Annotated in this window: 54 protein-coding genes, 1 tRNA gene, 1 other RNA gene and 2 pseudogenes (1 of these 58 running past the window's edge); 40 read left to right on the top strand and 18 right to left on the bottom strand. The window is 44.8% G+C overall.

Features of this window, described 5'->3' with window-relative positions:
• The 4 genes from A3738_RS10390 to A3738_RS29895 all read left to right on the top strand — a co-directional run.
• Positions 1-1,484 carry the 3' portion of an AbgT family transporter gene (locus A3738_RS10390; RefSeq protein ID WP_068477971.1) on the top strand. 22 nt of this gene lie to the left of the window's left edge, so 1,484 of the gene's 1,506 nt are visible here — the last part of the coding sequence; its start codon lies off the left edge, out of view; it ends in the stop codon at positions 1,482-1,484.
• Positions 1,485-1,672: 188 nt separating this feature from the next.
• Positions 1,673-2,428, top strand: coding sequence for a MipA/OmpV family protein (locus A3738_RS10385; protein WP_068478034.1), 756 nt, complete (start codon positions 1,673-1,675; stop codon positions 2,426-2,428).
• Between the two features lie 125 nt (positions 2,429-2,553).
• Positions 2,554-2,913, top strand: a complete 360-nt coding sequence (locus A3738_RS10380; protein WP_068477972.1) for a hypothetical protein — start codon at positions 2,554-2,556, stop codon at positions 2,911-2,913.
• Between the two features lie 24 nt (positions 2,914-2,937).
• Positions 2,938-3,105, top strand: coding sequence for a hypothetical protein (locus A3738_RS29895; protein WP_156493473.1), 168 nt, complete (start codon positions 2,938-2,940; stop codon positions 3,103-3,105).
• Positions 3,106-3,137: 32 nt separating this feature from the next.
• Here the strand turns inward: A3738_RS29895 and A3738_RS10375 are convergent, their stop codons facing one another.
• Positions 3,138-3,455 (bottom strand): DUF6482 family protein, encoded by a 318-nt coding sequence (locus A3738_RS10375; RefSeq protein WP_068477599.1) that lies wholly within the window; start codon positions 3,453-3,455, stop codon positions 3,138-3,140.
• Positions 3,456-3,474: 19 nt separating this feature from the next.
• Positions 3,475-3,921 carry a DUF3429 domain-containing protein gene (locus A3738_RS10370; RefSeq protein WP_068477597.1) on the bottom strand — a complete coding sequence of 149 codons (447 nt, stop codon included), beginning with the start codon at positions 3,919-3,921 and terminating at the stop codon, positions 3,475-3,477.
• Positions 3,922-4,064: 143 nt separating this feature from the next.
• On the opposite strand from A3738_RS10370, the gene A3738_RS10365 reads away from it, so the two are divergent.
• Entirely contained in the window at positions 4,065-4,328 is a 264-nt protein-coding gene (locus tag A3738_RS10365; RefSeq protein WP_068477973.1) for a DUF3081 family protein, read from the top strand.
• A gap of 104 nt (positions 4,329-4,432) precedes the next feature.
• On the opposite strand, the gene A3738_RS10360 is transcribed toward A3738_RS10365, so the two are convergent.
• From A3738_RS10360 to smpB, 3 genes are all read right to left on the bottom strand, one after another.
• Complete coding sequence (locus A3738_RS10360; protein ID WP_068500596.1) at positions 4,433-4,897, bottom strand: hypothetical protein; 465 nt, start codon at positions 4,895-4,897, stop codon at positions 4,433-4,435.
• A 236-nt stretch (positions 4,898-5,133) separates the two neighbouring features.
• Positions 5,134-5,520, bottom strand: a transfer-messenger RNA (tmRNA) gene (ssrA, locus tag A3738_RS10355).
• A gap of 242 nt (positions 5,521-5,762) precedes the next feature.
• On the bottom strand, positions 5,763-6,245 hold the full coding sequence (gene smpB, locus A3738_RS10345; protein WP_068476070.1) for an SsrA-binding protein SmpB: 483 nt from the start codon (positions 6,243-6,245) through the stop codon (positions 5,763-5,765).
• A gap of 146 nt (positions 6,246-6,391) precedes the next feature.
• On the opposite strand from smpB, the gene A3738_RS10340 reads away from it, so the two are divergent.
• Together A3738_RS10340 and A3738_RS10335 are read left to right on the top strand one after the other, a co-directional pair.
• Positions 6,392-6,829: a type II toxin-antitoxin system RatA family toxin gene (locus A3738_RS10340; protein WP_068477983.1), complete on the top strand. Its 438-nt coding sequence runs from the start codon at positions 6,392-6,394 to the stop codon at positions 6,827-6,829.
• Positions 6,819-7,112 carry an RnfH family protein gene (locus A3738_RS10335; protein ID WP_068476034.1) on the top strand — a complete coding sequence of 98 codons (294 nt, stop codon included), beginning with the start codon at positions 6,819-6,821 and terminating at the stop codon, positions 7,110-7,112. The genes A3738_RS10340 and A3738_RS10335 overlap by 11 nt, the downstream gene beginning before the upstream one ends.
• Here the strand turns inward: A3738_RS10335 and A3738_RS10330 are convergent.
• The gene (locus tag A3738_RS10330) at positions 7,109-7,483 is read right to left on the bottom strand and encodes an outer membrane protein assembly factor BamE (RefSeq protein ID WP_068477985.1); all 375 of its coding nucleotides are present in this window, start codon (positions 7,481-7,483) and stop codon (positions 7,109-7,111) included. The two genes, A3738_RS10335 and A3738_RS10330, sit on opposite strands and share 4 nt — an antisense overlap.
• A 128-nt stretch (positions 7,484-7,611) precedes the next feature.
• On the opposite strand from A3738_RS10330, the gene fur reads away from it, so the two are divergent.
• Positions 7,612-8,016, top strand: coding sequence for a ferric iron uptake transcriptional regulator (gene fur, locus A3738_RS10325; RefSeq protein ID WP_068477987.1), 405 nt, complete (start codon positions 7,612-7,614; stop codon positions 8,014-8,016).
• 20 nt (positions 8,017-8,036) lie between these two features.
• Here fur and recN read toward each other — a convergent pair whose 3' ends face one another.
• Positions 8,037-9,701 carry a DNA repair protein RecN gene (recN, locus tag A3738_RS10320; RefSeq protein WP_068478036.1) on the bottom strand — a complete coding sequence of 555 codons (1,665 nt, stop codon included), beginning with the start codon at positions 9,699-9,701 and terminating at the stop codon, positions 8,037-8,039.
• Between the two features lie 175 nt (positions 9,702-9,876).
• Between recN and grpE the strand changes: the two genes are divergently transcribed.
• From grpE to greA, 7 genes are all read left to right on the top strand, one after another.
• Complete coding sequence (gene grpE / locus A3738_RS10315; RefSeq protein ID WP_231876611.1) at positions 9,877-10,488, top strand: nucleotide exchange factor GrpE; 612 nt, start codon at positions 9,877-9,879, stop codon at positions 10,486-10,488.
• Between the two features lie 131 nt (positions 10,489-10,619).
• Entirely contained in the window at positions 10,620-12,554 is a 1,935-nt protein-coding gene (gene dnaK, locus A3738_RS10310) for a molecular chaperone DnaK (protein WP_068477995.1), read from the top strand.
• Between the two features lie 132 nt (positions 12,555-12,686).
• A complete protein-coding gene (gene dnaJ, locus A3738_RS10305) occupies positions 12,687-13,820 on the top strand; it encodes a molecular chaperone DnaJ (protein WP_068478001.1) in 1,134 nt (377 codons plus the stop codon).
• Positions 13,821-14,048: 228 nt separating this feature from the next.
• Positions 14,049-14,852: a 4-hydroxy-tetrahydrodipicolinate reductase gene (dapB, locus tag A3738_RS10300; protein ID WP_068478002.1), complete on the top strand. Its 804-nt coding sequence runs from the start codon at positions 14,049-14,051 to the stop codon at positions 14,850-14,852.
• A gap of 249 nt (positions 14,853-15,101) precedes the next feature.
• The gene (carA, locus tag A3738_RS10290) at positions 15,102-16,232 is read left to right on the top strand and encodes a glutamine-hydrolyzing carbamoyl-phosphate synthase small subunit (RefSeq protein WP_068478038.1); all 1,131 of its coding nucleotides are present in this window, start codon (positions 15,102-15,104) and stop codon (positions 16,230-16,232) included.
• Between the two features lie 75 nt (positions 16,233-16,307).
• The gene (gene carB / locus A3738_RS10285; protein ID WP_068478003.1) at positions 16,308-19,514 is read left to right on the top strand and encodes a carbamoyl-phosphate synthase large subunit; all 3,207 of its coding nucleotides are present in this window, start codon (positions 16,308-16,310) and stop codon (positions 19,512-19,514) included.
• A 49-nt stretch (positions 19,515-19,563) separates the two neighbouring features.
• Positions 19,564-20,040 (top strand): transcription elongation factor GreA, encoded by a 477-nt coding sequence (gene greA / locus A3738_RS10280; RefSeq protein WP_068477249.1) that lies wholly within the window; start codon positions 19,564-19,566, stop codon positions 20,038-20,040.
• Between the two features lie 81 nt (positions 20,041-20,121).
• On the opposite strand, the gene yhbY is transcribed toward greA, so the two are convergent.
• Positions 20,122-20,430, bottom strand: coding sequence for a ribosome assembly RNA-binding protein YhbY (gene yhbY, locus A3738_RS10275; protein WP_068478004.1), 309 nt, complete (start codon positions 20,428-20,430; stop codon positions 20,122-20,124).
• 99 nt (positions 20,431-20,529) lie between these two features.
• Here yhbY and rlmE point away from each other — a divergent pair, with 99 nt between their 5' ends.
• From rlmE to A3738_RS10190, 17 genes are all read left to right on the top strand, one after another.
• A complete protein-coding gene (gene rlmE, locus A3738_RS10270; protein ID WP_068478005.1) occupies positions 20,530-21,147 on the top strand; it encodes a 23S rRNA (uridine(2552)-2'-O)-methyltransferase RlmE in 618 nt (205 codons plus the stop codon).
• Between the two features lie 121 nt (positions 21,148-21,268).
• Positions 21,269-23,200 carry an ATP-dependent zinc metalloprotease FtsH gene (gene ftsH / locus A3738_RS10265; RefSeq protein WP_068478006.1) on the top strand — a complete coding sequence of 644 codons (1,932 nt, stop codon included), beginning with the start codon at positions 21,269-21,271 and terminating at the stop codon, positions 23,198-23,200.
• Between the two features lie 56 nt (positions 23,201-23,256).
• Positions 23,257-24,060, top strand: a complete 804-nt coding sequence (gene folP, locus A3738_RS10260) for a dihydropteroate synthase (RefSeq protein WP_068478011.1) — start codon at positions 23,257-23,259, stop codon at positions 24,058-24,060.
• 27 nt (positions 24,061-24,087) lie between these two features.
• Positions 24,088-25,431, top strand: a complete 1,344-nt coding sequence (gene glmM / locus A3738_RS10255; protein WP_068478013.1) for a phosphoglucosamine mutase — start codon at positions 24,088-24,090, stop codon at positions 25,429-25,431.
• An 81-nt stretch (positions 25,432-25,512) separates the two neighbouring features.
• Entirely contained in the window at positions 25,513-26,265 is a 753-nt protein-coding gene (tpiA, locus tag A3738_RS10250; protein WP_068478015.1) for a triose-phosphate isomerase, read from the top strand.
• A gap of 31 nt (positions 26,266-26,296) precedes the next feature.
• Positions 26,297-26,656: a preprotein translocase subunit SecG gene (secG, locus tag A3738_RS10245; RefSeq protein ID WP_068476836.1), complete on the top strand. Its 360-nt coding sequence runs from the start codon at positions 26,297-26,299 to the stop codon at positions 26,654-26,656.
• 40 nt (positions 26,657-26,696) lie between these two features.
• Positions 26,697-26,782 (top strand) — tRNA-Leu (locus A3738_RS10240).
• 251 nt (positions 26,783-27,033) lie between these two features.
• Entirely contained in the window at positions 27,034-27,540 is a 507-nt protein-coding gene (rimP, locus tag A3738_RS10235) for a ribosome maturation factor RimP (protein WP_068478046.1), read from the top strand.
• Between the two features lie 26 nt (positions 27,541-27,566).
• Positions 27,567-29,066 carry a transcription termination factor NusA gene (gene nusA, locus A3738_RS10230; protein WP_068478016.1) on the top strand — a complete coding sequence of 500 codons (1,500 nt, stop codon included), beginning with the start codon at positions 27,567-27,569 and terminating at the stop codon, positions 29,064-29,066.
• A gap of 28 nt (positions 29,067-29,094) precedes the next feature.
• Complete coding sequence (gene infB / locus A3738_RS10225; protein ID WP_068478018.1) at positions 29,095-31,647, top strand: translation initiation factor IF-2; 2,553 nt, start codon at positions 29,095-29,097, stop codon at positions 31,645-31,647.
• 27 nt (positions 31,648-31,674) lie between these two features.
• Entirely contained in the window at positions 31,675-32,091 is a 417-nt protein-coding gene (gene rbfA, locus A3738_RS10220; RefSeq protein ID WP_068474514.1) for a 30S ribosome-binding factor RbfA, read from the top strand.
• A gap of 13 nt (positions 32,092-32,104) precedes the next feature.
• Positions 32,105-33,100, top strand: a complete 996-nt coding sequence (truB, locus tag A3738_RS10215; RefSeq protein ID WP_068478020.1) for a tRNA pseudouridine(55) synthase TruB — start codon at positions 32,105-32,107, stop codon at positions 33,098-33,100.
• A gap of 75 nt (positions 33,101-33,175) precedes the next feature.
• Positions 33,176-33,445, top strand: a complete 270-nt coding sequence (gene rpsO / locus A3738_RS10210; protein WP_068478048.1) for a 30S ribosomal protein S15 — start codon at positions 33,176-33,178, stop codon at positions 33,443-33,445.
• Between the two features lie 361 nt (positions 33,446-33,806).
• Positions 33,807-35,900, top strand: coding sequence for a polyribonucleotide nucleotidyltransferase (pnp, locus tag A3738_RS10205; RefSeq protein WP_068500590.1), 2,094 nt, complete (start codon positions 33,807-33,809; stop codon positions 35,898-35,900).
• Between the two features lie 203 nt (positions 35,901-36,103).
• Complete coding sequence (locus A3738_RS10200) at positions 36,104-36,865, top strand: tellurite resistance TerB family protein (protein ID WP_068478027.1); 762 nt, start codon at positions 36,104-36,106, stop codon at positions 36,863-36,865.
• A 150-nt stretch (positions 36,866-37,015) separates the two neighbouring features.
• Positions 37,016-37,480, top strand: a complete 465-nt coding sequence (locus A3738_RS10195; protein ID WP_068473334.1) for a YiiD C-terminal domain-containing protein — start codon at positions 37,016-37,018, stop codon at positions 37,478-37,480.
• A 310-nt stretch (positions 37,481-37,790) separates the two neighbouring features.
• Positions 37,791-39,101 (top strand): hypothetical protein, encoded by a 1,311-nt coding sequence (locus tag A3738_RS10190; protein WP_068473330.1) that lies wholly within the window; start codon positions 37,791-37,793, stop codon positions 39,099-39,101.
• A 294-nt stretch (positions 39,102-39,395) separates the two neighbouring features.
• Here the strand turns inward: A3738_RS10190 and bioA are convergent, their stop codons facing one another.
• The gene (gene bioA, locus A3738_RS10185) at positions 39,396-40,676 is read right to left on the bottom strand and encodes an adenosylmethionine--8-amino-7-oxononanoate transaminase (protein WP_068473327.1); all 1,281 of its coding nucleotides are present in this window, start codon (positions 40,674-40,676) and stop codon (positions 39,396-39,398) included.
• Between the two features lies 1 nt (position 40,677).
• The gene (locus tag A3738_RS10180) at positions 40,678-41,445 is read right to left on the bottom strand and encodes a pseudouridine synthase (RefSeq protein ID WP_068473324.1); all 768 of its coding nucleotides are present in this window, start codon (positions 41,443-41,445) and stop codon (positions 40,678-40,680) included.
• Between the two features lie 125 nt (positions 41,446-41,570).
• Between A3738_RS10180 and A3738_RS10175 the strand changes: the two genes are divergently transcribed.
• Positions 41,571-42,749, top strand: a complete 1,179-nt coding sequence (locus tag A3738_RS10175) for an efflux RND transporter periplasmic adaptor subunit (RefSeq protein ID WP_068500587.1) — start codon at positions 41,571-41,573, stop codon at positions 42,747-42,749.
• Between the two features lie 19 nt (positions 42,750-42,768).
• Positions 42,769-45,893 (top strand): annotated as a pseudogene (locus A3738_RS10170) (efflux RND transporter permease subunit).
• Between the two features lie 61 nt (positions 45,894-45,954).
• Here A3738_RS10170 and A3738_RS10165 read toward each other — a convergent pair.
• The gene (locus A3738_RS10165) at positions 45,955-46,776 is read right to left on the bottom strand and encodes an SDR family oxidoreductase (protein ID WP_068473315.1); all 822 of its coding nucleotides are present in this window, start codon (positions 46,774-46,776) and stop codon (positions 45,955-45,957) included.
• Positions 46,777-46,887: 111 nt separating this feature from the next.
• On the bottom strand, positions 46,888-48,030 hold the full coding sequence (locus tag A3738_RS10160) for a DUF2804 domain-containing protein (protein ID WP_156493670.1): 1,143 nt from the start codon (positions 48,028-48,030) through the stop codon (positions 46,888-46,890).
• Positions 48,031-48,117: 87 nt separating this feature from the next.
• Here A3738_RS10160 and A3738_RS10155 point away from each other — a divergent pair, with 87 nt between their 5' ends.
• A complete protein-coding gene (locus A3738_RS10155; RefSeq protein ID WP_068473312.1) occupies positions 48,118-48,633 on the top strand; it encodes a hypothetical protein in 516 nt (171 codons plus the stop codon).
• Positions 48,634-48,641: 8 nt separating this feature from the next.
• On the opposite strand, the gene A3738_RS10150 is transcribed toward A3738_RS10155, so the two are convergent.
• Positions 48,642-49,376: a DUF599 domain-containing protein gene (locus A3738_RS10150; protein WP_068473309.1), complete on the bottom strand. Its 735-nt coding sequence runs from the start codon at positions 49,374-49,376 to the stop codon at positions 48,642-48,644.
• Between the two features lie 83 nt (positions 49,377-49,459).
• Positions 49,460-50,356 (bottom strand): cation diffusion facilitator family transporter, encoded by an 897-nt coding sequence (locus tag A3738_RS10145; RefSeq protein WP_068473348.1) that lies wholly within the window; start codon positions 50,354-50,356, stop codon positions 49,460-49,462.
• 98 nt (positions 50,357-50,454) lie between these two features.
• Between A3738_RS10145 and A3738_RS10140 the strand changes: the two genes are divergently transcribed.
• The 4 genes from A3738_RS10140 (at position 50,455) to A3738_RS10125 (ending at position 54,219) form a co-directional block, all read left to right on the top strand.
• Positions 50,455-51,519 carry a PLP-dependent cysteine synthase family protein gene (locus tag A3738_RS10140; RefSeq protein ID WP_068473306.1) on the top strand — a complete coding sequence of 355 codons (1,065 nt, stop codon included), beginning with the start codon at positions 50,455-50,457 and terminating at the stop codon, positions 51,517-51,519.
• A 37-nt stretch (positions 51,520-51,556) separates the two neighbouring features.
• Positions 51,557-53,101 (top strand): DNA recombination protein RmuC, encoded by a 1,545-nt coding sequence (gene rmuC / locus A3738_RS10135; protein WP_231876609.1) that lies wholly within the window; start codon positions 51,557-51,559, stop codon positions 53,099-53,101.
• Positions 53,101-53,526, top strand: coding sequence for a hypothetical protein (locus tag A3738_RS30950; RefSeq protein ID WP_068473300.1), 426 nt, complete (start codon positions 53,101-53,103; stop codon positions 53,524-53,526). Before rmuC ends, A3738_RS30950 begins: the two co-directional genes overlap by 1 nt.
• A 279-nt stretch (positions 53,527-53,805) precedes the next feature.
• Positions 53,806-54,219 (top strand): hypothetical protein, encoded by a 414-nt coding sequence (locus A3738_RS10125; RefSeq protein WP_156493597.1) that lies wholly within the window; start codon positions 53,806-53,808, stop codon positions 54,217-54,219.
• Positions 54,220-54,300: 81 nt separating this feature from the next.
• Here A3738_RS10125 and A3738_RS10120 read toward each other — a convergent pair whose 3' ends face one another.
• From A3738_RS10120 to A3738_RS10105, 4 genes are all read right to left on the bottom strand, one after another.
• Positions 54,301-54,825, bottom strand: coding sequence for a nucleoside 2-deoxyribosyltransferase (locus A3738_RS10120; protein ID WP_068473294.1), 525 nt, complete (start codon positions 54,823-54,825; stop codon positions 54,301-54,303).
• A 28-nt stretch (positions 54,826-54,853) separates the two neighbouring features.
• Positions 54,854-55,525, bottom strand: a complete 672-nt coding sequence (locus tag A3738_RS10115; RefSeq protein WP_068473291.1) for an energy-coupling factor ABC transporter permease — start codon at positions 55,523-55,525, stop codon at positions 54,854-54,856.
• Positions 55,526-55,633: 108 nt separating this feature from the next.
• Positions 55,634-56,488 (bottom strand): CPBP family intramembrane glutamic endopeptidase, encoded by an 855-nt coding sequence (locus A3738_RS10110; protein ID WP_068473287.1) that lies wholly within the window; start codon positions 56,486-56,488, stop codon positions 55,634-55,636.
• A gap of 27 nt (positions 56,489-56,515) precedes the next feature.
• Positions 56,516-57,040, bottom strand: coding sequence for a DUF2165 family protein (locus A3738_RS10105; RefSeq protein WP_068473284.1), 525 nt, complete (start codon positions 57,038-57,040; stop codon positions 56,516-56,518).
• A 232-nt stretch (positions 57,041-57,272) separates the two neighbouring features.
• On the opposite strand from A3738_RS10105, the pseudogene A3738_RS10100 reads away from it, so the two are divergent.
• Positions 57,273-57,671 (top strand): annotated as a pseudogene (locus A3738_RS10100) (hypothetical protein); the annotation flags it as partial.

Raw genomic sequence — 57,671 nt, 5'->3', positions numbered from 1 at the left:
TTCGCATGCTAAACGCCATCGAACGGGTAGGGAATAAAATGCCTCACCCAACTTGGCTATTTGTTTTACTGACCTTATTTGTCGTTGTGCTATCCGCCATCATGGCTTGGATTGGCGTAAGTGCTGAGAATCCTGTGACCGGCAAAACGATCGAGGCAGTAAGTCTTCTATCGGGAGAAGGGCTTCGACTCATATTAACCAAGGCTGTCACGAACTTTACGAGCTTCGCGCCCGTTGGTGTTGTGTTGGTTGCGATGCTTGGTATCGGTATTGCTGAGCGTAGTGGTTTACTGGGTACTTTGTTAAGACGTTTGGTTTCAGCGGCACCAGATAGTTTGCTAACTTTTATTGTTGTCGTTGCAGGTGTTTTATCTTCTTTAGCAGCAGACTCTGGTTACGTTGTACTTATTCCTTTAGCCGGTGCGCTGTTCTACGCAGCGGGTCGCCCTCCATTAGCGGGTATTGCGGCGGCATTTGCGGGCGTTTCGGCAGGCTTTAGCGCGAATCTATTAATTGGCCCTATTGATGCATTGTTGTCAGGTATTACCACCGAAGCCGCACAATTAATGGATAAAGAAGCTTTTATCTCTCCTGCGGCGAACTATTATTTCATGGTTGCTTCAACATTCTTGATCGGCATTTTGGGCACAATTGTGACCAATAAAATTGTGATGCCTTATCTCGAAAAATCACAAAGCCAAGAAGAAGTCGAAGATGTTGAAGTCGATCAAGCAGGGCCTCTCGATGGCAAAGGCTTACGCAATGTCGGTCTGTTTACTTTGGTGTTTGTAGGCCTTGTTTTGTTGGCTGTACTACCCGAGTCAGCGCCGCTTAGACACCCCGAGACGGGAAGCATTGTTGTCTCTCCATTTATCGGCGGGATCGTCGTGATTATTTCTGTCTACTTCGCTTTAGCGGGAGCTATTTTTGGATATACGGTCAAAGAGTTCTCTTCAAGCAAAGACGTGATCGAAGCAATGGAATCAACTATGGCGACAATGGCGGGCTACGTTGTGTTGATGTTCTTCGCGGCGCAGTTCGTGAATTACTTTGGTTGGACCAATCTTGGAATGATTACAGCGATTAAAGGCGCTGCGTGGCTTGAAACTCTGAGCATTAGCCCTGTGTCTATTTTGCTGATCTTCATCGTAATGACAGCATCAATCAATTTGTTGATTGGTAGCGCATCGGCTAAATGGGCGTTGTTAGCGCCAGTCTTTGTTCCAATGTTAATGCTTTCTGGAATTTCGCCAGAAATGACGCAAGTGGCTTATCGTGTGGGGGATTCCGTGACTAACATTATCACCCCTTTAATGCCGTACTTTGGGATAGTGGTGGCCTTTGCTCAGAAATATGACAAAGAAGCTGGTATTGGTAATATCGCCGCGGTGATGTTGCCTTACAGCATCATCTTATTGATTGGCTGGGGATGCTTATTGGGCTTGTGGCTAAGCATGGGTTGGCCGCTGGGTCCTGGTGTATAAGCCATAAAAATCTTATAAAAAAGCCCCATTAGCATTCTGTTAATGGGGCTTTTTTATAAGATTCGCATCGTTAACCCGATCTCGGAATACAAAAAAGAGCGCGAGATAATAACGAATGCGTGAATCGCTTTTTCAATTCTCAGAGTATAAAAATGCTCTCAAACTTCTTTCTCAATGGAACATCGTTTATGCGTCTAGTGTTTACCTTGCTTAGCTCTTTAATTTTATCTCTGCCAGCATTTGCTGAATTAGAGGGTAAGCGCCCGAAGCCTGAAGGCTGGTTTTATGGCATTGGTGTAGGGTTTTCGGAAAGTATCTACAAGGGCGATGGTAATCGTGTCATTCCAATTCCGGGTATTGGATATATTGGTGAGCGTTTTAATTTACTTGGGCCTTTTGTCAGTTATGAGCTGTATGAGAACGGCCCATTTGATGCAAACGCTAAGCTCGCAGTTAGGTTTGATGGTTACGACGCGGACGACAGTGATTTTTTAAAGGGTATGAAAGACCGCGATCGTTCACTAGATGGAGGTTTTAGTTTGGGCTTGCAGCGAGAAGATATTGCCCGCCTCGAATTAGAATATATGCACGACACCTTATCTCACCATAAAGGCTCAGAGACGAGTATTCAGTTATCAAGACAATTCAATAAAGGCCCGTTCTTCTTTGTACCGGAAGTATCTGCTCATTACCTAAACCAAAAGCTTGTCGATTACTATTATGGTGTTGAGCAGAACGAAGCGACGCTTGAGCGTGGGCGTTATGAAGGGCGATCGGGTTGGAATTATCGTGCCGATTTAAACTTCTCTACCCCCATATTATTTGGTGGTTTTACGCGCCTAGATCTGGGATATATTTGGTACTCAAATTCAATTACCGATAGCCCCATTGTAGATCAAACCGAGGGATACAATATCCGCTTTGCTTATACTCGATTCTTCTAAATAATTGTTTATTTGAATCGAATATTAATATGTAACATCATCTTGAGATAGCTTAATACCGAGCTGGCTACACAGCTAACTGTGTAGCTAACGACAAAAAATTATAATGATCGGGAAAATCCAAGATGTATCGCTGTTTGGTTTTTGTATTTTTCATCCTCTCTCTGTCTGCGTGTAGCAGTATTCAAATTGCACCGTATGATCAAAATAGCACGCTGCTAGTTATCCCCAAATCACATGAAAACTCCTCAATGGAATCTTGGAGTCGAACGTGGAAGTTTGATGTTCGATCTCTGGGTGAAACGAGTGATATTAATTTCGATGTATGGTTCTCAAATAGTTCTGATGCATATATTGCGATTAATGATTTGCCTCCAGGGCGCTACGAAGTTGGTGCGATGAAATTTAAGATGGCGTCTCGTTGGCGATCAACCTCCGCCAATGACGACGGCTACCCCTTAAATATAGAGTTTGAGGTAAAATAAGGTGAAGTTACTGTTTTTCCGTACATGACAACGCTATTCCAAGAGACATCTAGTGGTGGCACACGTAGTTCATTTTCGGTGATTGAAATGGAGAGTGTGGATTATAACTTGTTCAAAGTGAAGCTATTGGAAGATGAGCGTATGCAACCTTGGCTAATCAACGAACAAGTTATCCGGGGAGCAAGCATTTGATCATAGCTATCACCTTGTTTATTTAGAGACTGTTAATTAGCCCGTGACTGCGTGTCGAAGTGTAGGTGCTCTAATTTAATCTCCATTAGGTTAGAGCCCTTTTCAGGGTGTCCGATCATTTCGTCATAGGCGCTCGTGTGCCGCAGCACTAGCTTTATGATTCGCAGCAAGCTAAGTGCTGTTTTGGCGGCTTGAAGGCTTCGGTAAGTTTGTATTTGACTACCATCGACCAAGTAATAAGTCTCTCCTTGATGCTCAATCATCACCCTATAAAGCGACAAATCAACTGATTGAATGATCACTTTTTCAATGGGCTCTAATTGTCCGAGCTCTTCGTATGAAATCTTCATAGTCATTTTCCTATCTAGTTTAATAACCTAAGAATACGGCGTAAGAGAACGCTGATAAGTGTGCCAAGGTGACGACGATTGTTAGTCTGTCTCGCAAAACCGCGAACATGGTTTCGTACAAATGATCGCAAAACTTCTTCTCGACAGAGCGTAAGGCAATAAAACTGAGGCCCAAGATCGCACTCTGTAAGGCGGGTTTAAAAATTGTGCTAGCCCATGCTAATAAACTAAAAACGATGCCCGTATTGAGAAGTATGCCGTTCTGGCGCAAGTTCGAGCCGATCACGACGGGTATTGCCCAAAGTAAACCTGCTAAAAAAGACAGAATGACAACGGAGTAAGACAGGAAGAAATCGAGCAGGGAGTCTGCTGATTCTTGAGGGACGAACCAAATCGTAAGGCTGAAGCCTATGAATGGGATCAGGCCTGCGAAGCCAAATGTTTGAATGCGTGCGTGGTTACTCATCGATCTTACTCTGTTTTTTTCAATAAAACCTACGAGAGTAAAAACACAGCCGATTACTTTATATATGTATAACGTGCTTTGGTCTTGAATCCATTTGAGCCCTTCCTAAGTAGCTTAATGGAATGCTTAATTGGAGAGTCGCAGTGGAAAACCGTATTGAGGTAAGAAAACTCTTACTAGCTGCAGAAAAAGTTAGACAGCACGGCGAGCAGAAGAGCGGCCGGTACTTCTATTCTGGTCTAACGCTTGAAATGAGTTTTGATGGTTATACGTTTGTTCTAAGCACGCCCAAGGCTAGTATCAGTGTTTTTTTTCATAACAAGTTTCAGGCTAATTATCGTAATAATATTGAGCTTGAAGAGCTGTACGACTTAGCGTGCAAGATCGCAAAAACTGATGCCGCTTGAGAACTGAAATAAGGGTTCGAAGACAAGAGGCACCTTCGAACCCCCAAACTTATTTGCAACTAGCGCAGATCTGATCACCATAGTAATTGTTCACGTAATTGCAGCTATTCTCCGTAATTCTGAGCTGCGACTTCTCTTTTCTTCTCTTTGAGATACTTCTCAATTAGGCTGCTTATTAGCTCTGATGCCGCGCGTTCGCTTATTGGTGGTATTGCTGCGAAGTCGGCGGTCGGCTCAAGTCTGTGTTTATGGAATGCTACGTTAGCTTGGGCATGGTAGTATGCTAAGACCTTATTCTCTTCTAGGGTTACTTGGAGTGTGAATTCCTGATTCAAGTATTTACAGTCGCTGCTGAACATCATTTCGTGCTGGCGTTCATCGACGATGTCTTGCGAGTCCTTGATGCTAGCGCTCTTATCCTCCCGTTCTAACCCCACAACCTCTAAGTCATGTGTGTTTTCTGCTGGTGCCTTAGGTGCCTCTGTTACGGTGTTATGTTCGATATTGCGTTCAAGCCAGACTCTAGCGGCTTGGCGTATTTCTTTTAGTTTTGCTCGTCTTACGGTCATTCTATCCACTAACTCATTTAATAGGACTACATAGCGGAGAGCTGCTCGCTCGCAAGAGGTGCGAAGGGATAATCGAAGGAAGCCAGAGTGTAGGCGTCGATTGTAGTAGAGCGCTCCGTGGCGCACGATAGTGTAGGGCAGTTGCATAGTCAAACGTCCTAGCTGTGTGACAGCTTGTGTGACATTCTGACTTGAGGGAAGCTCAACCCCCGTGGATACAGGGGCTTATGCTTGTTTGGTGGAGATGGCGGGGGTCGAACCCGCGTCCGTCAGCACTCTGCCATCGGCTCTACATGCTTAGATTCCGTTAATTAGTTTAACCTTCCACAGCCCAACGGGCAGGACGTGGTTGGCGAACTCAGTAAAATTTAGCAGCACGACCCCGAGTATGCCGTGGTGCGGTCCTGTTCTGAGTGACAGTCGGTATCGCGGTACAGGCACCTTGTTACAGACCGTTAGGGGCGTACCCCTAAAAGTGCTTTTTTAACTGCTTACGCAGCTAGAGCAGCACCGTAGTTGTCATCATTTGCAACTATTGATTACAGCGATTGGAGTACGAGTGCCACTGTACACTCGGCATGCACCTCTGGTTTCGTTACCAGCGTCGAAGCCATATCATCCCCGAAACTTATTGAAACCTTTAAGCGTTTGGCTTCGACTGCGTCGAGTCCCGGCCAGCAGCAAGATGCTGCTGTCGCTCATGCCTTTGAAAATCAACAATTTGATTTTCAATTTCTGGAAGAAATCGGCCTGTGGCCCATATCATTCCGAAACTTATTGAAACCTTTAAGCGTTGGTGAAACGCTAGTTGGGCAATCATACTCTTGAAACCATGAGTAGCAAGCCCAAAGTCAAAAAATATTAGTTACTTCGCATGCTCGCGAACAACGCGAGCTTTTTGACGATTCCAGTCGCGATCTTTTTCGGTCGCGCGTTTATCGAATTCTTTTTTACCTTTGGCCAATGCAATTTCGCACTTTACTTTGTTGTTTTTCCAGTAAAGGGCTAGGGCAACACATGCGTGGCCTGCTTGGCTTATCTTTGCATTAATTTTGGCAATTTCTTTTTTGTGAAGCAGCAGTTTTCGTTGGCGAGTTGGCTCTGCGATGACGTGAGTGCTTGCAGAAATAAGTGGCGTAATGTGTGCGTTAAGTAGCCATGCTTCCCCGTCTTTCAAGAATACGTGCGAGTCTGTAAGCTGGCCTTTGCCTTCACGTAAGCTTTTCACTTCCCATCCTGTAAGCGCAACGCCAGCTTCAAATTTTTCTTGAATATGAAAGTCGTGCTTGGCGCGTTTATTCAACGCGATGGTATTGCTTTGTTGCTTTGGTTTTTTCTTGCCGGCCATGAAATTACTGCTGGAGTGTCTGTGAAAAACGGGAAGTATATTACAAGTTCTGGTCTTGCTACAGAATTTATCGCGCATTCGCAGAAGCGCTAGAGTGCAGATGAGAAGGCGGTTACAATACGCGCCAATTAATTGGGCTGGGTTTTATGTCTTTAAAAATAAATCGCTCCGCGCTGGTCATGTTTTCTGCTCAGCAAATGTATGACCTTGTAAATGATGTGGCTTCTTATCCTTCTTTTTTGCCGTGGTGTTCGGGTGCGACTGTTCTTGAAGCGGACTTTACACAGATGCGTGCAAGTTTGGATGTGAGTAAGGGTGGGATGAGGCAATCTTTTACTACGCGGAATGAGCTCGTTGCGCATGAAAAAATATCGATGCGTTTAGAAGATGGCCCATTTAAAAAGCTCAAAGGTGATTGGCATTTTACAGCGTTGCGTGAAGATGCCTGTAAGGTTGAATTAGATCTAGAGTTCGAGTTGAAGCAGGGCGTAGCTAAACTGGCGTTTGGTCCTGTGTTTAATCAAGCCGCAAACACGATGGTTGATGCGTTCTGTGAACGCGCAAAGGTGGTATATGGAAAGTAAGCTTCGCATTGAGGTGGCATATGCGCGCCCCGATCTTCAGAAAATAGTTGAGTTGGAAGTGGATGCGGGTACGACTGTGTTTGATGCCGCAACACATTCTGGTTTAGAGAAGTTTTTCCCTGAAATAAATTACGATGAAATTGATATGGGGATCTTCGGTAAAGCAGTTAAGAAGCCAAAAGAAGAGACCTTGAGAGAGGGCGATCGCATTGAACTTTATCGCCCTCTGATTATTGATCCTAAGCAAGCGCGTTTGAATCGTGCTAAGAAGCCAAAAGCTTAGTAAGCAGAGTGTTCTTCGAGGGGTTCTCCCTCATAGTGGGTAAACACTCCATTTTGGTAATACACGTTGATCACCTGCTGTTGTAGTTCACCATCAGCAGGTTGATATGAATAGATATAACTTTCGTACTTGTCGCTAAATACGTTACGGGCAATTGGGGTTCCTAGTACAAAGTGAATCTGACGTCTGGTCATTCCTGTTTGTAGCTGGCTCAGCATGTCTTGCGTGATAATGTTGCCCTGCTGAACGTTGATTTTATATACGCCTGGGAAGGCACATGCGCCGAGGGTTAATGTAAGAAATACAGCGGTGATGATTGCGCCCAAGTTCTTATTTGAAATCTTAGTAAAACGGGAAGACTTGTTTTGCATCTAGTTCTTAATTCCACTATTGTTTGCAGCATTCGTTTTGAGTTTACTGCCGTTGATTTTGTCTGCGGAGCGCATCTTAACTGATTTAAGGGATGTGCGCCTATATACATCATAATAAAGAGTAAGTTATGCCTGAAAATACTGATTTAAAAAAAGCCGGATTAAAAGTAACTGTTCCACGCCTTAAAGTGTTGGGTCTCTTAGAAGCTTCTGATGGTAAGCATATGAGTGCTGAAGATGTGTATAAGGCACTTCTAGAATCAGGTGATGATGTAGGTTTGGCAACGGTGTATCGCGTACTGACTCAGTTTGAAGCGGCAGGTTTAGTGCAGCGCAATAATTTTGAAGGTGGCCATGCTGTTTTTGAGTTGGCGAGTGAAGAGCATCATGATCATATGGTTGATGCTGAGTCTGGTGAAGTTGTTGAATTTTATGATGAAATTATTGAAAAACGTCAGCACGAAATTGCCGAGAAATACGGCTATGAATTAGTTGATCATAGTTTGACCTTGTACGTTCGTAAGAAGAAATAATAAATCTTGTAATGCTGGGGTTAGTTGAGCCCTAGCATTTCTTTCGCATGCGCTTTAGTTTGCTCAGTAATATCTATCCCGCCTAACATTCTTGCTACTTCATCTGTTCTTTCTGCGTTATTTAATGGCTCAACCGCTGAGTGCATTGTTCCATCAATGATTGATTTACTAATGCGAAGATGGCGGTCACCTTGCGAGGCGACTTGAGGTTGGTGAGTGATGCAAATGACTTGGCCTGTTTGCCCAAGCTCTTTTAGTAACTTTCCTACAACTTCAGCTGTACCGCCGCCGATCCCAACATCTACTTCATCAAATACCATACTTGGAACAGCTGAACGCTGAGCGAGAACAACTTGAATCGCTAAACTGATTCTTGATAGTTCACCGCCTGAGGCGACCTTGGCAAGAGGTCTTGGTGGTTGGCCGGGGTTCGTGCTAATAAGAAATTCGATATCATCTAAACCGTTTGCGCTTGCATTGCTCATGTCTAAGGCGTCGCATTGCGTAGCAAACACGACATTTTGCATCGACATCAGCTTTAATTGCTCAGCGACTTGGCTTTCGAGTTCTTTTGCGTGCTTTTGTCGATGTTTGCTAAGTGTGTTGGAATGTTGAATGTATATGTTTTTAAGAGACTCAGCCTCTTGTTCAAGGCTATCAAGGTCTTGGTCGCCACCCGTTAAGGCTTCGAGCTCTTGCGCTAATCGAAGATGAACGTCGTTGAGTTCATCTGGTTGGCAGCGATGTTTGCGCGCGAGTTGATAGGCTTGACCTAAGCGTTCGTCTATAAAGTTTAATCGGTTAGGGTCTAGCTCAAAGCCTCCGACAAAGTGGCGAAGTGTATTAGTCGCTTCCTCAATTTGAATACTAGCTTCTTCGAATAAATCTAGCGCTTCGCTAATGCTAGATTCTTCAGCAGGCAGTGAGCTTAAGGCATGCTTGGCGCGCTGAAGGAGTGATAGTGCTCCATGCTCATCATTACTGCTTGCAGCTATAGATTCATGCGCACCCGCAAGTAGCACTTCAGCATTGGCAAGTTTGCTTTGCTCTTGCTCAAGTTGTTCAAGTTCGCCGTCTTGGAGTGCTAGCTTTTCAAATTCGTCGACTTGAAAGTTGAGTACTTGTAAGCGCGCTTGGGTTTCTTCTTGGTTGTTTATCAGCATGTCTAGCTGGCGAGCTTTCTTTTGCCATGCTTGATAACTCTCTTTTACTTCCTTAACAAGCGTTTCATTGCCTGCATAATCATCGAGAAGTACCCGGTGCTTATCTTTGACTAGTAAGCTTTGATGCTCGTGTTGGCTATGTATATCAATTATTTGTTCGCCAAGTGCTTTGATGTCGCTTAATGGGCTTGGCTGACCATTGATATACGCACGAGATCGACCTTCGGCAGTGATAACGCGGCGTAAAATGCATTCGTCTTCATTATCAAGGTCGTGTTGTGTTAACCACTGCTTTGCTGCGCTGATGTGGCGAATATCGAAGCTTGCGCATATTTCTGCTTTGGCTTGTCCGTGCCGCACCATACTTGAGTCGGCTCTATCACCCAGTGTAAGCCCAAGTGCGTCGAGCAATATCGATTTACCTGCACCCGTCTCACCGGTCATGACGGTCATTCCCGAATTGAAGTCAATTTCTAGTTCACTGGCGATTGCGAAGTTACGAATACTGAGTTGGTTAAGCATAGTCGGCGCTTTCAAAATTACTGTATTTATAAACAGTGTAATACTGGCTAAGTAGGATGGCAAAGGTTTGGGAAGAGAAAAAATAGAAAAGTTTGTTTGCATCCGTACTTTTTTACTTGAAAAACATATTCTCGCCCCCACTTCGTGAACCAACTGAGCTAAGCAGCTCAACAGATTGACTAAGTTTGTATTTGAGGGAATGCACGTGAGTGTTGAAGAAAACAATCAAGATAATGCGCAAACCGAGACTCCAGAAGAAGAGTTAGTGAATGATGCGCCTGAAGCTGAAGTAGTTGAAGAATCTACAGAAGCAAATCAAGAAGGTGAAAATTGGCAAGCTAAAGCAGAGCAATTAGCTGCCGAACTTGGTGCATTAAAAGATGCTGCAGTGCGTGCGCAAGCTGAGGCTCAAAATGTTCGCCGTCGTGCAGAGCAAGATGTTGAGAAAGCACACAAGTTCGCGCTAGAGAAGTTCGCGAAAGAGCTTTTGCCAGTGATCGATGGCTTAGAAAAAGCGATTGAAGCTGAACAAGCTGCAGAAAATGAGATGACACCACTTCGAGAAGGTGTCGAGATGACTTTGACGATCATGCTGAGCGGAATTGCCAAGTTTGGCGTTGAGCAGGTTGACCCCATTGGGAAGCCATTTGATCCAGCATTGCATGAGGCGATGAGCATGGTTCCAGCACCTGATGCGGAGTCAAACACAGTGATCGCGGCAATGCAGAAAGGTTATACCTTGAATGGACGATTAATTCGTCCGGCAATGGTTGTTGTTGCGCAGTAAATTTACGTCAGCAAAAGTTTACGTTTAAAAATTAAATTTGGTCCTTGAAAACTAAAAAAAAGGCCAAACATAAAGATCAAAGCTTATACAAAGGCGAGCGCCTTTAACAGAATTTAGAGTGGAGAGAAGCAATGGGAAAAATCATTGGAATCGACTTAGGTACTACAAACTCTTGTGTATCTGTATTGGATGGTGATCAGGCAAAAGTTATCGAAAACGCAGAGGGTGATCGTACTACCCCATCTATCATTGCATTTGCTGACGATAACGAAACATTAGTTGGTCAGCCAGCGAAGCGTCAGGCAGTTACTAATCCTGCTAATACTTTATTCGCAATTAAGCGTTTGATTGGTCGTACATTCGATTCAGACGTAGTACAGAAAGACATCAATATGGTGCCATACAACATCGTTAAAGCAGACAATGGTGATGCATGGGTTGAGGTAAAAGGCGAGAAGAAGGCTCCACCTCAGATATCTGCTGAAATCTTGAAAAAGATGAAGAAGACTGCAGAAGATTACTTAGGTGAAGACATTACTGAAGCAGTTATCACTGTTCCAGCATACTTCAATGACTCTCAGCGTCAGGCAACAAAAGATGCAGGTAAAATCGCTGGTCTTGATGTTAAGCGTATTATCAACGAGCCAACTGCAGCAGCACTTGCTTACGGCCTAGATAAGAGCCAAGGTGATTCTACGATTGCTGTGTATGACCTTGGTGGTGGTACTTTCGATATTTCGATTATCGAAATCGCAGATGTTGATGGTGAAAAGCAGTTTGAAGTACTAGCGACCAATGGTGACACATTCCTAGGTGGTGAAGACTTTGATATGGCATTGATCGACTATTTGGCTGAAGAGTTCAAGAAAGATCAAGGTATGGATTTAACGGGTGACCCACTTGCAATGCAGCGTTTGAAAGAAGCTGCAGAGAAAGCAAAGGTTGAGCTTTCAAGTGCACAACAAACGGATGTAAATCTGCCATACATCACTGCTGATGCAACAGGTCCTAAGCACTTAAACGTGAAGTTGACGCGTTCTAAGTTGGAGTCGTTGGTAGAAGAGTTGGTTGTTCGCAGTCTTGCTCCATGTAAAACAGCATTGAATGATGCAGGTTTGAGCACAAGCGAAATTGATGACGTCATCTTGGTCGGTGGTCAAACACGTATGCCTCTTGTTCAAGAGAAAGTACAAGAGTTCTTCGGTAAAGAGCCACGTCGTGATGTAAACCCTGATGAAGCAGTTGCAATGGGTGCGGCGATTCAAGCGGCGGTTCTAGCTGGTGACGTGACAGACGTTCTTCTTCTAGACGTAACGCCTTTGACGCTAGGTATCGAAACAATGGGTGGTGTTGCTACTCCATTGATTGAGAAAAACACAACGATTCCTACCAAGAAGTCGCAAGTGTTCTCAACAGCAGAAGATAATCAGTCGGCAGTAACGATTCACGTTGTTCAGGGTGAGCGTAAGCAAGCTGCTCAGAACAAATCGCTTGGTCGTTTTGATTTGGCGGATATTCCACCAGCAGCACGTGGCATGCCTCAAATTGAAGTAACTTTCGATATTGATGCAAACGGTATTTTGAATGTGTCTGCGAAAGATAAAGCGACAGGAAAAGAGCAGTCTATCGTGATCAAAGCGTCTTCTGGTCTTTCTGATGATGAGATCGAGAACATGGTTAACGATGCTGAAGCGAATGCTGAAGCGGATCGCAAGTTCGAAGAGCTTGTGACAGCGCGTAACCAAGGTGATCAAATGGTTCATGCAACCAAGAAAACTTTGGAAGAAGCTGGCGATAAGGCGACTGCAGAAGAGAAAACTGCAATTGAAGCAGCGATTGCTGATCTTGAAGAAGCACTGAAAGGTGATGACAAAGACGTGATCGAAGCGAAGACTCAAGCGTTAACTGAAGCGTCATCAGGCCTTGCTCAAAAGCTTTATGCTGAGCAAGCGGCTCAAGCAGAAGGTGCAGCGGCGGGTCCAGAGGCAGAAGCGAAAGCGCAATCAAATGCTGGCGACGATGTAGTTGATGCTGAGTTTGAAGAAGTAAAAGACGACAAAAAGTAAGTTTGCTTTTTGAATAGCGAGTGTTTTAGATGCTCGCTCTTTATAACGCGGGAGCTAGTTCTTCCGCGTTATCGTATCTAGGCTTCTCAGATTTTATTTGAGGAGTAATGTCGATAAGACAGGTAATAAGTAATGTCTAAAAGAGATTTCTACGAAGTTTTAGGTGTCGACAAATCTGCTGACGCCAAAGAAATTAAAAAAGCGTATCGTCGTTTGGCGATGAAGTATCACCCAGACCGAAATCCGGATGATGCAGAAGCAGAGGTACAGTTTAAAGAAGCGACTGAGGCCTACGAGGTTCTGTCTGACGATCAGAAGAAAGCCGCGTATGACCAATATGGTCACGCTGGTGTAGATCCGAACGCTGGTGGCGGTGCTGGTGGTTTCGGTGGTGGAAACTTTAGCGATATCTTTGGTGATGTATTCGGTGACATTTTTGGTGGCGGCGGTGGTCGCGGTGGCCAAAGAAGTTCGCGTGGTGCAGACCTTCGATATAATCTCGAACTAGATCTAGAAGATGCGGTACGCGGTAAATCGGTCAAGATCCGTGTTCCGACTCAAGTGACTTGTAATGTTTGTAAAGGCTCTGGTGCGAAAAAAGGCACGCAGCCTGAGACCTGTGGTACTTGTCATGGTCAGGGTCAAGTGCGTATGCAGCAAGGCTTTTTCAGCGTTCAGCAAACCTGCCCAACGTGTCATGGTCGCGGGCAAATTATTAAAGATCCTTGTCGTGCTTGTCATGGCACAGGCGTGCAAGAAGAGAATAAAACGCTTTCAGTGAAAGTGCCAGCGGGCGTTGATACGGGTGATCGTATTCGTTTGGCTGGAGAGGGTGAAGCGGGTGCAATGGGTGGCCCAGCCGGAGATCTTTATGTTCAGGTTTCGGTTAAAGAGCATCCTATTTTTGTTCGTGACGGTGCAAACTTGTATTGTGATGTGCCAATCAGTGTCGTGGATGCAGCGTTGGGTGGTGAGCTGGAAGTGCCAACACTTGATGGCCGCGTCAAACTGAAAATCCCTGCTGAAACGCAAAGCGGTAAGATGTTCCGTTTACGCGGTAAGGGTGTGAAGCCTGTTCGTGGTGGAGCTGTTGGAGATTTGATGTGTCGTGTCGCGGTAGAAACGCCAGTAAATCTGACTAAAAAGCAAAAAGAGTTGTTGAAAGAGTTTCAAGAGACTCTTGAAAGTGGGTCGAAGAAACATGCGCCCCAGAAGCATTCTTGGTTTGAGGGGGTTAAAAGCTTCTTTGACGACATGAAGCTTTAGTGCAGGACTGCATGCTATTTTCACCTCAAGCTTTGTTAACAGTGTACTCAAATGCTCACTTACTTCGTGTAAGCTCAGCTTTTCCGTGCACTTTCGCCTCGCTTGATGCAAAAATATCTATCCAGGTGTGTGCCGAGTTTTTACTGTATAGAGTTTGGTTAGTAATTAAGCTATTTATAATTCCCGCCTTTGAGCGGGAATTTTTCATTTAAAAAAGAGGGTAAAGCAATGGTACGCATTGCAGTAACAGGTGCGATTGGCCGCATGGGTAAAATGTTGATTGAAGCTGTTCATCAATCAGCAGAAGCAGAATTAAGCGCAGCGATTGTTTTGCCAGACAGTAGTGTGATTGGTGCCGATGCAGGTGAGTTGTCTGGGATTGGTAAAAATGGCGTTAGTGTTGTGGGTCACTTGAGTGAAGTGATTGATGATTTTGATGTGTTGATCGATTTTACTGCTCCTGATGCCACGCTAGAAAATGCCAAACTATGTGCTGAGAACGGCAAGGGTATCGTGATTGGTACAACGGGCTTTACTCCTGAAGAAGAAGAATTGCTTTTGTCGTATCAGGCGAACGCCGCGATGTGTAAAGCTGCGAATTTCAGCACGGGTGTGAATATGTGTCTTAATCTCTTGAAAAAAGCCGCAGAGATTTTAGGCGATGATTATGATGTCGAAATTTACGAAGCGCATCATAAGCATAAAGTGGATGCACCATCTGGTACGGCTTTGGCGATGGGTGAATCAGTAGCTGAAGGGTTAGACCGCAATCTACGTGAGGTAGCTGTTTACGGACGTGAAGGCCAAACAGGCGCACGAAATAAAGAAACGATTGGTTTTGCAACGGTTCGCGGTGGTGATGTTGTCGGTGATCATACTGTGATGTTTTTGGGCGATGGAGAGCGTGTTGAAATTACACACAAGGCATCGAGTCGAATGGCGTTCGCAAATGGTGCGGTGCGTGCTGCTGCTTGGTTGCATTCTCAGGAGCCCGGTCTGTATGAAATGCGCGATGTTTTAAATCTTAAGTAATGAGACGCGTAATTTTTGTGCAGTAAATGCTTTGATCGCATAGACAACAAAATGTGAAATATGTACAATGCCGCCGCTTGAGATAAGGCGTTGTACATAAAAACGCGAAAGAATTATAAAAAGCGAGATGAGCAAATGTTCATCTCGCTTTTTTGCAACTAGCATTCGCTAAATGCATCTCAAGCCCGCCAAAGACGGTTTCTTTCGATACGAAAAATACACTGCTTGGACAAGCGCGAGGAACTGGTGTTGACTAAACCCGCTATTTTAGCTCTTGAAGATGGCTCCATATTCAAGGGTATCTCTATCGGTGCAGATGGAGAAACTACTGGAGAAGTTGTTTTTAACACCGCGATGACGGGGTATCAGGAAATTCTTACTGACCCATCATATGCAAAACAAATTGTTACTTTGACCTATCCTCACATCGGTAATACTGGTGTTAATGAGGAAGATGTAGAAAGCGACCAAATTTGGTCAGCTGGTCTAGTAATTCGTAATCTTCCTTTGCTTGCTAGCTCATGGCGTAATGAGAAGCCATTAGATGTTTATCTCTCTGAAAATAATATTGTTGCGATCGCGGATATCGATACACGTCGTTTGACGCGTATTTTGCGCGAGAAGGGCGCCCAGAATGGTTGTATCCTCGCTGGTGATAATATTTCAGAAGAACTGGCATTAGAAAAAGCAAAAGCATTCCCTGGTCTTAAGGGAATGGATTTGGCAAAAGAAGTGACGCATCAAGAAGTCTATGAATGGACTGAAGCAGAATGGGACTTGAGCTCTGGTTATGCGCAAGCAAAAGATTCTGAGTTCCACGTAGTTGCTTACGACTTTGGTGTGAAGCGCAATATTCTGCGTATGCTTGCTGAACGCGGTTGTAAATTGACTGTGGTTCCAGCACAAACTCCTGCAAGTGAAGTGCTTGCTTTGAACCCTGATGGGGTGTTCCTCTCTAATGGTCCTGGTGACCCAGAGCCATGTGGCTATGCAATTTCTGCGATTCAAGAAATTCTAGAGACTAAAAAGCCAGTGTTTGGTATTTGTCTTGGTCATCAGTTGTTAGCACTAGCGAGCGGCGCAAAAACGGTCAAGATGAAGTTTGGTCATCACGGTGCGAACCACCCTGTTCAAGATTTGGCGACGGGCGAAGTGATGATTACGAGTCAGAACCATGGTTTTGCGGTGGACGAAGAGTCGTTGCCTAGTAACATCGAAGCAACACATAAATCTTTGTTTGATGGAAGTTTGCAGGGTATCAAGCGCACAGATACTCCGGCTTATAGTTTTCAGGGTCACCCAGAAGCAAGCCCAGGGCCGCATGATGTAGCGCCATTATTTGACCAATTTATTGCTGAAATGCGTAAAGCGGCAAAATAAACAAAATATGAATTATCGAGCGGCTCCTAAGGGAGCCGCTTTCGAAGACAAATTGTAAAAGTGGAACGAAATTAGATGCCAAAGCGTACCGACATAAAGAGTATTCTTATTATTGGAGCGGGCCCGATCGTCATCGGTCAGGCGTGTGAATTTGATTACTCAGGCGCACAAGCCTGTAAGGCACTTCGCGAAGAAGGTTATCGAGTGATCCTCGTTAATTCCAATCCTGCGACTATCATGACTGATCCGGCGATGGCGGATGCAACTTATATTGAGCCAATTACTTGGGAAACGGTTGCACGTATTATTGAGCAAGAGCGCCCAGACGCATTACTCCCAACCATGGGTGGTCAAACAGCGCTAAACTGTGCTTTAGATCTTGAGCGCGAGGGTGTGCTTGACAAGTTTGGTGTTGAGATGATCGGTGCTAACGCTGATACGATCGATAAAGCAGAAGATCGTGATCGTTTTGATAAGGCAATGAAAGCGATTGGTCTTGAAACGCCGCGTTCTGGTATCGCACACAGTATGGAAGAAGCGGTTGGCCTGATCGACGAGCTAGGCTTTCCATGTATTATTCGTCCTTCGTTTACCATGGGTGGTAGCGGAGGCGGTATCGCATATAACCGCGAAGAGTTTGAAGAAATCTGTGCTCGCGGCTTGGATATGTCGCCAACAAATGAGCTTCTCATTGATGAGTCTTTGATCGGTTGGAAAGAATACGAGATGGAAGTTGTCCGCGATAAGAAGGACAACTGCATCATCATTTGTTCGATTGAAAACTTCGATGCAATGGGTGTTCATACGGGTGACTCGATTACTGTAGCGCCAGCGCAAACACTTACGGATAAAGAATACCAAATCATGCGTAACGCATCGCTTGCGGTACTTCGTGAAATTGGTGTTGAAACGGGTGGTTCGAACGTACAGTTTGGTATCAGTCCAACAACTGGTCGTATGGTTGTTATCGAGATGAACCCGCGTGTATCTCGCTCGTCTGCGCTTGCTTCTAAAGCGACTGGTTTCCCAATCGCAAAAGTTGCTGCGAAGTTAGCGGTTGGCTACACACTCGATGAGCTTCAAAATGATATTACTGGCGGTGCAACACCTGCATCGTTTGAGCCTGCAATTGACTACGTAGTAACGAAGATCCCTCGTTTCACTTTTGAAAAATTCCCACAAGCGGATGCGACATTGACGACTCAGATGAAGTCGGTCGGTGAGGTGATGTCGATCGGACGTACTTTCCAAGAGTCATTCCAGAAAGCTATTCGTGGTTTAGAAGTTGGCTCTTATGGATTTGAGCCGATTCTTGATATCGCCTCGGATAATGCAATGGATACCTTGCGTGGTGAATTAAGCACGCCAAGCGCAGAGCGTATCTGGTATTTGGGTGATGCATTCCGTGCAGGTATGAGCATCGATGAGATTTATGGTCTAACTGGTATCGATCCTTGGTTCTTGGTTCAAATCGAAGACATCATTGAAGAAGAGCAAGTTGTTTCAAATATGATTCGCTCTGATCTTACTTCGGAAGCAGTGCGTCGATTGAAACGCAAAGGTTTCTCTGATCACCGTTTGGCATCATTGTTGGACTTGAGTGAAAAAGAAGTTCGTAATATTCGTCAAGACTTCGGTATCCGTCCAGTTTACAAGCGCGTTGATACCTGTGCTGCTGAGTTCTCGACTGCCACAGCGTATATGTACTCAAGTTATGAAGAAGAGTGTGAAGCGCAAACGTCTGATCGCGAGAAAATTGTTGTTATTGGCGGTGGTCCTAACCGTATTGGTCAAGGTATTGAGTTTGATTACTGTTGTGTACACGCTGCGCTTGCAATGCGTGAAGATGGCTATGAAACGATCATGATCAACTGTAATCCAGAGACAGTTTCAACGGATTACGATACTTCAGACCGTTTGTACTTCGAATCTATTACGCTTGAAGACGTACTAGAAATTATCGAACTAGAAAAACCGAAAGGTGTGATCGTGCACTACGGTGGTCAAACACCACTTAAGCTTGCGCGTGGCCTTGAAGATGCTGGTGTGCCGATTATCGGTACTAGCCCTGATGCGATTGACCGTGCTGAAGATCGTGAGCGTTTCCAGCAAATGATTCAGCGTTTAGGGTTGAAGCAGCCAAATAACGCGACAGTACGTAGCCTTGAAGAAGGTATCGTGGCAGCGAATGAAATTGGCTATCCATTGGTTGTTCGTCCATCTTATGTACTTGGTGGCCGAGCGATGGAAATCGTCTACAAAGAAGACGAGCTTGTGCGTTACATGAAAGATGCTGTTCAAGTATCTAACGATAGCCCTGTTTTGCTTGACCACTTCTTGAATTCTGCAATCGAAGTGGATATCGATGCGATCTCAGATGGTAAGCAAGTCGTGATTGGCGCAATTATGCAGCACATCGAGCAGGCGGGTGTTCACTCTGGTGACTCGGCTTGTTCACTACCTCCATATACATTGTCTGCAGATGTTCAAGACGAAATGCGTGAAGCGGTTAAGTCGATGGCTTTAGAGCTTGGCGTTGTCGGTTTGATGAATACTCAGCTCGCTTATCAGGATGGTGAAATTTACGTGATCGAAGTGAACCCACGTGCGTCACGTACCGTACCATTCGTGTCAAAAGCGATTGGTACCTCATTAGCGAAAGTTGCAGCACGTGTAATGGCGGGCAAAACTCTAGAAGAGCTAGATTTTACAACTGAGATCATCCCAGAGCACTTCAGTGTGAAAGAGTCAGTGTTCCCATTTAAGAAGTTCCCAGCAGTTGACCCGATCCTTGGTCCTGAGATGAAGTCTACGGGCGAAGTTATGGGTGTTGGTGAAACCTTCGATGAGGCGTTTGCTAAAGGTTTTATCGCGACAGGTGAAACACTTCCTGCATCAGGTAAGGCATTCTTGAGTGTTCGTGACGTAGACAAAGAAGGTGTTGTTGAACTTGCGAAACTTCTTGTTGAGGGTGGCTTTAGCTTAGTTGCAACGCGTGGTACTGCTCAGGCAATTGAGGAAGCAGGCATGGAAGTTAGTGTTGTGAATAAAGTGCGTGAAGGTCGTCCACACGTTGTTGACGTAATTAAGAATGAAGATATTTCTTTGATCGTCAATACTACGGAAGGGCGTCAAGCAATCAAAGACTCTTCGCATATCCGTCAATCTGCGTTGCAGAAGAAGATTGCTTACAGTACTACTTTGTGGGGTGGTGAAGCGATCGCGCGTGCGATTCGTTTTGGCTCAAATGAAAAAGTGCGTCGCTTGCAGGATTTGCACTAAAGCAAGGCTATACTGATTAGCAGGATATAAAGCAAATTATAGGAAAACTATGAATCGTATTCCGATGACAGTGCAAGGCGAAGCCGCCTTGCGCGAAGAATTAGTTCAATTAAAAACCGTAGAACGTCCTCGTGTTATTGAGGCGATCGCTGATGCCCGTGAGCATGGCGATTTGAAAGAAAATGCTGAGTACCATGCAGCGCGTGAGCAGCAGAGCTTTATTGAAGGACGCATTCAAGAAATTGAAGGTAAGCTTTCTAATGCGCAGGTGATTGACGTTGCGGCAATTGAGCCTTCAGGAAAAGTAATTTTTGGCTCAACGGTAACGTTGTTGAAAATCGACGATGACTCAGAAGTGAAGTATCAAATCGTTGGCGAAGATGAGGCGGATATTAAGCTTGGCAAGATTTCTGTTTCTTCACCGATCGCTCGTGCCTTGATTGGCAAGAACGAAGGCGACGTTGCTTCTGTTCGTGTGCCAGACGGTATTGTCGAGTATGAAATCGACGAGGTTGAGCATATTTAATCGCTAGGCCTTACAAACAAAAAAAGCGCTCATGAACGAGCGCTTTTTTTGTTTTCGAGTTTTGATTCTTACAGCTTTGATCTACATTCTGATCAAGTTTGATAGCTTCGGATTTGGCTTTTTGCTACGGCGAAGCAATACGACGATTTTGCCGATGATTTGAACTTGCGTGGCATTTGTTTTTTCCGCCATTTCAGTCATAGCTTGTGCGCGAAACTCACGATCATTTGACGCAACTTTTACTTTGATCAATTCGTGTTGTTCTAATGCGCGATCTAACTCTTCAAGTAAACCCTCGCTGACTCCTTTATCACCCACTATAATGATCGGGTTTAGGTTATGGGCAATGGCGCGAAGTTGTTTTTTCTCGGCGGCGCTAAGTGTTGTCATGTTTGAATCCTGTAAATATTTCGGCGCAAGTTTACAGTCTGGCCGAAAGAAACCAAAGTCAATATTTTAAAACTATCACCATTATAGAAGAGCATTACTATGGCACGTTCTAAGTCTAGCGGTCGTTGGCTAAAAGAGCATTTTGATGATCAGTATGTGAAACGATCTCAAGAAGATGGATATAGATCTCGTGCAAGCTACAAACTGATCGAATTGCATGAAAAAGACAAATTATTTCGCAAAGGTATGACGGTGATTGATCTTGGCGCAGCGCCCGGTGGTTGGACTCAAGTAGCCGCGGAGTATATTGGAGACTCTGGTAAAGTCGTTGCTAGCGATATTTTGGCTATGGACCCATTGCCTGATGTGAGCTTCATTCAAGGTGATTTCACCGATGATCAGGTCTTTGAAAATATATTGGCAGAAATTGATGGAAAGGTAGATCTTGTAATTTCAGATATGGCCCCCAATATGAGTGGTAACGCAGCGGTGGATATTCCATCCGCAATGTATTTAGTGGAGCTTGCTTTGGATATGGCTAACCACACCTTGAAACCGGGCGGTAATTTTGTCGCGAAGGTTTTTCAAGGAGAAGGTTTTGATGAACTTCTTAAGCAAATGCGCACAATGTTTACTAAGGTCTATTCCCGTAAGCCTGATGCTTCGCGTGCACGTTCGCGTGAGGTGTACCAAATAGGTATTGGTTTTAAGGGCTAGAGCTTGGAAAGCTTAAAAATTATATAAGATCGTTAAATAGCTAATTTAAGAATCTACTTGTATATTTTAAGTCGTAATACACACATCACTTTGTAATTGAGAGGGGTTTCTCTTGAACGATATGGTCAAGAATCTGGTACTTTGGTTGGTGATCGCAGCTGTGTTGCTGACGGTGTTTAACAACTTCAGTGCACAGCAAAAAACGCAAGCAATGAACTATTCACAGTTTATTGAGCTTGTTCAGAGTGGGCAGGTCCGCCAAGTTGAAATTGATGGATTGCGTTTTGAAGTCGAAACTTCAGACAACCGTCGTTATTCAACCGTTCGACCAATGGTCGAAGATCCAAAGCTAATGGATGAGTTGATTAACAATAACGTTACGGTGATCGGTAAGGAACCAGAGAAGCAAAGTATCTGGTCGCAGCTGTTAGTCGCCTCATTTCCAATTCTCGTGATTATTCTCGTCTTCATGTTTTTCATGCGCCAGATGCAAGGTGGCGGCGGTGGCAAAGGGCCGATGTCGTTTGGTAAGAGCAAAGCGCGACTGATGAGTGAAGATCAAATTAAAACGACATTTGCTGATGTGGCGGGTGTTGATGAAGCCAAAGAAGACGTGAAAGAACTTGTGGAATTTTTGCGTGACCCAAGCAAATTCCAGCGCTTAGGTGGTAAAATTCCGCGCGGTGTCTTGATGGTCGGTCAGCCTGGTACGGGTAAAACGTTATTGGCGAAAGCGATCGCTGGTGAAGCAAAGGTTCCGTTCTTCTCTATCTCAGGTTCAGACTTTGTCGAAATGTTTGTGGGGGTGGGTGCATCCCGCGTGCGAGACATGTTCGAGCAAGCTAAAAAGCAAAGCCCCTGTATTATATTTATCGATGAGATCGATGCTGTGGGTCGTCATCGTGGCGCTGGCCTTGGCGGTGGACACGACGAGCGTGAGCAAACATTAAACCAGCTGCTCGTTGAAATGGATGGCTTCGAAGGTAGTGAAGGTGTCATTGTTATCGCTGCGACGAACCGTCCTGACGTTCTCGATCCAGCGCTGTTACGCCCAGGTCGTTTCGACCGACAGGTTGTAGTTGGCTTGCCTGACATTCTTGGTCGTGAACAAATACTTAAAGTGCACATGAAGAAAGTCCCTCTAGGTGACGACGTGGATGCAGCAGTTATGGCGCGTGGTACTCCGGGCTTCTCTGGTGCAGATTTGGCCAACCTTGTAAATGAAGCTTCTCTGTTTGCGGCGCGTGCGAACAAGCGTACTGTTGGTATGGTTGAGTTTGAGTTGGCTAAAGACAAGATCATGATGGGCGCTGAGCGTAAATCGATGGTTATGTCTGACAAAGAAAAGCTAAATACTGCTTATCATGAAGCGGGACACGCGATTGTAGGTCGCCTCATGCCGGAGCATGATCCAGTCTACAAGGTGAGTATTATTCCTCGCGGGCGAGCGCTTGGTGTGACGATGTTCTTGCCAGAAGAAGACCGTTATAGCATGAGTCGTCAGCACTTGATCAGCAACATTTGCTCTTTGTACGGCGGTCGTATTGCTGAGGAAATGACGCTTGGTCCAGAAGGTGTTACGACAGGTGCGTCAAACGATATTGAGCGTGCAACAGATATTGCGCGTAACATGGTAACGAAGTGGGGCTTGTCAGCGAAGCTTGGTCCCTTGAAGTACGACGAAGCGCAAGAAGAGGTGTTCCTCGGCAAATCTGCAGGCGGGTCTACTTCTCATGTTTCAGGTTCGACGCAGGCCAGTATCGATGAGGAAGTCCGTTCAATCGTTGACCAGTGTTATTCGACGGCGCAGCGAGTCTTAGAAGAAAATCGCTCCAAGCTAGATGCAATGGCTGATGCTTTGATGAAGTATGAGACGATCGATACTCCTCAAATCGATGACATTATGAATGACAAAACACCTCGTCCGCCGAAAGGTTGGGGTGATAATGGTTCTAATGATGCCGGTGGTAGTGCAGCTTCTGAAGCGGAAGACGTAACGCAGGAGCGTGATGCGCCGTCTGATAGCGTTGGTGGACCTGCAGAAGGTCACTAAGTTAAAATTGTAATAATAAGGCGCGGCTTGGTCCGCGCTTTTTTTATGGGTGCGTTATGGATTTTTCTACCCCCAAAATTATGGGGATACTCAATGTGACTCCGGACTCTTTCTCTGATGGTGGAAAGTTTTCTAACCTCGATCTCGCGATTTCGCAAGCTCTTCGTATGGTTGAGCAAGGTGCCTCGATTATAGATATCGGTGGTGAGTCAACACGCCCTGGTGCGGTTGAAGTGTCGCTGCAAGAGGAAATGGATCGTGTCTTGCCGGTTGTTGAAAAGCTTCGAGCAGAAACGGATGTCGCGATCTCCTTAGATACCAGTTCGCCTGAGCTGATGAGGGAGGGTGCGGCTTTAGGTGTTTGGATGATCAATGATGTGCGCGCATTTCAGAGAGAGGGGGCGCTTGAGGTTGTTGGTGAATCAGATGTATATGTTTGCGCAATGCATATGCAGGGCAAGCCCATATCTATGCAAGATTCACCTGAGTACGGGAGTGTTGTGGATGATGTGTCGCAGTTTCTGCAAGGCCGTGTGGAAGCATTGATTGGGTCAGGAGTACAAAAAGAGAAAATTGTTCTAGATCCCGGTTTTGGCTTCGGTAAAACGCTCGCGCATAACTTGAGTTTGTTAAAACATTTAGACCAATTGCAGCATTTGGGCTCGCCTTTGTTGGTAGGGATCTCGCGCAAAAGTATGATTGGTACAGTGCTCGATAAGGATGTGGATCAGCGTTTAATCGGTAGTGTTGCAGCAGCCTTGCTATCATTAGAACGTGGCGCTTCGATTTTGCGGGTTCACGATGTTGCTGAAACGGCAGATGCGCTTAAAATATGGCAGGCAATGAAGTTAGCTAAGTAATACCTACAAGAATTAAGAGAGAGAATAATGGCAGACAGGAAGTATTTTGGGACGGATGGAATTCGTGGTCGATTAGGTGAGGGAGCAATTACACCCGAGTTTATGCTCAAGCTTGGCTGGGCTTGTGGTCAGGTGTTTAAAAAACAAGGTACCAAGAATAAGGTCATTATTGGAAAAGATACGCGCATTTCAGGTTATTTATTTGAAGCGGCGCTAGAGGCTGGCTTGTCCGCGGCCGGTGTGGGTGTACGTTTGATTGGTCCAATGCCTACTCCAGCAGTTGCTTATTTGACGCGCACATATCGCGCGAATGCCGGAATTGTTATCAGTGCGTCGCACAATCCATATCAAGACAATGGCATTAAGTTTTTCTCTTCTGAGGGCATGAAGCTTGATGATGATATAGAGCTGGAGATTGAATCATGGCTCGACAAAGACCTAGAAGTTGTTCCGCCAGCGGAGTTGGGGAAAGCAAAACGGATTGATGATGCTGTTGGTCGTTATGTTGAATATTGCAAAAGCACAATACCGAACAAGATGGACCTTGAAGGTATGGATATCGTCTTAGATTGTGCGCACGGCTCAACTTATCAAGTGGCTCCCTATGTGTTCAGAGAGCTAGGCGCGAATGTGACCGCTATTGGTGTTGAACCGGACGGATTAAATATAAATCGTGGATTTGGCTCTACTAGCCCAGAAGCGTTGGTGGCAAAAGTAAAAGAGCTGAACGCAGATTTAGGTATTGCTTTTGATGGCGATGGCGATCGTGTTGTGATGGTGACTGGCGAAGGTCAGATTGTTGATGGCGACGAGCTCATTTTTATCATATCAAAAGATCGTATTGATCAAGGCGCGATGGATGGTGGTGTTGTCGGTACTCAAATGACGAACTTTGGTGTCGAAGTCGCATTTAACGAGGCAGGTATACCTTTCACTCGTGCAAAAGTGGGTGATCGATATGTCATGGAGCAGCTTAAAGAGAAAGGTTGGCTTCTGGGTGGTGAAGGGTCCGGGCATTTAATTTGTTTCGATAAGTCGACTACTGGCGATGGTATTGTCTCAGCTCTGCAAGTACTTCACGCCATGTGGCGCAGGAAGATGAGTTTGTCAGATTTAGCTGGAGAGATGACAAAGCTTCCTCAGGTGCTCAAGAATGTAAAAGTCGCTGAGCGCTGTAACCCTTTAGATAACGAAATTGTAGCCACTGCGGTTACTCAGCAAGAGGCGCGATTTGAGGGAAGAGGACGTGTATTGCTCCGAGCTTCGGGTACTGAACCCCTGATTCGTGTGATGGCTGAAGGCGAAGATTCGGCGTTAGTTAATGATGTGGTGGATCAGCTTGTTTCAGTCGTCACTGAAAATCTCGCTTAAGTAAAAGTATGGGTTTTAATCGGCTTGTAGTTACGGAGCAACTCGGTTAGTATTTGCGCCCGCTTGACTTGAGGTAATGCTATGCGTCGTAAACTAGTTGCTGGTAATTGGAAAATGAACGGTAACACCGAGTTTGCTGCGGAGTTTGCTCAAGACTTAAAAGCTAAGTTTGATGCTGCGGAAGTGACGTGCGATGTCATGATTGCTCCCTCTGCACCTTACCTCGCATTGCTAGCAAATGCGTTTAGCGAATCGAATATTCAGGTAGCCGCGCAAAATGTTGCGCAGTTTGATAAAGGCGCTTATACCGGTGAAGTTTCTGCTTCCATGTTAAGTGATTTGTCTTGTCAGGCTTCATTGATCGGGCATTCGGAGAGGCGTACTTTATTTGGCGAGACAGATGAAGTTGTCGCCGCACAAGTATCGCAACTTGTTGAGCAAGGTATTACGCCGGTGCTATGTGTTGGTGAAACGCTTGAAGAAAGAGAAGCGGGTAATGCGGAGCAGATTGTTGAAAATCAGCTCAAGGCAGTGCTAGAGAGGTTTTCGGTAGATCAGTTGAAAAACTTAGTAGTTGCCTATGAGCCTGTTTGGGCGATAGGTACGGGGTTGACTGCCACGCCTGATCAAGCACAAGAAATGCACGCTCATTTGCGCAGTGTGGCGCGAGAACTAGATGAGCAGTGGGCGGATTCGCTTACTATCCTTTACGGTGGAAGTGTAAACAGCAAAACAGCGAAAGAGTTGTTTGCTCAACCGGATATCGATGGCGGTCTAGTAGGTGGAGCGTCACTTAAAGTTGATGAGTTTTTTGAGATTTGTCAGTCGGCCTGACGAATCGAGTTTGTAGTAGGTTGCGAGTAATATGGAATTTTTAGAAACAACGGTAATCGTAGTTCACATCTTGGTGTCGTTGGCGCTTGTTGTTCTTGTGCTATTGCAGCAAGGAAAAGGAGCAGAAGCGGGAGCCTCTTTTGGTGGCGGTGCTTCTCAAACAGTATTCGGTAGCCAAGGTAGCGGTAACTTCCTGACAAAGTCTACAAAATGGTTGGCTGTTGTATTTTTCGCGACCAGTATTAGTCTTGCTTATATTGCTAAAGAGCAAGCTGCATTGAGCGTTCAAGAAGCGACGACGCTTTCTACGCTAGAAACTCAAGAAAATTCTGAAGAAAGCCTTGAGTTGGAAGCGCAAAACGAAGACAATGCCGCTCCTGAATTGGAGTAGCCAATAAGTTTTCACTTAATTGAGTTAATCAATTGAGTATGCCGATGTGGTGGAATTGGTAGACACGCCATCTTGAGGGGGTGGTGAGCTATGCTCGTGACGGTTCAAATCCGTCCATCGGCACCAATAATAAAAAAGCCCGCACTTGTACGAGTACGGGCTTTTTGTTTTATGTTGACCCTTGCTGTATAGCTGCCTATAATGCCGCCAGTATTTGGAGCGGCTCAGAATTTCTGAGTTTGGGCTATACGCCAGTTGAGGCTCTCCTTACAGCAGTTTTGTAAAGAGCCCCTCATTGTAGGGGCTTTTTTGTACTGATGGGCTTTATGCCCATTTTTTGTTTCTGCAACAATGAAAACGAACCCATTGGAGGCGTAGTGGCAGCTAAAAAACAGCTACTAAATGACATTATTAAGCCGGTCGTAGAAGGGCTAGGTTATGAGTGTTGGGGCATTGATTTCTTGTCTCAAGGTAAGCACTCAATGTTGCGAATTTATATAGAAAGTCTTGAAACGCCAGAGAGCTCGGAAGTGGGCGAAGATGGTAAAGAACGTGAGAGCGGTATTGAGCTAGGGGATTGCGAAAAAGTAAGTCGCCAATTGAGTGCCGTGCTTGACGTTGAAGACCCTATTGCAGGTGATTACACCCTTGAGGTGTCTTCTCCGGGAATGGATCGCGCATTATATGAACTTGCGCATTATGAAAGGTTTAAAGGCCATCAAGTTGCATTGAAGTTAAGAATGCCATTTGAAGGTCGACGAAAGTTCAACGGCTTGATTAAAGGCGTTGAAGGGAATGATGTGGTGATTCAGGTGGATCAAGAAGAATACTTGTTCCCAGTTGAAGGCATTGAGAAAGCGAATATCGTACCGCAATTTGATTGATTAGGATTATTGGAGCAAACGACGCGATGAACAAAGAAATTCTGCTGGTTGTTGAGGCGGTCTCAAACGAAAAGGGCGTTGACAAAGAAGTCATTTTCGAAGCTATTGAGTTGGCATTGGCGACAGCAACTAAAAAGCGTTATGAAGACGAGGAAGAAGCCGATATTTTAGTAAATATCGATCGCAAAACGGGTGAATACGATACTTTTCGTCGCTGGTTAGTTGTGAGCAACGATGCAGTGCCTGCTTTAGGTACTGAGCTGACTATGGAAGAAGCTGAAGAAATTGATACAGCGCTTCAACCAGGTGATATTCACACAGAGCAGGTTGAGTCGATTGCTTTTGGTCGTATCGGTGCACAAGCTGCTAAGCAAATTATTGTTCAAAAAGTACGTGAAGCTGAACGCGAAAAAATCGTTGATGGCTATCGTGACCGCGTTGGAGAATTGGTCTCAGGTACTGTTAAGAAAGTAACGCGTGATAACGTGATTGTTGATCTCGGAAATAATGCTGAAGCCTTACTTCCACGTGAAAATCTAGTGGGTCGTGAAGTATTCCGCATGGGTGATCGTGTTCGTTCTTTGCTTCTAGAAATTCGTCAAGATCTACGTGGACCGCAATTGATTTTAAGTCGTTCAGCGCCAGAAATGCTGATCGAGCTATTCCGTATTGAAGTGCCAGAAATCTCAGAAGAAGTGATTGAAATTCGTGGTGCGGCGCGCGACCCTGGTTCTCGCGCAAAGATTGCAGTTAAAACAAATGACAAGCGTATCGACCCAGTTGGTGCTTGTGTAGGTATGCGCGGAGCGCGTGTACAAGCTGTATCGGGTGAGCTAGGTAATGAGCGTATTGATATTGTGCTTTGGGACGATAACCCGGCGCAGTTAGTCGTGAATGCAATGGCTCCAGCTGAAGTCGCTTCTATTGTTGTCGATGAAGACACGCATTCGATGGATGTTGCTGTTGCAGAAGATAACTTAGCGATGGCGATTGGTCGTGCAGGCCAAAACGTCCGTTTAGCGTCTCAACTTACTGGTTGGGAGCTGAATGTGATGACTGAAGAAGAAGCTGGCAAGCAGCAAGAAGAAGAAGTCGGCAAGTACGTCGATTTATTCATCGAGGCCCTAGACGTTGATGAAGATCTTGCGTCTGAGCTTGTAAGTGAAGGCTTTACGACTTTGGAAGAAGTCGCATATGTTCCTTTAGAAGAGATGCTGTCTATCGAAGCATTTGACGAAGACATTGTTGAAGAGCTTCGTCGTCGTGCAAAAGATGCATTGCTTAACAAGGCTCTAGCAACGGAAGAGAAGCTGGAAGGTAGCGAGCCTGCAGAAGATTTGTTAACGATGGAAGGTATGGATAAGCACCTTGCATTGACCTTAGCGAGCCGTGGAGTGATCACCATGGAAGACCTTGCTGAGCAATCCGTCGATGAATTGATGGAAATTGAAGATATGACTGAAGAGCGCGCTGGTGAATTGATTATGACCGCTCGTGCGCCATGGTTCGAAGAGAACCAAGACTAATAGACAGCGAGTCGGGAGAATTATTGTAATGTCAGAAGTAACAGTTAAACAGTTAGCGGAAGACATCGGTGCGCCGATCGATCGTCTTTTGCAACAAATTGTTGACGCAGGGCTCGATGCGCGTGATGCAGGTGGTGTCGTTTCAGCAGATGAGAAGAAGCAGCTACTTGCACATCTTAAGAAGAGTCACGGTGATGACGAATCAGAACCGAAGCGAATCACTCTTAAGCGTAAAACGCAAACCACATTAAAGATGTCTGGTGGGCAGGGTAAAACGAAAACAGTTAATGTTGAAGTGCGAAAAAAGCGCACTTATGTGAAGCGCCCAGATGTAAATGTTGAGCTTGAGAAGCAAAAAGAAGAGCAAGACGCATTGCGTGCCAAGCAAGAAGCTGAAGATGCTGCGCGCAAAGCAGCTGTAGAAGCGCAAAAGGTTGAAGAAGAAAAAGCTGCGGCTGAAGCCGAAGCGAAAAAAGCGGCTGATGAAGTGGCTGCGAAAGCTGAAGCAGAAAAGGCGTCTGCGAAAGCTTCTGCTAAGCCAGCTCCTGCTCCTAAAGGTGATGCTGACGACAATTCCAAGAAACGTGCTCCTAAGAAGAAAGGGCATGATTCGGCAGGCGGTTCTGATGATGATAAGCCTAAGAAGCACAACAAATCTGCTGGACATCGTGCACCGCGTCAGCGTGAAGAAGAGGTCGATATTCACGCAGTAAATGCATCTCGCGAAATATTGTCTGAAGATGCTTTGGAAGAAGAGATTCAACCTCGCAAACTTAAAGCGAAAAAGAAAAAGAAATCTCACGGCTTCCAACAACCAAGTGCACCTGTCGTAAAAGAAGTGTCAGTTGGTGAAAATATCGTTGTGAGTGAGCTTGCTGACAAAATGTCAGTCAAAGCAGTTCAAGTCATCAAGACTCTAATGGGCCTTGGTGTGATGGCAACGCAAAACCAGTCAATTGACCAAGAAACAGCAACCTTGGTTGTTGAGGAAATGGGCCACAAGGTTAAGTTGTTTTCTGAAGATGCAGTCGAAACTGATGTACTAGATAGCATTAGTTACGATGGCGAAGAAATGCCTCGTGCACCAGTTGTTAGTGTAATGGGCCACGTTGACCACGGTAAAACCTCATTACTTGATTATATTCGTCGTGCGAAAGTTGCTGCAGGCGAGTCTGGTGGTATTACCCAGCACATTGGTGCATACCACGTTGAGACTGGTCACGGCATGATTTCATTCCTTGATACGCCTGGACACGCTGCGTTTACCGCAATGCGCGCTCGCGGTGCTCAAAGTACAGATATTGTTATTCTTGTTGTTGCGGCAGACGATGGTGTAATGCCTCAAACTGAAGAAGCGGTTCAGCACGCTCGCTCAGCGGGCGTGCCGATTGTTGTTGCAGTCAACAAAATGGATAAAGAAGAAGCAGATCCAGATCGCGTTAAAAACGAGCTCGCTGCAAAAGATGTTATCCCAGAAGACTGGGGTGGTGATGTGCAGTTCATTCCTGTATCGGCGCACACTGGTACTGGTATTGATGCATTGCTTGATGCGGTTCTTCTACAAGCAGAAATGTTGGAGCTTAAAGCTGTTCCATCAGCGCCTGCGAAAGGTACGGTTGTTGAATCAAGCCTCGACAAAGGTCGTGGTGCTGTTGCGACAGTACTGGTTCAGAATGGTACTTTGCGTCGTGGCGATATTGTGATTGCAGGTAATTACTACGGTCGTGTACGCGCAATGATGGATGAAGCTGGTAAGCAAGCAAACGAAGCTGGTCCATCTATTCCGGTTGAGATCTTAGGCTTAAACGGCACCCCTGATGCTGGTGATGAATTCGTTGTTGTTGCTGATGAGCGTAAAGCCCGTGAAGTTGCAGAGTTCCGTGCTGAGAAGCAGCGTAAAGACCGTTTACAGCGTCAGCAAGCAGCGAAGCTTGAGAACATGTTCGCGAACATGGGCGCAGACGAAGTTAAGACGCTGAATATCGTCCTCAAAACTGATGTGCGAGGTTCTCTAGAAGCATTAAGTGCTGCCTTGAATGAAATCGGTAACGAAGAAGTTCAGGTGAAGATTGTGAGTAGTGGTGTTGGTGGTATTACAGGTACAGATGCAAGTCTTGCGCTAGCAACCAATGCGGTTATTTTCGGCTTTAACGTTCGTGCTGATGCGCAAGCGAAAAAGATTATCGAAGAAGAATCCTTAGATCTTCGTTATTACAGCGTTATTTACGAGATTATCGATCATGTGAAACAAGCGCTTTCTGGTATGTTGGCGCCAGAATTCCGTGAAGACATTGTTGGTATTGCTGAAGTGCGTGACACCTTTAAGTCTCCGAAATTCGGTCAGGTTGCTGGTTGTATGGTTCTTGAAGGAACAATCTTCCGCAATAAGAAAATTCGTGTACTACGTGATGACATCGTTATCTTTGAAGGCGAGCTAGAATCGCTTCGTCGCTTTAAAGATGATGTAAACGAAGTTCGTTCGGGTACTGAATGTGGTATCGGTGTTAAGAACTATGACGTGAAAGTGGGCGACAAGATTGAGGTCTTCGATAAGGTCTCTATTGCGCGTACTTTGTCATAAGTTTTGTCATTAGAGGAGTTGTAATACATGGCACGAGAGTTTAACCGTACTGATCGAATTGCCGATCAAATTCAAAAGGATTTGGCGACATTGATTCGTACCGAAATGAAAGACCCTCGTGTCGGTATGGTAACGATAAATGACGTTGAGGTTGCGCGAGACTTAGGTTTCGCCAACGTTTACGTTACTTTGTTGACCCTTGAAGAGAATGATGCGAATTCAGACGAAGTGAAGCAAACACTTAAGGTCTTAAATTCTGCGTCGGGCTTTTTTAGAAGTCAGTTAAGTAAGATGATAAAGCTGCGTACGATTCCGCAGTTGCGTTTTCACTTCGATAGCTCTGTTGGGCGTGGCCGTAAGCTTGACGCCCTAATTACGCAAGCGCGTAAGAAAGACGGTGCTGATGACGCGGCGAACGAACAAACTGATCAAGACCCTTCTTAGGCAACACTAAAAGATGGGTCGACGCAAAAAAGGGCGCCTTCTTGATGGCGTCCTTCTTCTTGATAAACCTCTAGATATTACAAGTAATGGTGCGCTGCAAAAGGTGCGTTGGCTTTTTGATGCACGAAGAGCTGGCCATACCGGTGCGCTTGATCCGCTTGCAACAGGTGTTTTGCCAATATGTTTTGGTGAGGCAACGAAGTTTGCGAAGTATCTACTAGAGTCTAGCAAAGCGTATTACACCACTGCTCAATTAGGCGAGATTCGTGAAAGCGGAGATAGCGAAGGTGAGTTGGTTGAGACGCGCAAGGTTCCAGATTTCTCGGGTGCTCACATAGAGCAAAGTCTTGATAAGTTTCGAGGCGACACAATGCAAGTTCCGACGATGTGGTCTGCGCTAAAGTATCAAGGAAGGCCACTTTATAAATGGGCGCGTGAGGGGGTTACGGTAGAGCGAGAACCTCGGCCTATCACTGTTTCTAACTTACGTTTAGATGCGATAACAGAAGATACGCTATCTTTGTATGTCGAGTGTTCCAAAGGGACTTATATTCGATCTCTTGTGGAAGATATTGGTTTAGATCTTGGTTGTGGTGCACATGTGTCGATGTTGCGCCGTTCAATCGCAGGTCATTTTGAGCTCGAGCAAACTGTAAGCCTGCAAACATTGGTCGATTTAGAGGGTGATTTCGATGCGTTGAGCAAATTTATTCAGCCTATCGACATTTTGTTACCAAATTTACCGTATATTTGCATAAATAATCGCCAAACAAGGTCGCTATTACACGGGCAAACAGTTAGAATATCGCCCGCTGAAAAATCAGGTTTTCATCGTGTCTATATTCCGAAGCAAGCAATTGATGAACAGCTAGGGCCGATTGCGAATATCGCAAAAACTTGTGAGCTTGGTGACGACTGGCTATTTGCCGGTGTAGTGGAGCTAAGTGAACAGAGCGATCAGTGGGAACTGCAAGCAAAACGGCTGATTAACTTTACGCCTGTGTCGTAAAGGAAAAACGATGTACGACTTACTGTACGTATGCGCGGTAAGTGGTTTTTAAACAAGCATATTGAGGAAAATATCATGGCATTAAGCGCAGCAGAAAAAGCAGCAATTCTTAAAGACTACCAACAATCTGAAGGCGACACTGGTTCTCCTGAAGTTCAAGTTGCATTGTTGACTCATAACATCAACAAGCTTCAAGGTCACTTCAAAGGTAACAAGCAAGATCACCACTCACGTCGTGGTTTGATTCGCATGGTTAACCAACGTCGTAAGCTTCTTGATTACTTGAAAGGCAAAGATGCAGATCGTTACCTTTCTTTGATCGGTCGTCTAGGTCTACGTCGCTAATCTCGAATTAGCAGCGAGACAAACAAGGGTAAATGGTTACAAGAACCAACTCCCAAGTTTAGTTGTAGTACCGGAGCGCTTTAGGGCCCTCCGGTATTTTCGTTTTTAAGACAATCGTAATTCTATTGTTATGCGATTGATCTATTGTAAGTACGTGATTTTGTAGGTGTCTAAAACGAGCACCAGTGCATTAAAAATCAAAACACGAATAGGGTAGCTTCATAGGTTTGCAGTAAAGTTTTATAGCTGAGTGCTTTAGAAAATTTGCGTTTACGTTATTTTTCTAAAGTATTGAGCATAAAGCTTTAGTTGTAGTGATCGATGAGGCGTTCTTTTTATATTTAAAAGTAAAGGAGCCGATGTGAATCCGGTAACTAAACAATTTCAATACGGTAACTCTACCGTTACGCTAGAAACTGGTCGTATTGCACGTCAAGCCGCAGGTGCGGTGATGGTAACGGTTGACGATACTTCTGTATTGGTAGCAGTGACTGCTTCAAAAGAAGCAAAGCCAGGTCAAGATTTCTTCCCGCTTTCAGTTCACTACCAAGAGCGCCAATACTCAGTTGGTAAAATTCCTGGTGGTTATATCAAGCGTGAAAATCGTCCAAGCGAGAAAGAAACACTAACTTCGCGTTTGATCGACCGTCCAATTCGCCCACTTTTCCCAAATGGTTTCGTGAACGAAGTTCAGGTTGTATGTCAGGTTATGTCTGCGAACAAAACGCAAGACCCTGATATTGCAGCAATGATTGGTACGTCTGCAGCGCTTGCTGTTTCTGGCGTTCCTTTTGCTGGTCCTATCGGTGCAGCACGTGTTGCGTTCACTGATGAAAATGGCTACTCACTTAACCCAACTAACGAAGAGCTAAAAGACTCTTTACTAGACATGGTTGTAGCGGGTACGAAAGACGCAGTATTGATGGTTGAGTCAGAAGCAAAAGAGCTTACTGAAGACGAGATGCTTGGTGCGGTTCTATTCGCTCACCAAGAAATGCAAACAGTGATCAACGCTGTATCAGAATTCGCAGCTGAAGTTGGTACTGAGCAGTGGGAATGGTCAGCACCAGAAGTTAACATTGTACTAGCAGACGCGATCAAAACGCAGTTTGCTGAAGGCATTACTGCTGCATACAGCACAAGTGACAAAATGGCGCGTTACGGCGCATTGGGCGAGCTTCGTAACCAAGCAGTTGCAGCGATTGCAACAGGTGAAGAAGGCGCAGCAAGCGAAGAAGACGTTAAGGCTTACTTCAGCAAGCTAGAGAAGCAAATCGTTCGTGGTCGTATCATTGCGAAAGAGCCGCGTATCGATGGTCGTAACAATGAAACAGTTCGTCCAATTTCTGTTGAAGTTGGCGTACTTCCAAATGCACACGGTTCTGCATTGTTTACTCGTGGTGAAACGCAAGCAATCGTTGCGACTACGCTTGGTACTACGCGTGACGCACAAATCGTTGACACACTTGAAGGCGATACTAAAGAGCACTTCATGTTGCACTACAACTTCCCTCCTTACTCAGTAGGTGAGTGTGGTCGTATGGGCGCACCAGGTCGTCGTGAGATTGGTCACGGTCGTCTTGCTAAGCGTGGTGTTCAAGCGCTTATGCCAAACGAAGAGGAGTTCCCATATGCAGTACGTGTTGTTTCAGAAATCACTGAATCAAACGGTTCAAGTTCTATGGCTTCTGTTTGTGGTTCAAGCTTGGCATTGATGGATGCAGGTGTTCCACTTGCAGCACCAGTTGCTGGCATCGCAATGGGTCTTGTTAAAGAAGGCGACGGTTTCGCAGTTCTGACCGACATCCTTGGTGACGAAGACCACCTAGGCGACATGGACTTTAAAGTAGCGGGTACTGACGAAGGTATCACAGCGCTTCAAATGGATATCAAGATCGAAGGTATCAACGAAGAGATCATGACGATTGCGCTTAAACAAGCTCAAGATGCTCGTTTGTTCATCCTTGAAGAAATGAACAAAGTCATCGAGAACCCTCGTGAGTCTGTTTCTGATAAAGCACCTGCGATGCACAACATGTCTGTTCACCCAGACAAGATCCGTGACGTAATCGGTAAAGGTGGTGCGACTATCCGTTCAATCACAGAGCAAACTGGTGCATCTGTTGATATCGAAGACGACGGTTCAATCCGCGTTTACGCTGAAAACAACGAAGCAGCGCAAGCAGCAATCAATATGATCGTAGCGATTACTGCAGAAGCAGAAGTTGGCCAAACTTACGAAGGTAAGGTTGAGCGTATCGTAGACTTCGGTGCATTCGTTAATATCTTGCCAGGTAAAGACGGCTTGGTTCATATCTCTCAAATCTCTGAAGAGCGTATTGAGAATGTGGCTGACGTACTTTCTGAAGGTCAGATGGTTAAAGTAAAAGTACTAGATGTTGATAACCGTGGTCGTATTAAATTGACTATGAAAGACATCGAAGCTGACGCGTAAGTCTAGCTTAAGTGTTGAAAAGGAGGCTTTGTGCCTCCTTTTTTTTGGCCATTCCTCATCGTTAATTTCGAGTTTTTCGTCCGCTAAGTTGACTATTAGCGGTGTCTGAATCTGTATACGATTTGTTCAATGTCGGCGTCTTTGTGAGAACAAAGTAAGCCGCAGGTTTTTTCAGAAAATTGGAAGACAAAGAGGAATCGTATATGAACTTTTCAGAATTACTCAATCAATTCACGGGTTCAGGACAAGCGAACGAATCGTCACAACTGAATAATCAACAAGCTTCAAATAAATTATCAAATTTTACTAGCAATATTCCGGGTGATTTAGCTGGTGGTGCCGTTGCGGGAGGCTTGATCGCTACCCTCGTCGCTAGCAAATCAAGGCGTAAGATAGCTGGCAAGGCGGCTAAATATGGCGGTGCAGCATTATTAGGAGTCTTAGCATATAGAGCCTACAAAGATTGGCAGCATACTGGTCAAGCTCATGAAAAGCAGTCCGCACGAGATGCAGGATATGAAGCGCCCTCTCATCAAGCATCTCGTTTCCAGTCAAGTTATGAACGAGAAGCCTTAGCGCATATTAATCAGCCTCAACAGGATAGTGATTTCGAACTTCGTTTAGTGAAAGCTATGATTGCTTCGGCACGCGCTGATGGTCAGATTGATTTAGAAGAGCAGCGCAGAATAGCCGAAACGGTTAACAGGTTAGATTTGAGTGTGAATGTGAAGAGTGAGTTGTTGAATCTATTCCTGCAGCCTGTACTCATGGTTGAGATAGTTGGACAGTTCGATTCAATGGAGCAAAAGGCAGAGATTTATCTTGCTTCTTGTTTGACAATTGAGCTTGATGACGAGTCTGAATACAGGCATTTATCACTGCTCTCAAAAGCATTGAATCTGCCAGCAGGTCTTGAGCATCAGCTTCGCGCGCAAGCACAAAATGTCAAAGTTGAGGTTGCGTAGTTCTTGCATTGTTCTTGCGTCGCTTTTTAGTAGTTCGGTTTGCATCGCCGCTTAATGTATTCGAGTTAGTATGCATGCGGTGATGCAACTAGGTTTATATTTGATTTGCGGTATACTTTCGCGCCTATTCTTTTTTGAGATCTATACCGAATGAATGCATTACACGATATCGCAGCACGCGCACTTCAAGACTTCTTTATGCTTAATGTGCCTTTGGCTCGTGCTGCAGAGATTTCGGTACATTCTTATGATGGAAATAGACTTGTTTTTGAAGCGCCGCTAGATCCGAATACCAATGACAAGGGAACCGCGTTTGGTGGAAGTATCTATGTCATCGCTGTTGCTACAGCATGGGGAATGTCCTCAATAAAGTCTCAAGAATTAGGTCTGGATGGTGAATTAGTCGTCGCGAAGGCTGAAATTGAGTACCTGCGCCCGCTTAGTGAAACGCTTCGTGCAGAAGTTCTCTCTCCAGATCAGGAATCCTTAGATCACTTCAAACATAGCTTTGAGACGCGAGGTAAAGCTGCCTTTGAATTAGAAGTGCTTGTAAATAATAGCGAAGGAAAAGCCTGCGCTCGTTTTAACGGAAAATATGCTTTGTTGAATAGGTGAATCACGCTCCCTTTCGGTGATCTAAGTCTAAAATTTGCTCAGCTTTAGTGCAATTTATGTTGTAATATTTATTTAATAAAAAAATAACTTCTTATTCCTTTTATGTCTTTATGATTAAGCTACACTTTTAGTGTCCGTGACATATTTACGGGTACATTTGTTGGTTTGAGCGTGTTTCTGAAGTACTCAATTCTTTAAAGTCTGCAGAATTAAAACCTCCTTCAAGTGTGAGTATCATTGAATATAAAGTCTGCGTTTGTTTAGCGGAACGCTTAATACAGAGTATAGTTTGTATCTAAAGGAGAATAGAATGAAAAAATTAGGACTAAGTGTAGCGATTGTATCTGCGCTTATCTTAAGTGCGTGTGGCGGCGGCAGTTCATCCGCTCCCGCCAGCAGTGGTGGTTCAGTGTCAACAGGCGTTTTCTTAGATAGTGCTGTTGCGAATATCGGTTACCGCACGGATACGCAATCTGGCGTGACGAATGATAACGGTGAGTACAACTACTTATCGGGTGAAACGGTTACGTTTTTTATTGGTGATCTTGAACTCCCTGCAGTTGAAGCAACAGGCGTTGTCACTCCTCTAACTATCGCAGGAACGCAGGATACCTCAGATGACACAGTGGTAAATATTACTCGTCTACTTCAAAGTTTGGATACCGATGGTGACCCAGATAATGGTATTGAAATTGCTGATGAAGCTTCAGATGTCGCGACTGCTGTCGATTTTACTCAATCCATAACTGACTTTGCTAATAGCACTGCTGTTACAACGCTTGTAGCAAATTCTGGATCAACGACTACGGCACTTATTTCAGAAGATCAGGCGATTTCTCACCTTGAAGAAACGCTGATTGAAGAAGGAGAAACCTTTACGCCTAGCAGCAGTATCGCAGGTATTTGGACAACCGACGATGATGAAAATGACTTGCTTGCTTTTGTTTTCTTCCAAGATGGCACGTATGTGCATATGGAAGTTGATATTGACGATGCCAGTGAAACTAATGGTATGGAATGGGGAACTTACTCCCGCAATGATGAGACGGGTTTATTAGAGCTTGGTATTACTTTTGACAATACTGATACAGGATTATTCGTTTTCTCTGCGGCGGATCCTGCGAATATTTTCGCTCAAGTTGACGATGACGTACTAACTCTTGAGTTCGATGACAATAACAATGGCACTATTGATGAAGACGAGTCGCTTGATCTTACACGTTCTGCTAACAGTGATATTTTAGGTGCATGGACTAATACCTCTACAGAAAATGAATTACTCGCTTTTGTTTTCTTTGACAACGGTACCTATGCGCATCTAGAAGTTGATGAGGAAGCTCCAAACAATCCTGAGAATCCAGATGAAGTGAGTGGGATGGAATGGGGCACTTACTCTATTAACTCTGAAAATGACGCTTTGACTGCTTCGATTACTTTTGACGGTAATCTTGATACGGGCTTGACGGACACTCTTTCCGAGTCAATTCCGTTATTTGCTAAAGTTGAAGGAGATACTTTAACGCTTCAGTTTGATGAAGATGAGAGTGGCGTTATTAGTTCAGAAGAAGAGTTGGTGTTGAATCGAGCGCCAATGCCTGTGTACGAGAAACTGTCTAATTAATGGCACTTTTGATAAAACTAATATCGAATATGCAAAACTACAGTTGTACAAGAACTGACGTCGTATATTGGGTGTGATCTTAATTAGCCTAAGCTAGCCTTTAAGGGAGAATCAATCGTTATAAGACTGATTAGAAATGGTGATTCGATAAGTCTTTGAGTACATGTCCTTTAATTGAAACTTTTATTGACATAGACCTAAAAGGCTAGTGACATGCATTTCTTGGTTTGTAACCTTATTATCCAAATTATGCATTTAAAAAAAGGCGCTTGAAGCGCCTTTTTTCTAACAGACTTAAAGCTTAGAAACTACCTCTACAATTCCTGCACATAGCTCTGCAAGTTCTTCATTTGTCATGACATATATCGGCATGACATAAACAAGTTTCCCGAAGGGGCGAACCCAAATGCCATGCTCTACGAACGTTGGTTGGATAACAGTCATATTCACGGGGTCTTTCATTTCGACCACGCCGATAGCGCCAAGAATTCGAACTTCGGCAACTTTGTCTAACTGTCGGCAGGGAGATAGTCCTATTTCTAGCTGTTCAGCGATGTTCTCGGTGACGGCTTCTATGTCATAGCTTGATAATAGCTCTAAGCTTGCGACGGCTGCACTGCAAGCAAGAGGGTTGGCCATGAAGGTGGGTCCATGCATGAAAACGCCCGGCGACTTTGACTGAATCGTTTTTGCAATGTCGCGTGTTGTCATCGTGGCGGCTAGTGTCATGTAGCCCCCAGTCAGTGCTTTACCCATGGTAATAATATCGGGAATGATGTCTGTGTGCTGATAGGCGAACATCTTTCCTGTGCGTCCGAAACCCGTTGCAATTTCATCAAAGATTAAAAGCACGTCGTATTCATCGCAGAGCGTGCGTAAACGGTTTAGGTAATCCGCTGAATAAAAACGCATGCCGCCTGCGCCTTGTACGATCGGCTCAATAATTACGGCTGCGATCTCGCTTTTGTTATCAATTAACAATTGCGTTAGTTCTCCGACATCCTCATCGGTACAAGGTTCGCCAAATGGCGTTTGCGGCGCGGGCGCAAAAAGATTTTTGGCCAGTGTTTTTTCGAACAAGGAGTGCATGCCGTTGACGGGGTCGCATACCGACATCGCGCCAAAAGTATCGCCATGATAGCCATTACGAACAGTTAGAAATCGTTGTTTATCGGGTTTACCTAGACTCGCCCAATATTGAATCGCCATCTTCATCGCCACCTCGACTGACACTGAGCCGGAGTCGGCAAAGAATACCGCGTTTAGGCGGTCGTCATGCACCTCAAGCAGCTTTTCGGTGAGTTCGATAGCGGGGTCATGAGTCAGTCCGCCAAACATCACATGGCTCATATTCTCCAACTGGCTATTTAGCGCTGCATTCATAGCTGGATGGTTATAGCCATGAATGGTGCTCCACCAAGACGACATGCCATCAATAAGCTCTCTTCCATCTTTGAGTTTGATCTTGCAGCCTTTAGCAGAATCGACATGAAATATAGGGAGATCAGAGCCAATCGCGCTGTAAGGATGCCAAATATGTTCTTTGTCGGTCGAGTTATGCGAGCGGATAGTCATGTTAAACCTTGTATTGTTCGAGCTTATCTAGCGTTGCTTGAAAGCTATTTTCAAAAGAACAGTGTAACGTTAATGGCTCGTTGCTTATAGGATGAACCAAGTTGAGATCCGTGGCTGCGAGCATTAGTCGATCACAATTGAGTTCATCGCGAAACAGTCTATTGTGATTGCCTTTTCCATATTTCACGTCACCCGAAATAGGGTGACTGATATGTTTCATATGTCTGCGTAGTTGGTGTTTACGTCCAGTTCTAGGTTTTAGCTCTACCAAACTGTAACGTGAAGTAGGGAAGCGTCCGTCTGATATGGGCAATTCATACCGCTCTACACGGCGCAGTTGTGTTTGTGCGTCTTTCGGCTCTTTCTCATCTGCTTTTGCTTGATCACTTTTGAAGGCAGCGATTTCTTTCAATGGGTGATCGATTTCTAGTTCTTGCGGCGTATACCCGCGGACTACTGCATAGTACGTCTTTTTTATATGCCGCTGTTCGAATTGATCAGATATTTTCTTTGCCGTTTCTGGGTCGAAAGCAAACAGTAGCAATCCTGATGTAGGTTTATCCAGGCGATGAACGGGGTAAACCCAGTGCCCTGTTTGGTTGCGCAAAATACGCATCGTATACCGTGTTTCGCGTTTATCAATGGGAGATTTATGGACGAGCATTCCCGCCGGTTTGTGCGCGGCGATCATATATTCGTCTTGGTAAATGATCTCAAGCGTTTCGGGCTCGTGTTCAGTGTTGTGAGACGATTCGTTCGTATTGTTCATGCAACAGTCTGTTGAAGTAGAAGGCTTAGAGATTTTACCTGTTGTTTGGTACTATCGCGCGCTTAATTTTGCGCAATCATTCATTCTTTTTGTGCATCAATATTTGCTCATTTTTTGGAGTTTTAATGGTGTCTCGTTTTTTGAGCCTAGGTTCGTTGTTAGTTTTGTCTTTCGCTGTATTAGTTGGCTGTTCCTCTAAAGAGGAGAATGCCCCTGAACAAGCACAGCAAATGCCTCCTGCAGTGCCAGTTCAAGTTGCATCAGTAACGGCTTTGACCATGGCAGCGACAAAAATCTATACCGGTCGTTTAGAAGCAGAACAAGAAGTGATTATGACGCCTCAGGTGTCTGGTCAGATTAAACACGTTACTTTTGAAGAGGGCGCGGTGGTTAAGCAAGGTGATGTGTTGTTTGAGATGCATTCTCGTACGCAAGCCGCACGCTACAACGAGTTGAAGGCTGAGCTAGAAAGTGCTCGTGCACAAATTGAACTGGCAAAAAGAGATGTTGAGCGCGCAGTGAGCTTGCGTAAGAAAAACTCACTTTCTCAAGAAGAACTCGATAATCGTCGAACTGAGCTGACAAAATCTATCTCGGACGCGGCTGCATTAGAAGCGGCGGTAGATGGTGCTGCGACCATCTTAAGCTATACGAAAATCAAAGCACCGATTGATGGTCGTGCCTCGAATGCTTTTGTAAAAGAGGGTACTTGGATTACTCAAGGTCGCACCGAGTTGACTGAGCTTGTTTCGACAGATCGTTATCATGCATATTTCGACGTTGATGAGTCGACATATCTCGAGCTTAAAGCACTGAGTGCTAGCAAACTCGATAACGTGGTATTGATGGGTATAGGCACAGCTTTCGAGTTCCCATTCCAAGGATATATCGATTTTGTCGACAACAAAATTGATATCACCACAGGTACAATTCGCCTACGTGCAGTATTCGAAGACAAACAACAAGTACTTACGGCCGGTTTGTTTGTACGTTTGATGGTGCGTGTGGAAGATCCAAAAGAGACTGTGCTAGTTAAAGAAACCGCTATCGCGACTGACTTGAACTCTAAGTACGTTCTAGTGGTTGATGAAAATAATATGTCTCAGTATCGCCCGATTCAAACGGGTCTGCGCTATGGCTCTCTGCGTGCAGTTAGTGGTTTAGCGCCAGATGAAACAATTATTGTTTCAGGATTACAGCGTGTTTTCCCAGGGATGCCTGTTGCGCCTGAGAATGTCAAAATGGTGGACGCTGCTTTCTTGGAAGAGCTGAAGAAAGAGCAAACTGCTCTCGTTAGCCAATAAAGAACGCTTAGGAGTCGCTATGAATTTTTCGCAGTTCTTTATTGTTCGTCCTATTTTCGCAAGCGTTCTGTCGCTTCTGATTTTTATTGCCGGTTTGATTGCAGTATTTCAACTTCCGATTACCGAATATCCTGAAGTTGTTCCACCAACTGTCGTGGTCAATGCAAGCTATCCTGGTGCAAATCCAGAAACGATGGCTGAAACCGTTGCAACGCCTTTAGAGCAAGCCATCAATGGTGTTGAAGGCATGCTGTACATGGCTTCGCAAGCAACATCTGATGGGGCTTTATCTATCACAGTTACGTTTGAGCTAGGAACTAACGTCGATGACGCGCAGGTTANGTAGCGCGAGCGATTCCTCGACTACCGCAAGATGTTCAGCGCTTAGGTGTTACCACAACAAAGTCGTCTCCTGACCTCACGATGGTTGTTCATTTACTATCGCCTGATGATCGTTATGACATGTTGTATCTCTCGAACTTTGCGAAGTTGAAAGTACGCGATGAGTTAGCGCGTTTGGAAGGTGTCGGTAACGCACAGGTCTTTGGGGCAGGTGATTACGCCGTGCGTATTTGGTTGAACCCAGAGAAAGTTGCCGCATTAGGTATGACCACGACCGATGTTATCACCTCTATTCGTGAACAAAATCGCCAAGCAGCAGCGGGTACAATAGGTGCTCAACCAAGCGTTGAAGAGAATCCATTTCAGCTCTTGATCAAAGTGAAGGGGCGTTTAGAAAGCATCGAAGAGTTTGAAGACATCGTTCTTCGTGTTGGTAACAATGGCGCAATCACTCGACTTAAAGATGTTGCGCGTATTGAATTGGGTGCCAATACCTACGCTTTACGTTCGCTATTAGATAACAAGCAAGCAGCGGCAATTGCGATCTTCCAGCGTTCGGGTTCGAATGCAATCCAAATCTCGAATGACGTACGTGCCAGTATGGCGGCGCTCAAAGAAACCTTCCCTGAAGGTATGGATTATAAGATCGTTTATGATCCAACAGTCTTTGTACGCGGCTCTATTGAAGCGGTTGTTCAAACTTTACTAGAAGCGATGTTGCTAGTGGTCATCGTTGTACTGCTGTTCTTGCAAACATGGCGCGCGTCCATTATTCCATTGGTTGCCGTGCCGGTATCACTGGTTGGTACGTTCGCAGTCATGCACTTGTTTGGTTTTTCTTTGAATGCCTTAACCCTGTTTGGCTTGGTATTGGCGATCGGTATCGTGGTCGATGATGCGATCGTTGTTGTCGAAAACGTTGAACGTAATATTGCCTTGGGTAAAAGTTCTATTGAGGCAACCAAACAGGCCATGCGAGAGGTAACCGGACCGATCATCGCTACCTCTTTAGTGTTAAGTGCGGTGTTTATTCCAACGGCATTTATTTCTGGTTTATCAGGTCAGTTCTATAAGCAGTTTGCGCTGACGATAGCGATATCAACCATTATTTCTACCTTCAACTCGTTGACCTTGAGTCCTGCCTTAGCGGCGGCGTTGCTGAAACCGCATGATGCCAAGAAAGATATTCTGTCGCGTATGATCGATTCAGTGTTTGGTCGCTTTGTGTTTGCACCATTCAACAAGTTTTTTGGTGCTCTAACGAATGGCTACACGTCTTTGCTTAAAATCATTGTACGGATGTCGATCATTGTTCTTGCGATTTATGCCGGACTGATGGCTTTAACTAAGCATCAGTTTGAGACGACTCCAACAGGCTTTGTTCCGCAACAAGATAAAATGTATTTGATTGCTTTTGCACAATTACCTGATGCGGCGAGCTTAGATCGAACCGAAGAAGTGATCAAACAAATGTCAGCGATTGCCTTAGAGCACCCTGGCGTTGAATCGTCGGTCGCTTTCCCAGGTTTGTCACCGAATGGATTCTCGATTTCTTCAAATGAAGGGATTGTTTTCGTTGGCTTGAAACCTTTTGATGAGCGGCAAAGTCCTGAGTTAAGTGCAGACGCGATTGCTGGCGCCTTGAATATGCAACTTGGTGTGATTAGTGATGCTTTTGTTGCTATCTTCCCTCCGCCACCAGTACTTGGTTTAGGGACGACAGGTGGGTTTAAAATCCAAATTCAGGACCGAGCGAATTTGGGTTATGAGCAGCTCTTCCAAGAAGCGCAGAAAGTGGTTGGGCAAGCGTGGCAAACGCCAGAGCTGACGCAAACTTTCTCATTCTTCCAAGTGAATGTACCGCAACTTGAGATTGATGTAGACCGTGAAAAGGCGAAGGTACACGGGGTTGCGATCTCCGATATCTTCGATACCTTGCAAGCTTACATGGGCTCGGTGTACGTCAATGACGTGAATTTATTTGGTCGTACTTATCAAGTGAATGTTCAGGCGGATAAGGAATTCCGTGTTGATGAAACGCAGCTTGAGCGTCTGAAAGTTCGTAATCGTAACGGGCAGATGGTGCCATTGTCGTCGTTTGTAACGATCAAGCATGGCGCTGGTCCGAACCGTGTAGGAAAGTATAACGGCTATATTTCGGCGGATATTAACGGTCAGCCGGCACCTGGATATAGCTCTGGTCAGGCGGAAGATGCGATCGTTAAGATTCTGGATCAAACTTTACCAAATGGCATGACTTACGAGTGGACGGACTTGAAATATCAGCAGATTCTAGCTGGTAACACCATGGTCTATATCTTCCCTCTAGTAGTGTTATTGGTGTTCTTGGTCTTGGCCGCACAATACGAATCTTGGTCAATGCCGATGGCGATCATTCTGATCGTTCCAACCGTTCTGTTGTCGTCGATGACGGGCGTTATTATGTGGGGCTTAACGAATAATATCTTCACGCAAATAGGGTTTATCGTGCTGGTCGGCCTCGCCGCGAAGAACGCGATATTGATCGTTGAGTTCGCCAAAGAAAAAGAGGATCAAGGAATGGAACTGCTCGCTGCAACGCTCGAGGCAAGCAAGTTGCGTTTCCGACCGATCCTAATGACCTCTATTGCATTCATTATGGGTGTTGTGCCATTAGTTTTCTCAACAGGCGCTGGTGCAGAAATGCGCGAAGCAATGGGTGTGGCTGTATTTGCGGGCATGATCGGTGTGACGATCTTTGGCTTATTGCTGACACCACTGTTTTACGTGTTAGTGCGTAAGTGGTTTGGAAAGGCTTCTTAATAAATATTGGGGTCAGAGTACTTTTACTCTGACCCCATGAATTAATAAGCTTGTAGCTTGTTTAGAACTCCGCTCCCATAATCTTGTCGACGATTCTGTGGTAACTCTCTGGCAACCATCTGCCAGCCCAATCATAAAAATACGCATCTTTACCGATCAAGATTTTCATTTTCTTGCGTTTAACGCCTTTTAGAATGGTGCTAGCCGCTTGGTCTGGTGTCGTAAACGTTAAGCGATCAAATAGTGACTTTACGTCCTTATGTTCTTGTCCAGCGTTGGTGCCTCTATAGAATCGAGCGCTGTTCACAATGTTCGTTTTGATGCCACCTGGGTGCACTGTAATTGGAGTGACCGGTGTGTTCTTGAGTTCTAAGCGTAAGGCTTCGGTGTATCCTTTAACGGCAAATTTACTGGCGTTATAGGCGCCTTGTGTAGGAATGCCAACAAGACCGAAGACGCTAGAAATATTCACAATAGCGCCGTCGCTAGAGCGTTTTAATAACGGTAGAAAAGACTTTGTGCCGTAGACTACGCCCCAAAAGTTAATGTCCATCAGCCATTCGAAATCTTCGTAGCTTGTGTCTTCAACCGTTTGCATTAAGGCAACACCGGCGTTGTTGATCACGAGATCTGCGCGACCATAGGTGTCCTCGACTTTCTCTGCAAAAGCTTCCATTTGTTCTCGTTTCGATACATCCACGAGCATGGTCATGACATCTTTATGTGGAAGAGAGAGAAGATTCAGGGTCTCATCAAGGGAGGCTTGATTGACGTCTGAGATGGCGAGCAAGGCACCCGCATCGGCAAGTTGAATAGCTAGGGAGCGACCAATGCCAGAACCCGCACCAGTGACAACACATACCTTATTTTTAAAGCTTTTCATGAGAACCCAATGTCTTGTTGTTATTCGTGTCTCCATCCTAGCACCGGCATTCGAGTAGTCACAGCGCGATGGGGATGATCCAATTTACTTATTCGGCCAAGATGATAGGGATCACCAACGAGAAAATTGGTGTTCAACAAAGCCCCATACATTCTCAATTGTGATAGTGGGCTCTCCAACTATTTCTATAGTTCCGTTGAATTTGCCAAAGATTTGATGAAAGTCAGTCGCTAATACAAATAGATTCAACTCTTCGCTATGTTTTCCCTCGGCATCAAAATTTAAATTAATGCTGCCGTCGGAGGATTGAATTTTCCATTGCCCCATTTTGTTATCACGATCATAGAAAAACTGTGTTTGAGGGAGTGCAATACAACGTGTTCCGATCCAGATGCAGTTTTCAGAGAAACCGCTCTCATTGACTCCCCAGCTGATATTCAAACCGAGAGCAGGACGACTGTTTGTTGGTGGTAAGCTAAAGCATGCCCAATTCCAGAATGTGTCTCGGCGCATATAGCCAGCAGAAAAATCGTGGTGCCCATAGCAGTCCAGTTCGCTCAAGTCGAACTCACCAAGCTCACATTTAAGTGTTCCTAGAACGGGAAGTGATGCGGTTTTTTGTGCATAAACCCAACCATTCACCGCACAAGGTGTGCATACTGATTGTGTTTGATAGTCCTTAGGTTCATGCATCCAGGCTTCAATATTAAGCTCGTTACCAAAGGAAATCCCTAAGTGCTTTCTGCGCTCTCCGTTCTCATTCAATGCATACACTTGAGATGCGTGATTCTTTCCTGATTTAAAGGTGCTTTGGTCGTTGTCTGTTCTGCAAGCCATGTTCAGCCCCGCAGCAAGCGGTGACTTGAATTGCCATGTCAGCATTTTTTTATCCGAAGGACGAAAGACGTAAGCGAAGCACGCGCCGATGTATCGAATATCTGCAAAGGCACAACCAAAGATGAGGTCTTTGCCAATAGCACCAAAATACTGAAATTGCTTGTAGGCAAAGTGTTGGCGCAGTGAACCAGCCGGTTTGCCCATAACAGTTCGGTAGTCGAAGTCTTGCCCGTTTAATTGATTCACTGGCTCGCTAAAATGGCCCAGCTCAACTTGGCCTTGATCGTTAATTATTTTTTTTATGGTGCGTTGCATGCCGTGACTAACCCTAGTTTTTGGTTGAGGGACGGCATGGTAGCGTAAATTTAAGTCATTCAGGAAGTGAAGATCGGTATGCAGTGCGTAACTTGTCCACAAATAAGAAAGTTCTTACTTGGTTTGATTTGAGCCATTGTGTAGCATTTTGGCTCTCTACTTACCTTATCGAAGAAGTTTAAAGAATTTATGGCTGTTCTCGCATCTTTATGTCGCTCTGTCCTGTTTGGTGTCTGTTTAGTTCTTTTTGCGAATGGTGCAAATGCTGAATCTAATTCTGAGACTCGCGTTGATACGGGTGCATGGGATTGGGACCTCTTTGATTATTCTGGGTGGACTCCTCGCTATACCTACCTCTACAAAGACAATCTTCTTGGCATTGCGCATTATGGCGGTCTGTCTTATTTCAACAAAGATGGTGCAAATGCAGCTGGCGCGACGTTTCGTTATGGCAAAGGTAAAAAAGGCGAAAAGTATAATATTGCGTATACCAATGGCTCATTTCATTGGGGTGTAGACTTTGGGTTTTCTTGGCACGTCTTAAATGCTGAAAACAATGGGCGTCGAATGGAAGGGATCGAACAACTCGGCTTAGAACTGGGCATTCGCTATCGTATGGTGACGATTGTTGCGACGCATACAGAAGATTATTCTTGGGCTACGTTAGGCTTTTCGCTTAATGGCATGCCATTCTTCGAATACTGACTTTCAGTCTAAAACTTAGGTGTTTGCGAAAAATCGATCGCTTTACTTTGCATCAAGGTTTTGAGTGTAGAAGATTTAAATTCTCGTTGATACAACACGAATACCACGCTTGTTGCCGCAGCCATAAATGCAATCGGGCTAATGAACCAAGCAAGTACTGAAATTGAAAAGTAATACGTTCGTAGGCCCATATTAAAATTATGCGCTGCCATCGACCCCATCTTCGCAAGTCGTTCTGCGAGTACTTTATGTTGTTTGGGGTTTTCTTCACGATAACTAACTGGCGCGCCACCGATCATCACGGTAACAAAGCCATATTGGCGCAAACTCCACGTAAACTTAAAGAAGGCATATACAAACACGACGATCAGAAGTAGGAATTTTAGTTCCCACTCAGCGCGTGTAGCAGGCATCACAAAAGGTAAGTCTTCTAATAAACTAATCGCTTTATCGGTAGAGCCGAGAATGGTGAGAAGACCTGCTAGAATCAGCATTGTGGTTGAGGCGAAAAACGAGACGCTGCGTTCTAGGTTAGCGACGGCTGTGTTATCGGCAACGCGAATATCTCGTTCAAGAAGTTCATTCATCCACTCAAGGCGCGCCAAATACAAAACGCTTGCGAGGCAAGGTGTATCTTTTACCCGGTGGCTTGCATAGATTGAGTAGCCTTTAAAACAGACAAAAAACCAAAATACAGCTATGAGATCCATCCATAGCGAAGAGACAAATTGAGTTAGTGACATAGCAGTCTATTGTGATGACTCGATATATAAATAGTAGAACACACTTTCATTAAGGTACATGTGATCGCTTGATGTGTCAGTCTTTACTCTTGAATTTCCGAGTCAGGATCTAAGTGGATCAATACATCAATATCGATAAACTCGTTTTTCAGGGCGTCTTCTACTTCATCTGCAATCGCATGGGCTTGCATGAGTGAGGTTAAACCGTCCATCACCAAATGCAATTGAACGATTTTAGTTCGGCCTGACTGACGCGTTCGAAGATCATGCACGTCGATAATTTCAGGCGGTTTTTTTGCGATTTCTATGATTCTATCTTGCTCTTCTTCTGATAGCTCGTGGTCAAGTAAATGATGAATGGCTTCGTCGCCGATATCGTACGCAGATTTTAAAATATAAATGCCAATGATCAGTGCGATGATTGGGTCAGCATTGATGATACCTTGTTGATACAAGACCAAACCGACCAAAACCCCAGCATTTGAAAAAAGGTCGGAAGCATAGTGTAAAGAGTCAGCTTTAATTGCTAAGGACCCTGTTTTGTTTGCTACGTAGCGCTGAAACGCGACAAGAACAAAAGTGATGGCAATCGAAGCGCCAACCACAATGCTGCCGATATTTATGGCGTGTAGTTCTGTCGGGTTAACTAATCGCTCAATCGAGAAAACGATCAAAAATAAGGCGGATCCAGATATAAATAATGCCTGACCTAATCCCGCTAAGGATTCTGCCTTGCCGTGGCCAAAACGATGTTCATTATCAGCGGGTGTCATGGCATAGCGTATAGCAAACATATTCAGAAGAGACGCGAGTAGATCAAGGAACGAGTCAACGAGTGAAGCGAGAACACCAACTGAGCCGGTTGAGAACCAAGCAAATATTTTTAGTAATAACAGCGTTACAGCGACACAAACTGACGCATAGCTTGCTAACTTTATGAGTTGGTCGAGTTGGTTCTTTTGTGCGGATGCATCGCTCATAAGCTTCACTATCTAGATCATTCATGTACCGAATAAGTGCGCTATAATAACCGAATCAATGACCTAGGAACATGATTCGTAACGCATAAGGAAAGTTTATGAGTTGGACGCAAAACGCAATACAAACCGTTCTCAGTGAGGCGCAAAGATCTGCTGATACGCACCTGTTTCAACTGCCCATGCCAAAAGACTATGAGGATATTCAGGTATATCTAAAAGATGAGTCAACACATCCTACTGGATCATTAAAACATCGGCTTGCACGCTCTTTGTTTCTTTATGCGCTCTGTAATGGCTATGTGCATGAAAATACCGCTGTAATAGAGGCGTCCTCAGGAAGCACCGCTGTGTCTGAAGCGTATTTTGCTCGCTTACTTGGTTTGAAATTTATCGCAGTGATGCCCGAAACGACTTCTAAACAAAAGCAGCAGCAAATCGAGTTTTATGGCGGTCAATGTCACCTAGTCAAGGGCGGTGATATTTACGGTGAGGCAGAACGTTTAGCTAAGGAGTTAGGTGGTCACTATATGGACCAGTTTACCTATGCTGAACGCGCCACAGACTGGCGAGGTAATAACAATGTCGCTGACTCTATTTTCAATCAGATGCGAAGAGAGCGATACCCTGAGCCTAGTTGGATTGTGGTCAGTGCGGGAACTGGTGGTACGTCAGCGACTATTGGACGCTACATCAAATACCGCGGAGCGTCGACTCAGTTATGTGTCGCAGATCCGAGTCATTCAGTGTTTTACGACAGCTTTATGAGCGGAGATTCTTCTCTCACGTGTTCCTGTCCATCTGCAGTTGAAGGCATTGGACGGCCTCGTGTGGAGCCGTCTTTTGTTCCAAGTGTTATTGATAAGATGATAAAAGTGCCAGACGCTTCGGCCTTTGCGTGCATGCAATTCGTGAGCGACTTACTTGGAATTAGAGTAGGCGGTTCCACAGGTACAAACATGTTTGCGGCATTTCAGTTAGCTGTGCAGATGAAAAAAGAGAATAAAAGTGGCTCAATCGTTACAATGCTGTGTGATCGGGGCGAACGTTATGTCGATACTTATTATAATGCCCAATGGTTGGAGCAACGAGGGTATGCCGAGAGTATGCCTCAAATAAAACAACAGCTTAGCCAATTTTATGACAGTGGTCAGTGGCTCCCGTGAATTTGATTCAGTGATAAGGTAAATAATGGAATTGAGCATGATTTTAAAGATGGGCATTGTTGCCTTTCTTGGATGTGGTTTGGGATATTTCTTTGCTCGATTTCGTGCAAGTAAGTCTGAACAAAGTATGGGCTTAGAAGTAGCAAAGTTAGAAGCGGCACTAGGTTTTTTTGAACAGGAAATTGAGAATCAAAAGACGGTGATCGCACGTCATGAGCGCGAAGCTGATACAAGTCTCGAACGAATTAACGCCTTGTCTGAAGAGTTAGCAACACAGCGTGAGCAATCCTCGCGCGCGACGGTAGAAACGCAACAAATACAAAAACAACTTGATGAATCAAAGCGCGAGAAGAACGAAGCGCTTGTTCGTTGTGAAAACTTAGGCGAGTCTCTTCGCGAAACTGAATCAAAGTTAGACAAGGTAACAGCCAGCTTTGATGAGAAAGAAGCGAGCTTTGCTAGAGAAATCGCTCGGTTCGAAGAGCAAAAAGAAGCACTTAAACTTCAATTCAAAGAGTTGTCGGCTGAGATTTTGGCAACAAACTCGAAGGCCTTACAAGAAGCCAATCAACAGAGTCTTTCGGCGACAATCAACCCTTTCAAAGATTCGATCGATGCTTTTAAGAAAACAGTTCATGACAATCATCGACATGAAAATGAACAGCGCGCAGCATTGCGACAAGAGCTAGAAACGCTAAAAGAACTAAATTTAAAAATTACGACCGAAGCGCATGAGCTGTCAACGGCGTTGCGTGGGCAGAAAAAACTGCAAGGAAATTGGGGTGAGTTAGTACTTGAAAACGTACTAGAGCGTTCCGGTCTAGAACTCGGTAAGGATTATCAACGCGAGGTGTCATTCAACACAGAAGAAGGTCGTTTAAGACCAGACGCTGTGGTTTACCTTCCTCAAGGCAAACATTTAATTGTGGATGCCAAGGTGTCTTTGAATGCCTACACGCGTTATGTGAATTCTGAAGATGAGTCTGAACGCGCAATTGCTTTGAATGAGCATGTGGGGGCGATGCGCGATCGTATCAAAGAACTCGCGGATAAAGACTATTACAAGTTGCCGGGTATGAACTCTCCCGAGATCGTATTTATGTTTGTACCCATCGAGTCAGCGTTTGTTGAGGCGCTTAAAGCGGATGAACAGTTATTCCAAGAAGCGATCGCGAACAATGTATTAGTTGCCACACCGACAACCTTATTGACCAGTTTGAATATCGTGCGTCAGTTGTGGCGCTATGAAGATCAGAATAAACATACTGCAGAGCTCGCGAAAAAAGCCGACGGTGTTTTTAAGAAACTAAACGGCTTCTTGGTGAGCTTTGAAGGTGTAAAGAAAGGTCTAGATCGCGCGCAAGAATCTTATGCCAAGGCAGAAGGGCAACTTCTGAGTGGTAAAGGTAATTTAGTGAAGCAAGTTGGCGACTTTAAGAAATTAGCGCCAGCGATTAAAGCTGAATTGCCAGAGTACTTCTCTGACAAGGCTGACTTAGAAATCGACTTTGTACCTAGCGATGAACAGATTGAAGAGGCTTCCGCTAAACAGGGTTCTTTATCTATTGAATTAGATAGCTAATGGTAGGGATGATTGCCAAGATGACGCGGTGCTTCATAGCGTTAAGCCTCTCATTACTGATTTTAAGTGGGTGTGTTCACTCACCAAAAAAACAAGAGCAGGGGTTTCGGTTTAATTCTGTAGAGGTGTTTAATCAAACGCGTAGCGATATTTTTAATATGAAAATTGAGGTGACCAAGTTTCATCGAAAGTTTGCATGTGGAATTATCTTACGTGATTCGCTTTGTATGAACGGTTTTCATCCTCGTGTGCTGCAAAGTAACGATGTTGTGATTAGCTGGGATCAAGACGGGCAGCATTACGAAATAGGCCCGATTCGTCTACAAATGCCTGAAGATTATAATCCGAACACTACTCATGCCATTCAATTTATATTCATCGATCATCATCGTGTAGAAATGGCATTCCCTGAGTCTCGCTATTAATTGGGACTTTTGTGTCGCGCGCCATGCCTCGTATTAGGGCGCGTTTTACTCTTTTCTACATACTTACATTTCTTCGTATACAGACCTTTTTTGTATTGAACTACGATTTTTTATACAAAATTTTGCATGTGAAAAATCTTCGTCTAGGCTAGGAATATCAACGGCTTACAAGTGTTTCTTGACTGCTTTTATGTGGTGCGGGAGACGTATTTTGCGCACATTGATGGTGCGCTACGTAAAGCCAAAAATCTAGATTGTCTACGTATTAAAGGAGTAGTTATGAACGATCGTAGTTGGATGTTGAACCCCTCAGCCATCACTGCTGCACGCAACTGTATTCACCTCGTGCAGGACGAACTCGGCGTGAAGTTAAAGCTATCTCACCCGCAGTTTATTGAGATGTTACAAGAGTATGCCGAGCTGACTGACTCAGAAGAATTAAACGAGAGCTTAGCGACACTTCTTCAATATGCTGATGGCGATGTGCCTACTTTAAATAGTCAGCAAGACAAGGCTGTTGCCAGACGTGATGCTCGCCCTGCTAAAGCAGCTAGTCAGGCTCAAGCTCAAATGGCTCACAACGCTACAGGACAAGGCGAACTGGTCGAGTACCGTGGAAAATTCTATCCAATGTACAATGCCCAAGGCTTGAAGTTCCAAGGCTTGTATCGCGGTCAGGCTCGATATAGTTAATCACTGAGAGGTCTATGTGGTGCGAGATAATAGTAAGAGCGGTGAGATCGCTTACCGCTCTTTGTACCCTGTTCCACTGATCTAGCTAAGATACTCGGATTGTTGTTCTGACTGCGCTCTTTCGAGTGCGCATTGAAAGGCTTTCAAAGCAGCCTTGTCGTCTCGGTCATCGATGCAATCAATGGGTGCAGAACAGCCGATCATTAAGTTGTCGATATATCCAAAATCCTCGATAGACATGCCGTCTTGTAAGAAATGTGGGAAGTCCTCACTGATTCTTTGCTTGAGCTCACGACTGTCAGAGCTATAGCAGAATACTTTTTTGCCTGCTTTCCGCGCATAGCCAATCTCAAACGCTGTTCCTAAGTCACAACTGGGTCCTCTAAACGGGGTGATATTTGCCATCACAATATGGCATCGGTCAATCATATCGATGTTTGCTTGAAATATGTCTGGGGCAGGATCGGCACGTTTAATCTCGTTATCAAGAGGGAAGAGTGGAGTGAACCCAGCATCGTGACAGAGCTGTTTTTTTATTTCGCCAGAATCATCTTGAAAGAAAACATCTGGGCCAGCTAAATAAATAGTCGAGCGTTCTTGCGTCATTTATTCAAATCGTTGAGAGCGGGTGAACTTATGAGTGTTTACTAAGATAGCGGTTCTGGTCAAACAATCTTACCCACTCGGGATGGTTAAAAATCAAAATACTAATGAGCATGCCGTTGATCGTTGCTTCTGGTGCCGCGATGAGTGGAATAAACACCCAAAATTCATTCGTTATTTGCTCAAAGCTGTAGATGCTTTGACTCCATAGAATAAGCGTCATCATAAGCCCGCTTGTAATCACTGACGCGGCCGCTCCGAGAAAAGCAACTAAGAAGATGAACGAGAAAGGGTGTGTAGACTTGCTGCGGTCGTGTGCGAGCCAAACACAATAGTTTGTGAGTAAGGGGATTAGTACTGATACCAACATGTTGATACCAAAGCCTTCAGGGGACTCAAGCCCCAATACAATGGTTCCTGAGATCGCTAATGCCGCCACCCATATTGCTAGTTGCCACCCCATTAGCAGGTGCACAACTGTAATCAAAAAGAAATGGATTCCTAGACCATCGGAAATGCCAGCTCTTAAGGACCAGATAAACATAAGAGCGACAGTACAAAAGCCAATAACATGCTGAACACGTGTGTCGTGAAATATGGCTTTCCAATGAATAAAGAAAAGTGCGAGCGCTAAGGCTACAAAAGCCAGAATGTTGGTGAACCAAATAAAACCATTACTAAACAAGTCAGCACTGATGTTCATAATGCTAATCCTACTCGCAGACCGATGCTGAAACTGTTACGTTTTATTCAGCAAAGTGTACCACTCTAGATAGCGCGGAGTATTTTCATTGCTCCTCTATTACGATAGCTATCTTCGGATTTGACGGTTTGCTTGCCAATATTGCATCAATAAGAATGTGCCAAAAATAGGCTTAGCAATTAGCGCGATGGCCAATGAGGCCGTGGTGACGAGGGATGCCCCTGTGTGTGATTCCGGCATCAATGCAACGACTTTTCCTAGTAGCAAGACACTAAAATCCCAACTTCCATGAACAAGAATAGGAGGCCATATACTCGCGGTCATGAGTCTGAGCGCGCCAAGCAGAAGCCCTGATGAAAATGCGCTTAGCACTTGATAGCTTGTTTCTACAAACGGTTTACCATGCACCCAGTTTGCATAATGCGCTAAGCCAAATACGAGCGCGGCAAGCGCAACGGCCTTGATCTCACCGAATGTTTGATGGATGCCACTTTGGAGCACACCTCTGAACAAGAGTTCTTCGAACATACCAATCAGAAGTGTCATGAGCGCGAGAAGGGCAAGTTGTTGAACAGGAAAGTTATTAAATAGTGTGTCGGTGAGATCAGCAGATTCGGCCTGAGAAATCGCTGCAAATAAAACTAATCCGGGAAAGCACATGGCTATCCATATATATTTTCTGCGTTCGCTAATACTGCTTCTAGCACCAATGTGTCGCCATTGACTGAAGAAACTGATCACAAGGGCAATACTTGTAACGAGAAAAATCTCAAATGGAAGCTGCTTAATAATCTCAGATGCGTCGTTCAGTCCTTTTCCTTTGCCAAAGGAATGTGAGCTGAATAAACCTGGTACGATCAATATGAGCAAATATATAAATACGATAAAGCCTGCAAATAATGCAGGCTTTTGGTCGTATGCCTTTATGCCTTTCGAACGAAATGATGAGTCAGTGGTAGGCATAGATTAGGTTAATAGAGTTCGTAGAGATTAGTTGGACGTCTCTTCCCACTCTCTTGGAGATGGAAGCAATATATAAATGGCGGCGATTAAGATGAATGTCGCAAAGGTGTAAGCTTTCATTTGGCCATTCCATTGATTTGCCCACATTTGAAACCATTCAGCGCCGACAACACCGAACCCAAAATACCATACCAATACTGCGATAGTTGCACTCAACACAAATAATGCTTGTCCTGTATGGAACTGAGAACCACCATGGTTGGTATTCTTTAGCATCAGAAAAGCGGCTGCCACGCCTAATATTCCAGCGCTCAGTTCTGCAGCAATAATGGCCCAATAGCCAAGTGTTTTTAAGGTGCTTGACTCGATGGCGCGAGATTTAAGTTCCTCGCCGGCAAACCAAGCTTCCATTGTATCCATGGATAAGACGTGTTCGACAAACTGATAGTTGGTGTTGTAATCGACAATATTGTTATAGCCGACCAAGAAACAAAATATTCCAATAGCCGCGGCAACACAGCCTTTAGATAAACGATGGATTTTGTGTAGCATGAAAATTCACCTATTCTCTGTTGATTGGCGCTAAGTATAGAAAGGAATTTCGACTTTGCTGAATCGATAGCAGTGCTCTGTATAAGTTTCTGGATTAATAATGCTCATCATTATGCTGTAGATTATCGAGATAAATCTGTCATCATCACAGGTAATGTTAAGATTGAGGTTCGACTTTTGAGTGTTGTGAATCCTCACTCTACGATTATTCAGCTAGTAAGATGGAATCTTAATGCGACAGCTAATCGATAAAATTTCTTTCTTTTACGGACTTATCGCCCTCAGTGTTCTCTGGTTAGTGCTTGCCTTTTTTATGGGTGATGAAACTCTCGATGCGCCCAGCATAGTAAGCTCTCCTGTCCCAGACTTCTCCAGCTATAAGAATGTAAAAGAAAAGAAAGACGCGTTTTTTTCTTACTTCTTACCTATTGTGGAACAAGAAAATGTTCGTTTGGAAAAACTACGTAGCGATATTCAAACCGAAAAGAGTCAAACAGAGCTTGAGCAGCTTGCCAAAAAATACCGCTTAGAGATTAGCTCTCCGATTACTGCGCCAGAGAAAGAGCAATTGCTGTCTCGGATCGATCAAATTCCCTCATCGTTAGTGTTAGCGCAAGCAGCGATTGAATCC

The organism is Oleiphilus sp. HI0066 (assembly GCF_001635725.1).
This window is presented reverse-complemented; position numbering and strand designations above follow the sequence as displayed.

Excerpts from the sequence above, each read along its gene's own strand:
- A3738_RS10385 (WP_068478034.1), top strand. The coding sequence starts at position 1,673 with ATGCGTCTAGTGTTTACCTTGCTTAGCTCTTTAATTTTATCTCTGCCA.
- A3738_RS10380 (WP_068477972.1), top strand. The coding sequence starts at position 2,554 with ATGTATCGCTGTTTGGTTTTTGTATTTTTCATCCTCTCTCTGTCTGCG.
- A3738_RS29895 (WP_156493473.1), top strand. The coding sequence starts at position 2,938 with ATGACAACGCTATTCCAAGAGACATCTAGTGGTGGCACACGTAGTTCA.
- A3738_RS10375 (WP_068477599.1), bottom strand. The coding sequence starts at position 3,455 with ATGAAGATTTCATACGAAGAGCTCGGACAATTAGAGCCCATTGAAAAA.
- A3738_RS10370 (WP_068477597.1), bottom strand. The coding sequence starts at position 3,921 with ATGAGTAACCACGCACGCATTCAAACATTTGGCTTCGCAGGCCTGATC.
- A3738_RS10360 (WP_068500596.1), bottom strand. The coding sequence starts at position 4,897 with ATGACCGTAAGACGAGCAAAACTAAAAGAAATACGCCAAGCCGCTAGA.
- smpB (WP_068476070.1), bottom strand. The coding sequence starts at position 6,245 with ATGGCCGGCAAGAAAAAACCAAAGCAACAAAGCAATACCATCGCGTTG.
- A3738_RS10340 (WP_068477983.1), top strand. The coding sequence starts at position 6,392 with ATGTCTTTAAAAATAAATCGCTCCGCGCTGGTCATGTTTTCTGCTCAG.
- A3738_RS10335 (WP_068476034.1), top strand. The coding sequence starts at position 6,819 with ATGGAAAGTAAGCTTCGCATTGAGGTGGCATATGCGCGCCCCGATCTT.
- A3738_RS10330 (WP_068477985.1), bottom strand. The coding sequence starts at position 7,483 with ATGCAAAACAAGTCTTCCCGTTTTACTAAGATTTCAAATAAGAACTTG.
- fur (WP_068477987.1), top strand. The coding sequence starts at position 7,612 with ATGCCTGAAAATACTGATTTAAAAAAAGCCGGATTAAAAGTAACTGTT.
- recN (WP_068478036.1), bottom strand. The coding sequence starts at position 9,701 with ATGCTTAACCAACTCAGTATTCGTAACTTCGCAATCGCCAGTGAACTA.
- dnaK (WP_068477995.1), top strand. The coding sequence starts at position 10,620 with ATGGGAAAAATCATTGGAATCGACTTAGGTACTACAAACTCTTGTGTA.
- dnaJ (WP_068478001.1), top strand. The coding sequence starts at position 12,687 with ATGTCTAAAAGAGATTTCTACGAAGTTTTAGGTGTCGACAAATCTGCT.
- dapB (WP_068478002.1), top strand. The coding sequence starts at position 14,049 with ATGGTACGCATTGCAGTAACAGGTGCGATTGGCCGCATGGGTAAAATG.
- carB (WP_068478003.1), top strand. The coding sequence starts at position 16,308 with ATGCCAAAGCGTACCGACATAAAGAGTATTCTTATTATTGGAGCGGGC.
- greA (WP_068477249.1), top strand. The coding sequence starts at position 19,564 with ATGAATCGTATTCCGATGACAGTGCAAGGCGAAGCCGCCTTGCGCGAA.
- yhbY (WP_068478004.1), bottom strand. The coding sequence starts at position 20,430 with ATGACAACACTTAGCGCCGCCGAGAAAAAACAACTTCGCGCCATTGCC.
- rlmE (WP_068478005.1), top strand. The coding sequence starts at position 20,530 with ATGGCACGTTCTAAGTCTAGCGGTCGTTGGCTAAAAGAGCATTTTGAT.
- ftsH (WP_068478006.1), top strand. The coding sequence starts at position 21,269 with ATGGTCAAGAATCTGGTACTTTGGTTGGTGATCGCAGCTGTGTTGCTG.
- folP (WP_068478011.1), top strand. The coding sequence starts at position 23,257 with ATGGATTTTTCTACCCCCAAAATTATGGGGATACTCAATGTGACTCCG.
- glmM (WP_068478013.1), top strand. The coding sequence starts at position 24,088 with ATGGCAGACAGGAAGTATTTTGGGACGGATGGAATTCGTGGTCGATTA.
- tpiA (WP_068478015.1), top strand. The coding sequence starts at position 25,513 with ATGCGTCGTAAACTAGTTGCTGGTAATTGGAAAATGAACGGTAACACC.
- secG (WP_068476836.1), top strand. The coding sequence starts at position 26,297 with ATGGAATTTTTAGAAACAACGGTAATCGTAGTTCACATCTTGGTGTCG.
- nusA (WP_068478016.1), top strand. The coding sequence starts at position 27,567 with ATGAACAAAGAAATTCTGCTGGTTGTTGAGGCGGTCTCAAACGAAAAG.
- infB (WP_068478018.1), top strand. The coding sequence starts at position 29,095 with ATGTCAGAAGTAACAGTTAAACAGTTAGCGGAAGACATCGGTGCGCCG.
- rbfA (WP_068474514.1), top strand. The coding sequence starts at position 31,675 with ATGGCACGAGAGTTTAACCGTACTGATCGAATTGCCGATCAAATTCAA.
- truB (WP_068478020.1), top strand. The coding sequence starts at position 32,105 with ATGGGTCGACGCAAAAAAGGGCGCCTTCTTGATGGCGTCCTTCTTCTT.
- rpsO (WP_068478048.1), top strand. The coding sequence starts at position 33,176 with ATGGCATTAAGCGCAGCAGAAAAAGCAGCAATTCTTAAAGACTACCAA.
- A3738_RS10200 (WP_068478027.1), top strand. The coding sequence starts at position 36,104 with ATGAACTTTTCAGAATTACTCAATCAATTCACGGGTTCAGGACAAGCG.
- A3738_RS10195 (WP_068473334.1), top strand. The coding sequence starts at position 37,016 with ATGAATGCATTACACGATATCGCAGCACGCGCACTTCAAGACTTCTTT.
- A3738_RS10190 (WP_068473330.1), top strand. The coding sequence starts at position 37,791 with ATGAAAAAATTAGGACTAAGTGTAGCGATTGTATCTGCGCTTATCTTA.
- bioA (WP_068473327.1), bottom strand. The coding sequence starts at position 40,676 with ATGACTATCCGCTCGCATAACTCGACCGACAAAGAACATATTTGGCAT.
- A3738_RS10180 (WP_068473324.1), bottom strand. The coding sequence starts at position 41,445 with ATGAACAATACGAACGAATCGTCTCACAACACTGAACACGAGCCCGAA.
- A3738_RS10175 (WP_068500587.1), top strand. The coding sequence starts at position 41,571 with ATGGTGTCTCGTTTTTTGAGCCTAGGTTCGTTGTTAGTTTTGTCTTTC.
- A3738_RS10165 (WP_068473315.1), bottom strand. The coding sequence starts at position 46,776 with ATGAAAAGCTTTAAAAATAAGGTATGTGTTGTCACTGGTGCGGGTTCT.
- A3738_RS10155 (WP_068473312.1), top strand. The coding sequence starts at position 48,118 with ATGGCTGTTCTCGCATCTTTATGTCGCTCTGTCCTGTTTGGTGTCTGT.
- A3738_RS10150 (WP_068473309.1), bottom strand. The coding sequence starts at position 49,376 with ATGTCACTAACTCAATTTGTCTCTTCGCTATGGATGGATCTCATAGCT.
- A3738_RS10145 (WP_068473348.1), bottom strand. The coding sequence starts at position 50,356 with ATGAGCGATGCATCCGCACAAAAGAACCAACTCGACCAACTCATAAAG.
- A3738_RS10140 (WP_068473306.1), top strand. The coding sequence starts at position 50,455 with ATGAGTTGGACGCAAAACGCAATACAAACCGTTCTCAGTGAGGCGCAA.
- rmuC (WP_231876609.1), top strand. The coding sequence starts at position 51,557 with ATGATTTTAAAGATGGGCATTGTTGCCTTTCTTGGATGTGGTTTGGGA.
- A3738_RS30950 (WP_068473300.1), top strand. The coding sequence starts at position 53,101 with ATGGTAGGGATGATTGCCAAGATGACGCGGTGCTTCATAGCGTTAAGC.
- A3738_RS10125 (WP_156493597.1), top strand. The coding sequence starts at position 53,806 with ATGAACGATCGTAGTTGGATGTTGAACCCCTCAGCCATCACTGCTGCA.
- A3738_RS10120 (WP_068473294.1), bottom strand. The coding sequence starts at position 54,825 with ATGACGCAAGAACGCTCGACTATTTATTTAGCTGGCCCAGATGTTTTC.
- A3738_RS10115 (WP_068473291.1), bottom strand. The coding sequence starts at position 55,525 with ATGAACATCAGTGCTGACTTGTTTAGTAATGGTTTTATTTGGTTCACC.
- A3738_RS10110 (WP_068473287.1), bottom strand. The coding sequence starts at position 56,488 with ATGCCTACCACTGACTCATCATTTCGTTCGAAAGGCATAAAGGCATAC.
- A3738_RS10105 (WP_068473284.1), bottom strand. The coding sequence starts at position 57,040 with ATGCTACACAAAATCCATCGTTTATCTAAAGGCTGTGTTGCCGCGGCT.